The following is a 57,671-nucleotide window of genomic DNA, read 5'->3' on the forward strand; positions in this document are numbered from 1 at the left end:
TGAACTGCTTGAACTGCTTGAACTGCTTGAACTGCTTGAACTGCTTGAACTGCTTGAACTGCTTGAACTGCTTGAGCTGCTTGAGCTGCTTGAGCTGCTTGAGCTGCTTGAACAAGCATTATTGTTATTATACGAACCAGTATCCGGCATTAAGGGGCTGTCTTCCGCGCTACTGCGAATAACGCTGCTAAAAAAATTGTATTGATCAGTGCTGCTTCTTATAAAATCATATCTGGCAGGTGAAATCGGTGATGTTTGAGAAAAATCAATAACAGTTTTTTGTTGTTTGCGCCCTATTTCGACAAGCTCATTAGGTATATTCTGAGGTATGTGATTAACAATTGCATTGTAATGGGTAGAAACTAAATCAAAAATTAGAGTCGACAGCTTAATGTTCACTTTACTAAGCATGTGGATATATAAATTCATTTCACTATCGTCTATAGGACTGCTGTGTTCAAGACCATTTCTTAAGGCAATATAGTCTTCAATATTTGTCGCTAAATAAGGAGTCATTTCGTTAATGATGTTTAAGCTAACAAATTTATTCACTATCTCGATTATTTGACCAACCAAATAGGTGCTGGCGAAAAGCAATTCAACGTCGCTAACGATCATTTGAGCGACCATATCTGCGGATATATCTTCCTTAATGGCAAAATCTAGTCCTGAAAGAACAAATAACTCTCTGAGTTTTATAATGCGTGATTTAAAGCAATTGAACAACGCGATAGCTTCATCACGATTTATATAATGATCTGGACGATACAGAGTTTCTAGTCTGGTACTTAATTTAAGTAATTCAGGATAAAGTGCCTGCATTTCTGCGTTTCTTATTCTTTCGATTTCAGCTTTTCTCATTCTCGTTTGTTTTGCCAGGGCGATCTGAGCTTCTTTTCTTAAACGATTGTATGTTTTGGCAGCAACCTGTAAAGGTTTGCGTATAATTTTGGGTTTAATGCCTTCGCTAACAATTAAAGGAAGTTCTTTATTATCGGTTTGTCGAAATGGTATAGTACCATTTAACATCTGACTAATTTTTTCTTTATATTCACCATCTTTAAGACGACATAGAATGAAATTAATTTCACTCTCAGCTAGAAGATTAGTATTTGGACAATATTGTTCATTATCAAAGGTACTTTTAGGGCGATAGACTTCCTTTGTCGCTTCCCAATAAGTCGAAACGGAACTAATCCACTTTGAATAAGGCTGTTTAGTATTAATCCAACGGGGAAATTGACTTTGAAATTTGATTATTTCTTTATAAACATTTTTGTTTAATCGAGACAGTTCATCATAGATCTGGTCGAGTGGGTATGCGTTCTGTTCTAAATCATCTATCTCATCATAGGATAATAGATCTTCAATATGGCATAAGGCATTGCGGATAGATGTCAGGTATTTGGGATTAATATAGGTTACTTTATCCAACTCATCACCTAAATGTTTCTTAGTAAACAGTTCCCCGATCAATTGTAAACGTCGTATCAAAGAGAGCCTGCCTTTTAGGCTGGAGGAAAAATCAGGTTTATCAAGAAGGACTAATTGTGCTAAAGGTGTGAGTTTGATGAAATCCAGTTTGTCATTTCTAATAATTTTCACTGGTTTTCGTTCTGATGGCAATATACTAATGAGACGTGTGAAGTTAAAAAGATGTTTATGTTTCCATAACAGTGGTCTTAGATTAGGTAAATCACCCATCGAAACTGGTCCTGAAGGATTGTTGAGATTGGAAAAAAAATTTAGCATGATTGGTAGGTCGGATTGTAAAATTTGAGGAATGGCAATTTTAACCAAGCATAAATTGTCTTTTTGTACATTTTGAAAGGTATAGAGTATTTTGGTGGAATGTTTATCCAAATCACTAGTGTAAAGTATAGGCACTCCAGTTTTATCATTGAAGTTTTTAATGATAGCTCCACAAAACTCCAACAAATACCATGAGTTTTTACCCCAGGGAAGGTGGTCGACTAATCCGCCTCGTTTTTCTCTTGGAAGAAAATGTATTGTGACAAAAATCATGTGCAAAATGTCGATCGCGTCCACGGATAAAATTTCATTTTGAGTATTTTGTATGTATCCAGCTATAACTTCTTTTAAATGATTGATTTGATTTCCATGATTGCTAAAATCAATTAAACGCTCTGAGTATTTGTTGCCCATTGTGTAAAATGCCTGACTGAAACCATCTTGATTCTCTTCTAAAAATTTATAGTTAACAAATAGATACGGTGGGTTGGTATAATACTTCAAGCAAAACCGAATCAACCGTTCAATCCATTCAATTTGCTGCTCATACTCCCACCGAGAAACAAATTGATGTTCGTCTTTTAATTGTTGTAGCTCATGAAGATATTGCTCATCACAAATATCTTGTCGAAACAACTGCTCTAGAGATATTGGTTCATTTTCAATTTTTTGTTCACTTTTGTAACTAACTCCGAAATACATCTGATCATAAAGGAATTTAATATCTTTCTTAATTTTCATTAAACCTGCTGTGATTTTATCAAGACGCTCAAGATAGACCAAAGCCTCTACGAATTCTTTAAGCATAATATGAGTTCGTATTTTATTTAACCAGGCATCGTAAAAATCATTTTTTTGCCTTATTGCTTGGTTAAATTGCATTTGAGCTTTTTTAAAGTGTCCCTGTGCAGCTAATGACAGACCCTTGTTGTTTAGAATAATATGACGCTGTGGCATTTTAATTCTCGGTTGATCAATTAATGAGGTTTTTTGTATATAATATGAACAATATACTGGATGAAAGTTAAGCTGTGATTAAATGGACATTTAAAAAATTAATAACAGCTATTAAAAAAATATATGATGTTAAAATGACAATCATTAAGTCAATTGATAGAAAGAGGGGATATGAGTTTTATTATTTAGAGCTTATTCATTCTAAGACTGATAGTGCAGGAGAAGGAGAATGAATAAGGCTTTGATGATTAGCAACAAAGCCTTGATCGTTGTTAATAGACATCACTGCCATTATCGGCAACAACGCGAGTATGTCTGCCATAGATGACCAGTATTTTTTGTTTGTTTTTCAGTTTCAAATCTTCAGATTGAACCACTGAAATAATGCTTCCGGAGTTTAATTTGATTACGTATTCAACTCCACGAGTCTGATTATAAGCGCCATCGATAAAACCACCTTCAGCATTGTTTTTTGATGGAGTGCTGCTGTCTGTGTTTTGACGATGTAAATTGACCGGTCTCTTGGAAATGATAACTCCAGGGATTACTTTCTTAATTTTTCCAATTTCATTTGCGTCATATTCACCAGGAGGTAGATCTTTATTGCAGCTTGCTAATACAAGAGCCAATAAAACGACTAAAATGGATTTAAATGCGGCATTAATGGTCATATTGATTTAAACTCCAATTGTTATTGATTGTATGCTTTGCCATTCTAGCTGAGTTTTCATTAAAGTTTAAACTGTTTTTATCGGCTCTTGCTCCAATGATGGCAATTGAATCAATTTTAAGAAGCGTGCCATACAGGTATTTATATACCATTTAGCAAATCGTTTAAAAGAGAACTGGCGCCTATTCTGAACCAATCTTTACTAATTGTTTTGCCCAGCATCAACTCAGCAAGGCAAGCGTAGTTTAGGGCTTGCTGACTTGTTTTGATTCCTCCTGATATTTTAATCCCGCATTGAGTATCTCCTGTCTCCTTAAGTGCACTTAAAATGGCAAAGGCAGCAGGAAGAGAGGCTCCTTGTGCGATTTTACCGGTAGAGGTTTTTATAAAATCCGTTCCCATCGCTATTAATTCTTTGCTGACATTATAGATGAGTTCCATATCAGGAAAGGCACCTGTTTCCAATATAATTTTGATCGTGACTTCCTGCTTTTTACAGGCCTTTATGATCACATCGCAATGATTTAAGGCTTTTTGACTGTTCTCTGTCAGATAATCTTGATAAGGCAATACAAAATCAACTTCATTGGCACCAAGCTGAATGGCATGATCCATACTTGCCAGAGTATGCAACAACTCATCATTCCCATGCGGAAAATTGATCACGGTAGCCAAATTCACAGAAGTAGGAAGGTGAAAGTGAGGTAAGTGTTCTGGTAAAACACAGATGGCAGCAACATGATGTGTGTTGGCCCTATCACCTAATAAAGCTAAGGACTCTGTTGTGGCATTCGGCTCTAATAGAGTTAAATCTATTGAGTGAATTAATTGTTCCTTAGAAACAGTTCCTGCTGACTGTGCAGTCAGGAGCTGTTCTAATAGTTGATTTAATTGAAATTCAAGCGACACTATAGTTCCATTATGTACTGTTTTAGCAGGGTATTGAGTTTTACAGCAGCACTGGAGGCCATGTCAACTACAGCCTGGTGGTTGTGGCTGGTTGTAGCTAGTCCGGTCGCGTAATTGGTGATCATTGCGATGACGGCAACGTGCATGCCACAATGATTTGCAACCAATACTTCAGGGACCGTAGACATACCCACAGCATCTGCTCCTAATATTTTAAAAGCCCGTATTTCGGCTGCTGTTTCATAATGTGGACCTAATACTGAGATATACACACCTTGATTCAGCTTAATTGAGTTCTTTTTAGCTGCATTTAACAGTTGTTCCTGCATGACCTTATCATAAGCATTATCAAGAGGATAAAATCTTGGCCCAAACTCATCATCATTGGGCCCAATGAGCGGATTACTGGGTTGTAAATTAATGTGATCGGTGATTAGCATTAATTCACCGGGTCCAACGTCTTCTCTGAGTGAGCCAGAGGCATTGGTGGCTATAAAATGAGTACATCCTAATAATTTCAAAGTACGGACGTAGGTCTTTACGGTGTCATAATGTTCCAGGCCTTCATAGGTATGTGCCCGACCTTGTAAGCATACTACAGGAATGCCGCTGCAATATCCCAGTATTAATTTACCGCCGTGCCCCTGAACTGTGGGATTTGGGAACCCGGGCAGATCGGTATAGTTTATAACAACAGCATCATCCAGTTCTTCTGCAAACTGACCTAGTCCTGAGCCTAAAATTACTCCAACAATGGGTTTAAACCCAGGAACTAATGTTTGTATATGTTCTGCTGCTAAATGAGCAAAAGTTTTGTTTTTTACAGATTGAGTCATTCTATTGTCCAATTAAGGTTTAATATCAAAAGCCAATGGCATCAGTTCATTCATCGTCAATTTTTGAAGTACTGAATTGTTATTGCATAAATAAATCATGGTGTCGGGAATTGAAAACTCATAAATTCTTTGTCTGCAGGCGCCACAAGGCGGGCATAATAAATTATTCGAAGCTAACACTACTATACTTTTAATTTTGCGCTCACCCGCTGTAACCATTTGGCAGATAGCTGACCCTTCTGCACAAACAGTTAAACCATAAGAGCTATTCTCTACATTGACGCCAGTATATAAGTTATCATCAGGAGTACAAATACAACATCCGACATTAAAGTTAGAATAGGGCGCATAAGCATGTTTTAATGCTTCATGAGCATTATTAATCATTCGTGAAATCAATTTATCCATAGTGAGTCTCTTTATAGGCGTGCAGAATATACTAAATTATCGACTCGGTGTACAAGACTGAATGGATAAATCGGATTCTTTTGTTTCATTATTGGACGCAATGATCGATGTTGATTTGAGCAGTACCTCTCCATGATAGGGCTCTGGTGAGTCGTTGTTTGGATTGGAAGGAGCAGCAGCCCCCAACGAATTGCTTACCTGATGATAACTCTGAGTCATTGGAGGCGTTCTTTTATGATTTCCGAATGTATAATCTAGCCAGTATTCGCAAGACAATACACCTAGCCCTGAACTGATTATTGTTGAAACAATGAGTACAGGCATGGTTATTGGAGGAACAATAAAGATTAACGTGGCACTTAGTGCAGTAGTGCATGCAATAGTCGTCATAGTGACTGCATAAGATAGACTGGCTTGCTGGTAGCTGTATGAAAAATTTACATCAGACTCAGAGGGATGCATTAATTTATTGTATTCTCCAATTGACCAAAACAGATTGCTGGTAAAAAAAAGCCAGGTTGTTGGTACAATCAGCACAGGGAAGAATAGGGAGGCGATGCTGATTAGTGACGCTATAAGTCCTATGGTCGCAGCGTATAAAAATTGTTCTTTAAACTGGGCGAAACCGTACCATTCCTTTTTGTCAGGTTTGTTGCTATCCAGAAAATGGCTCGAAATAAACCATAATCCATAGGCCATAAAATAAGAGCAAAGAGAGATTATATTGGGAATGATTGAAACAAATAGAATAGGAAGATACTGGATTTTTGAAACAATAAATCCTATTAAAAAGAAATAACTGCTGGCTTTACTTATTTTTTTTGCCTGAGTCATTGTGTTTAAATCCAAGATACAACTATTTGATCATAATACTTAAATATGGAGCATAACGCCAGTGCAATATGTATTGTACCTAGTGTTTAAGCGTATGAATTAATGAGCAATATGCTCTCTGTGTAGCGGTAGGGTAATCTGTACCAACAACCCTCCATCTTCACGGTTCTTAGCTGTGATAGTGCCGTGATGTAGCGCAACTGCTCTGGATGCAATTGCCAGACCCAATCCAAAGCCCCCTGTTTTTTTGGTCCTGGAGGTATCGACTCGATAAAAAGGATTAAATATAGTTTCCAATTGATCTTCCGGAACTCCGGGGCCTTTGTCTTTAATTTCAATACAGATATGTTCTTGATTGTTGGTAAAATGCGTTGAAATAATCACTAATTGATCTTTTGGGGAATAATGCGAGGCATTTCGTACGATGTTTTCTATGGCTCTATGAATAAGTCGTTTATCAATAAAGAGTTCACAAGGAACGGTGTTTTCAGTGGAAATATGAATGGAGTCTTTTTCAAATTCATAATTTGCATCGTTGACGATATCCGCTATCAGTTCATTCAGATTGACTTTAGAAAGGTCGAGATCCGTTGTGGATTTATCCAATCGTGCGAAATCCAGTATCTCTCCAATTAATTTATTTAACCGTGAACTTTCTAATTCCATGCGATTAAATTCTGGATCTGCTAAATGATTGGTCTTCTTTTTTCCCAATTCAATGGCAATATTCAATCGCGCCAGTGGTGATCTCAGTTCGTGAGAAATATCTTGCAGCAAGCGTTCCTTTGAGGTGATTAATGCCTCCAGTTGTTCTGCCATTCGGTCAAACTCATGGCTTAGTTCGGCAATTTCATCTTTATTATGACCTCTAAAATGACCGACTCGTGTGTTTAATTTACCCGTGGCTATTGATTTTGCGGCCATGCCTAATGATCTAAGCGGTTGTGTTAAATAAAGTGATAATAAATAACAAATGAGTCCGCTAATAACCGTAGCAAGAGTCAGACGAATGGTCAGGCCTGCCCATGGAATCTGCACAAAATAGGAAATTGGCTTTTCACTGACCGCGGCTAGTCTATAGTACTTCCCTGAAGTAGATAATATTTCATGGCTTACAATTAACTTCCCTGATTTAAAAATACCTTCACTGGGCAGTTGATCATCTATCAGATTTTTGGATACCTGCTTCACATTTTCAGGTGGTGTTTGTGTGCCAATAATATCACCAGTATTTGACAACAGGTAAATTGACATATGCCGAGAAAGACCTATTTGATTTAGCCATTTTAGCAGAGCAGATTGTTGGCCTGATTCGAACGTTGCGACAGCCGCATTGGCATAACTGTCCATAAACATTTCTTCTCGTGCCGGTTGAGAAGATTTTTGAGCGATTTGACTTGTTACCAAGGCTGTAGTGAAAATAATTAGAACGGTTGCCAACCAAAATGAAACAAATATTTTCCAGTACAAACTACGCATTAAACATGTATCCAAAACCACGCACTGTTTTTACCAGAGGTTCACCTTGAGGGTTATCGCCCAGTTTATTTCTTAAATTACTGATATGAACATCAATACTGCGATCATAGGCAGTATATTTTCGTCCCAGCGCGTATTCCGTGAGTTCTTCTTTAGAAAAAGCTTGGCCTGGGGATTTAATTAACATCTCTAAAATATTAAATTCAGCATTGGTTAATTCAAGATAGTTTCCAGCCATGGTGACGTGTCGTTTGGAACAATCAACCACGATATTGTGTTGCTCAATAATTGGTTTGGGTGTTGGAATTTTTTGAGTGCGTCTTAAAATGGCCCTTAATCGTGCGACCAGTTCTCTAGGATTACAGGGTTTTGGTAAATAATCATCAGCCCCGATTTCCAATCCAACGATGCGGTCAATGTCGTCACCTCGTGCAGTCAACATTAGAACAGGAGTTTCCAGATGTTCACGTATCGCTTTTAAAACTTCAAATCCATTTAATTTGGGAAGCATAACGTCAAGTACTATTGCGTCAAATACCTGGTTTAGTGCTTTTTTTACACCATTCTCGCCATCATGGACACAAACCACATCAAACCCTTCTGGTTCGAGATATTGGGTTAATAAATCGGTGAGTTCTGCATCATCATCTATTATAAGAATAGTGCTATTCATTAGTTATCCTTCAGCAGGTGTATTGGCGTTCTCTAAAGTTCGCTTATCAATGCATTCTAATAATTTAATTCTTCTGGCATCAGAATTGATAATTTTAAATTCAAAATTATCAATGGTTATAATTTCACCACGGGTTGGTAAATAACCAAAATTATTCATCACTATACCACCTATAGTATCGTATGTCTCATCGCTAAAATGAGCGTGGAGCTGTTCATTGAACTCTTCTATAGGCGTGTGTGCTTTGATGATGTAGCAATGATCATCATGAGTTTTGATATAAGCATCTTCATCTATATCAAATTCATCTTCAATGTCACCGATAATTTGCTCTATTATATCCTCAATAGTAACAAATCCTGATACTTCTCCATACTCATCAACCACAATGGCCATATGATTCCGGTTACTACGAAACTCACTAAGTAAACTGTCAAGACGTCTGCTTTCCGGAACAAAGGTCACCTGACGGCAAATATCCAGCAGATCGAAGGTTTCAATGTGTTCCAGTTGATATCGTAATAGATCTTTGGCATGTAAAATACCTACAACTTCGTTGGTGTTTTCACCTGTGACTGGAAATCTGGAGTGGCCGGTTTGGGTAACAACCTTAATGATCTCAGCGTATTCATCATCCTGATTAATATGCACCATTTGATTTTTAGGCAGCATGATGTCTCTGACCCGCATTTTGGAAAACAAAATAGCGCCCTCAATCATTGCAAGGGTTTCTGAGTTGATCAGTGACCTAATTTGAGCGTCTCTTAACAAGCTCACCAGTTCTTCCTGATTTTGAGGTTCACCGTGTAAAAATTGTTTCAATCGAACAAACCACGAACCGTTTTCTTCCTCTTTACTCAAGATCATTTCCCTCTAAGTCATAAGGATTACCATATCCTAATTCAGCTAATAATTTAATCTCAAGATCCTGCATGATTTTCGCATCTTTGTCTTTAATATGATCATAGCCTAATAAATGCAGGACACCATGAATAACGATTAAGGCCCAATGTTCTTGTAGTGATTTATTCAATTGCTTACTTTCCTCTAGTAAAACAGGAGAACAGATGATGATATCACCTAAAAGAGGGCATTCTAATTCAACAGCATCGGGTAAATCACAAGGAAAAGCGAGAACATTGGTCGTTTTATTTTGTTGCCTGTAAGTATTATTCAGAAACGTCATTTCTTCAGCATCAACCAAACGAATAGTTAGTTCCGCATCGTTCAGGTGATCTCTGAGTGCCAGATTTGCCAGCTCCGTTAAATCGGTTTCTGAAAGGGGCAGGGTATCGTTAGTCGCATTTTGTACGTCAATATGATACGTCATTTCGATTTTCCTGAATGTTCGTGGTCGTAACAATCGATAATTTGGGATACTAATGGGTGGCGAACAACTTCCCGGCTCGTAAATGTATTAATACTGATATCAGGGATTTTTTTAAATAAGTGAATTGCATGAGCAAGTCCTGATTCAATCCCTTTAGGCAAGTCAACCTGGGTTATATCTCCAGTAATGACAGTTTTAGAGCCAAAGCCCATACGGGTTAAAAACATTTTCATCTGCATGACTGTTGTATTTTGGGCTTCATCCAGGATAATAAATGATTCATTTAAGGTGCGTCCCCTCATAAATGCGAGAGGCAATACTTCGATAATATCGCTTTGAATCATTTTCTGAGTTTCTTTAAACCCGATCATTTCATATAACGCATCATAAATTGGTCTTAGATAGGGAAGTACTTTTTCTACCAGATCACCTGGAAGGAATCCCAATTTTTCACCGGCTTCCACCGCGGGTCTAACAAAAATCAGTCTTTGTACTTCACCTTTTTCAAAACATTCAATTGCCTTGGAAACAGCCAGGTATGTCTTACCAGTTCCAGCAGGCCCTACGGCGAAAGTAATGTCGCATTTATCGATGGAGTCAAGAAACGCTGCCTGTTTGTTATTTCGCGCTGAAATTGATTTACGAGATAATTTGATATGATGAGTCATTGCTGTTTGATAATCCTTATTAATTAAACCACGCAGGGTTGTAATACTGATCGCTTTTTTGCTTAAAGGATAGAGTAACGTAAAAATGTGGTTAATTTCTTCAAAATGATGTTCGGATTGACTGTAAATTTCAAGTGATTGCTGTTTGATTTTAATAGTTACGTTGAAGTGTTCTTCAAGAAACTTCAGGTTACTGTGTAAAACGCCGCACAGGTTTGCCAGTTCCTGGGTACTGAGAAAGGGTAATTTAATGATGTCTTTGTTCAGTGTACTGCTCAATGTGATTTATTTAATTACTAACCTTACTTTAAGAATAGTGCAAAACTGCTATGATCTGCAAGTAATTCAAGGATTTCGAGGAATATTTTGTTATTTAATAAACCATATTCTGTCTGATTCAATGTATAAATATGCTATAATTTTTGTTTTTTAAAGTGGTTGTCCTTTTATGATCGATCTTCATTGCCACAGTTATTTTTCAGATGGAGCACTTAGCCCTGAAGACCTGATTCAAAAAGCGCTGCATCATCAGATTAAATGCTTGTCTCTTACTGATCATGACACTGTCGCTGGTTATGTGGCTTTGAACCAGGCAGCACAACATACTGGAATTAAAATTGTTACTGGTATCGAGTTCAGTACGCGGTGGAAAAAATACGATATTCATATTCTGGGCTACCAACTGAATCATACTCCTGAGCTTAATGAATTAATCGCTCATCAGAACGGCAGCCGAGTGGCTCGCGCCAAACAAATAGGCGAGTCGCTTCAATTGGTTGGAATCGATAATGCTTATGAAAAAGCATGTCAGATTGCCGGACATGAGCGCGTCGGGCGTCCTCATTTTGCTCAGATATTAATAAACGAAGGTAAGACTCGAGATATGAAATCTGCGTTTAAACAGTTTCTGGGACGAGGTAAAGCTGCTTATATTCCAACACCCTGGATTAGTATTCAGGAAGCAGTGGAGGGAATTATTCATTCGGGAGGGCAGGCTGTAATAGCTCATCCGCTTAAATATGGATTGACGCGTTCAAAATTGCATGAGTTAATCAATGTGTTTAAAGAAGCTGGTGGAGAAGGTCTGGAAGTGGTTTCCGGAGAAATGAATGTGTCTCAGATAAAAGAGATGGCAGCAACATGTTTGCGTTTTAATTTGTTGGCTTCATCTGGTTCTGATTACCATAATGATGCAGTATCTCGAATAAATCTTGGACGTCAACAGAAACTACCAGTAAACTGTACGCCTATTTGGCAAGAATGGAACATTGAACAGGGGACTTTATGAGTCAGTTTTATGCATTACATCCTGATAATCCACAGGCTCGCTTACTTAGAAAAGCGGTATCCATTATTGAAGATGGTGGATTAATAGTCTATCCAACCGATTCGGGTTATGCCTTGGGCTGTAGCCTGGGCAATAAATCAGCTCTTGAACGGATCAGGCGTTTAAGGCAGTTAGATAAAAATCACAACATGACTCTGGTTTGTCGTGATTTGTCTCAACTCGGCACTTATGCCAAAGTATCCAACTCCATTTTCAGGCTTTTAAAAGCCTTTACGCCCGGATCGTATACTTTTATTCTTAATGCAACACATGAAGTTCCTCGTTTGATGCTTCATCCTAAAAAACGAACGTTGGGGCTTAGGGTACCTGATAATACAATTACGTTGTCTCTTTTGGATAGTCTTGAGGCACCCTTGATGAGCACTACTTTGATACTTCCAGGAGCTCAGGCACCGTTAAGTGAACCTGAAGCAATCAAGGATCTTTTAGGCAATCAGACTGATTTAATTATAGATGGCGGCAACTGTGGGCATGAACCTACCACTGTAGTTGATTTAACTGGTGATTATCCGGTTATTATCCGAGAAGGGAAAGGTGATCCCGAGCCTTTTAGATAAATCGAGTTGATTTATATGGAGTCAGAGCTTTGAGAATTTGATAGCAAAGTCTGGTTTGAGTAAAATCAGCCCAGTTAGTTAAGGATATTGTAATTTCTTAGTCTCTATGGGGATTTTCTCTGGTTGAATTGACTGTTGACGTTGGACTCTTTGAGGTTTTTTGCCCGGCGGTTTAACTGAGTGTTCTGGGGTACGGTGTTAAACTACTGGATCCCGCGGTCTTCTTAACTGGCATCAGTCAGTAATTGGAGAGACTTCATTGCGTTCAGGATTATGAAATTAAGGCAAATTTAAGATTTTTGTATGATTTATAACAACTAAAGAGGATATTGATGTCAGCATTATTTACTTCCAATAAACGAGTGGTTTCTGGAATGCGTGTCAGCGGAAGATTACATCTTGGACACTATCACGGTGTTTTAAAAAACTGGATTAAATTACAACATCAATACGATTGCTTCTTTTTTGCTGCCGATTGGCACGGCTTGACTACACAATACGAACATTCAAGTTTTATAAAAAATCACCTTTGGGACATGATCATCGATTGGCTAGCTTGTGGAGTAAATCCTGGGCTGTCTAAACTATTTATCCAATCCTGGGTACCCGAACATGCTGAGTTGCATTTGCTTTTATCGATGATAACGCCGCTTGGGTGGTTAGAGCGAGTCCCGAGCTTTAAGGACCAGCAAGAGAAAATAAAAGAAAAAGATTTGTCTACTTATGGATTTTTAGGATATCCGGTATTACAAAGCGCGGATGTGTTATTGTATCATGCGGATTACGTTCCTGTCGGTGAGGATCAGGTCGCTCATATTGAATTAACACGCGAGATAGCTCGTCGGTTTAACCATATTTATGGCAAAGAAGCCAATTTTGAAGAGTTGGCGACTGAAGCAATAAAGAAAATGGGTAAGAAAAACAGCAAAATTTACACCGATTTACGAAGACAATTTCAGGAACACGGAGTCCATGAAGCAATAAAAACTGCTCAAGCGCTTCTTGAGGATCAATCAAACCTCTCTATTGGTGATAAAGAGCGTTTATTGGGCTACCTCGAAGGCAGTGGTAAAATTATATTACCAGAACCTCAACCATTGCTAACTGAAATTGCTAAAATGCCCGGGACTGACGGTCAAAAGATGTCAAAATCCTATCATAATACGATTATGTTGCGTGAAGAACCGGCGCAAGTGGAAAAGAAAGTTTTAACAATGCCTACAGATCCCGCTCGAATCAAGCGTACCGATCCTGGCGATCCTGAAAAATGTCCGGTTTGGCAATTTCATAAAATTTACTCAAAAGATGATGTTAAAGATTGGGTACAAACAGGATGCCGATCTGCAGGTATCGGGTGTATAGACTGTAAACGTCCGGTAATTGATGCAATTAATCAGGAATTGCAACCTATTCAGGAATCAATAGCGGATTATGAATCTGATTTGGGTTCAGTGAAACGCATCGTTTCTGAAGGAAGTGAGGCTGCCCGGGAGGAAGCCATTAAAAATATGAATACCGTTAGAGAAGTAATGGGATTGGATTATTAATGAATGTCGAGTTATCCAATAAACCTGAGATAAGAGCCATTGTTGATGGCGTGGAACTTACTCAGGTTCCTGATGACTTATTTATACCGCCAGATGCATTGGAAGTTTTGTTGGATTCATTTAGCGGCCCATTGGATCTGCTTTTATATCTCATTCGCAAACAAAATATTGATATTCTGGATATTCCCATGGTTAGCATTACTCGGCAATATCTCCAATACATTCAATTGATGGAATGCAGACGGCTCGAATTGGCAGCTGATTACTTACTCATGGCAGCAATGCTAGCGGAAATCAAATCACGATTATTACTTCCTGTTACCCCAAACTCTGAAGATGGGGAAGAGGAAGATCCACGCATGACTTTGGTTAGAAAGTTACAGGCTTATGAACAAATCAAGGAAGCCGCCCAACTACTTGATGCTCTTCCTCGAAAAGACAGGGATAATTTTATTATTCAAATTACTCCAGATGAAATTGAAACAATAAAAGTTCATCCTGATGTTGAGTTATCTGATTTGATTGAGGCAATGAAAGGATTATTGTTGCGAGAAGAACAAATGACTCATCATCAAATTGCCAGAGAGGCAATGTCTGTTCGTGAGCGCATGAGTCTTGTTTTATTAAAGCTACAGGAGCATAAGGTCTTGGAATTTACCCAATTGTTTCTCCCCGAAGAAGGACGCATGGGATTAGTTGTTTCTTTGTTAGCCATTCTTGAGTTGGCAAGACAATCTTTAATCGTCATCACTCAAAATCAGCCTTTTTCTCCCATCCATCTACAGGCTGCGTGATATGGATGAAAATGAACTAAAAAATATAATTGAAGCACTTTTGTTGAGTAGTTCCGATCCTCTTTCCCTGGATCAGCTGCTCGAAGTATTTGATGAGTGGGAGCGTCCTGATCGTGTTCAATTAAAACAAATTATTTCTCAGTTACAAACCGATTATGAGACTCGCTCATTTGAGTTAATTGAGGTGGCTGGAGGATATCAGATGCAAACGAAATCTTCCTACAGCAACTGGATCGCTCGATTACAAATAGAAAAACCGAGTAAATACTCGCGTGCATTACTTGAAACTTTGGCAATAATTGCTTATAAGCAACCTGTGACAAGGGCCGATATAGAGGAAATACGTGGTGTTGCAGTGAGCAGTCACATCATGAAAACCTTGATGGAGAGAGAATGGATTCGTATCGCCGGTCATAAGGACGTTGCCGGGAAACCGGCTGTATATACTACAACCAAAGAGTTTTTAAATTATTTTAATTTGACTTATTTACATGAACTTCCATCCCTGCCTGAAGTTTTTGAAACATTAACTTTGCATAGTGCAAACCAACCTAATGAAGAGTGTATTACTGAATGAGCAATGAACGGTTACAAAAAATATTAAGCCAGGCTGGACTTGGATCTCGTCGTGAAATGGAACGTTGGATAGAAAATGGTTGGGTTCAGGTCAATGGTAAGCCCGTTAAGTTAGGTGACTCTGCTGGAGCGAATGATAAAATTACCGTAAAAGGTAAACTGATTTCTAATCCATTAAAAATCAAACAAAATACTCGAATACTCCTATATCATAAGCCTGTTGGTGAAATTTCCAGCCGACATGATCCTAAGTTCGAGAAAACTGTATTTGATAATTTGCCTCATCTTCGCCAAGGCCGTTGGGTTCAGGTAGGAAGGCTGGATCTGAATACTTCAGGGTTACTTATTTTTACTAATGATGGAGAATTAGCTAACCAACTGATGCATCCAAAATACGGTTTGGAGCGAGAGTATGCAGTTAGGGTTCATGGTCAGGTAAGTCCTGAAGCATTAGTGAATTTACAAAAAGGTGTTCAATTGGATGATGGTATGGCTCAATTTACCAAAATCGAGTTTCGTGGTGGTGAAGGCACTAACAGCTGGTATCATGTTACCTTAAATGAAGGAAGAAATCGTGAGGTCAGACGGCTTTGGGAGTCGCAAGGAGTCGAGGTAAGCCGTTTGATTCGAATCCGTTATGGGATGCTGTCCATGCCCAGATTTTTGACTCGAGGCCAGACCTATGAATTAACGCCAAAACAGGTGACCGAATTTATTGCTTCTTTGCCTACAGAGTAAATTATTTCCTAATCTCATAAATGGTATTGCGCCTTTTAGTGAAATCCAATTCTATTTATTATCTTCTTGGTATAGGGTGAGTTTTATACCTCCCGAGAGTGGTAAATAATAGAATTGGTGTGTTCACCCATTTTAAACTGCCCATATCCAGGTGGTCACTATCTTCCTATTTTTCCTTCTAGTCTTTTGGGACTCTTTTTAGCGATTTCTTCCTCACTGTACTTGATACAAAAATTCCGGATAATTTTAAAGATCCTATCGAGCTTGTTTATCAGAGACAGAAGCAAATTCAGAGGCTGGCCAGGATTGTTTATGTTATCAGTCTCTTGAAAAGGTTGTAATGCTTCTGGAGGTGTAGTTACTATATAATAAATAAACGAATTATGAAAAACTCATGGTTTATTGGTTAAAATAGAAGTCAATTTAAGAGTTTTTCTTAATCAGGTATATCAATTGGTTTGGGAGATTCTTCGTAGTGCTCATGATCGGGGAATTCCGAGGGCTTAATGCACTAATCAGGGAGTAAAATTGGTTACTATTTCTCTTACTAATAAAAATCCTGACTCAAATGATCATTCCGTGACGATTAATCTTAATAGCGGAGTGTGTTCTTTTCCTGATAAACGCGAAGTGCCTCTAAGTGAATTTATCAAGCAGGAAGATTTTGTTCATCCTTTATTATCAGAGCCTTTTGTGCATTCAGCTGATCATGTTTATCTTTATGAGTATGATAACATTACGCAATTATTCTATTCTGCTGTTTTTGTTTATAAAACTTTATTGCACGCAGATAATCCCAATCTGTGTGTTTTTAAAATACAACCGTCTTGTCAATTTAAACAGAATAAAGTACCGGATGAACTCTATTTTTCTATAGATGGAACGAAACCCGCTACTGAATTAATTTCGGTTATGCAGTTAAATAAAATTGTCAGTACATTAATGAGAGATTCTTTTGAATATTCTGAAGATTTCGTCATTAATGATACTTTTACTGTTGATCAGCTTCCTCCTTCGGTAAATGGAGATTTGTTTTATCCTGATAAAGAACCTTTTTATGAAATTTTTGAACACACCGCCAATCTGTCCAGACTCGAATTACGCTATATCAATCCAGTTATTGGATTTGGTGTATTTTGCAGAGAGCCAATAAAAGCAGGTGAGTTCTTGGGGATCTACACTGGAGTAAAACAAGTCAATCTACCATCCATCTTAAATTATTCATACAAACAGAACGGAGACAGTTTGAGTATGATTCTTGATGGCAGAAACTACGGGAATATAACACGATTTATCAATCATGCGCCAAATCCTGATAAAAATAAACCGTCTGCTGACTCTTCAAATCAGCTGTTTTCAAATTCCAAATGCAGTATTTACATAATAAACGGCTTGTCTTTCATGGTATACCTTACAACACGTGATGTTATGCCGGGAGAGCAATTACTTGTGGATTATGGAGCGACCTATTTTCAAAAATCCACTCCAATCCTGTTTAAATCTAATGGACGACCTGTTAATCGTTATACCAGAATGTCAAAAAAGAAATTAGGGCATCTTAGAGTTATGGCTCATCATGGTGTTGTAAAAGCACAAAGATTTTTGCAATTAAGAATGGTGTTCATCATTACTCTGATCTGTATTCTTATGGCGGGTCTGCATTTGTTGTCTATCTAATCGGTTAAATTTGAATAGTGTGAAAGAAATTGAATTTATTCTTAAATACAATCTAAACAAAACGTACAGTCTGAGGCTGTTCAGGATTGCTCACTTCCCTTATTTCAAGTTTAATAGTCACCTAATCAAATGACGTTACAATCACGGCATATTAAAACAGATTTGATTTGTAACGATTTTGGGGGGTTATAATTTATGTCAGCCACTCGTATTAAATAATTGTTAGAGGAAAGCCTGGAACATCTAATACCTGTGCCTCGTCTTGAATTCATGTATACCAAACAGGATACTCTGACTGCACGATTGCGCCGTTTTGATAATGCCAGGATAACTGTTCCTTCTTCGTATTTGACAGGTGTTTAAAGTAACACCAATGAGATTGAGTCTATTGAACTATCTGCTTTTGTAACCAATCAGCAATATATTGTCCTGTCTCTTCAATCACCTGGACTGCCTGAGCATACAATTGATTGAATAATTCACGCTCGCCTGATTTCCAATATTTCTCAACATACTGACAGGCTAATTTCATACGTGTTGTACCCAGATACATCGCGCCACTTTTAATTCTATGAGCTATGCGTTCTACTAAAGGATAGTCCTGATTATCAAATGCAGTTTTAATACGATTTAAATCATCGGGTATTTGTTTTAAGGTCATTAAAGTGAGCAACTCTAATAAAATGGATTCGTTTCCGCAATTTTTTAGCGCCAGCTTTTTATCAAAGAGAGGGAATTGATCCAGTTGAAATAATTCGTTATTGTGATTTGGCAAATCGTGTTCCTTTTTATTTTATTGCTGAATAGATTCTTTCTGCAGAAATGAATGTTTTAATTATATCAGTAACATGTGCTTGAGTGAGAGTATTTGTTAGGATTTTATCCATTTCCTCTTTTTCAGGACTTCAGTCTTTTTAAACCTAATGTCACGCGAACCTTTCGCCCGGAGGAGGCGCGACACCGATCTTTATCATCATGCACAGAGGGTTAACGCGCCGTCTCGAAGGGTTTTCAACATCAGGGTGAACGGTTCTGATGTGGTCAACAATGGTCTACAACACCTGGTCAACCACCTTAAATTTGTCGGACATGTCTCCGACGTATTCAGGATGATTAGCCAAATCCAGTTTTTTAATCACATTCTGGTTGAGATCAAAACGATCCAGATGTACCGTAATTAAATTCTGGTTTTCAGTAGATTGAAAATAATAAATTTTATTGGTTAAGTCTGAAACAACACGCCATATAGTTAATGATGTATTTTTTGAAGAGTAGGGATAAGCCACATTATTCATTACTGCCAATATCCCTGCCAACTCATTTTGTGTTGAACTGAACTCTGGTAAGGCTAGTGAATAGAAATGGGCGCGAACAAAACGATGTGTGGAACTGGTAGTACCGGGTAGGGGTTTGCTACCGCCAAATACTTTATATCGAGTTAAGTTAGCTAGTTGCTTATCATAAGTTGGATCATTGGTTACTGTGGTGTTATTTCGATCATGGTAGATGTTCAATGTTCCGTTGATGTATTCGAAAATTGCAGAATCGCCGGAAGCATCATCAAGAACCAAATGTAATTTTCCCCATTGTTGTGTGGCAGGGTGAAAATATGGGGTGATTTGAATTGGATTGGATTGGGTAAAATGGACGGCATCTTCTACATTTTTAAAGTTATCAAGATAGTATTGCATCCATTGAGTAATGGATAAACCGGGTTTGGATGGATCGCGAATTCCATAGTCGGTCTCCTCCAGCCATAGGACATGGGCGGCAAGTCCCATCTCGTTAAATCCATCTGTTGTAAAATCCTCATATCCCGTAGCCACAATACTCCCATATTTTGAACTCCATGATATCCAGTTGCCTTGAGTCATGCTCGCTGGATCACTGCCGGATCGACTGATATTTCTGGGATAAACAATCAAATTGGTACCCATGTCTTCATTCCAGTCCATGCTACGTCCTACCATGACTGCATTTTTTTTATCCGTAACAAGAATACGAGTACATGCTGTTGATGAGGTTACATAGAATGATAGAAGTGAGCATAATGATACGAGCCAAAATCCTTTTTTTAGTTTGATGGACATACTTTTCCTCTAGATTAATTATTTTCCGTAATAATTCTTTAATAGTGAATATTCAATGGACTTAGGTTTAGTATTATATGGGTGACTAATTAAATCAATAAACCGATCCAAATTATTTGAATTGAAACTGCTCTGTGTTTCGCTGACTTGAAAAAGTGCTGGTATAAGACACGGCTGTCCCATTAAAAATATGACGTCTTTCCGAGCGTAGCGAGGAATCTCCTGCAAGGTTGCACGATCCCATTACAATGCGGCCATTAAAATCATATCAAGAGTTGAGTCTCCCCAGCCAGCCTTTTTCTGCAGGCGCCTAATGCTCATATCCTTAAATTTCTTTTTGGTATTTTGTAACCTTTTCAAAAAATAATAGTTCCGTTAAAGGATACAATTTCTTTCTATCAATTCTTGGATCTTCGAGCGTGTCGAAATGGTATAAAAATCCAGGTACATCTTCTGATGACATCATTGAATTCCTTGTAAAAGAAAAGAGTTTAAAAGGTAATGATAATTAATGCATTAATTCAGATTGTACCAATTTGCAGGAGATTCCTCGCTACGCTCGGAACGACGTGATATTTTTAATGGGACAGTCGTGTGGTATAAGAGAGTTAATCTATAACTTATTGAATTACTATGTAATAATGAATCCATTGGGATAGCTTTTGAACGATTATGTTTTTTGAAAATAAGCTGCTTCTAGATCATTTGCTGCGTGCAATTCAAGAAATTGATATATGCGCTGTTCGAGCCATAGAGTCCTTTAACCTCCTGCTTGCAATAATTTGTGACGAACTGGAATATTACAATTAAGGATTAAGAATGGTATTTAGGAGAACATGGTTTCAATTGTTTGTCATTCTCTTAATATTGACCTCATGCTCTGCTAAATTTATGGGCAATGATCGTGTGGTACAAAAAAACAACAATCATCTCCGAATCGTAACGTATAATATAAACTGGGGTAACAGTACCTGGCCGATTACCGCGCCGCAGAAAACGGCTGATGCAATAAAACTGCTGGATGGTGACATTGTTTTGCTACAGGAAGCGACTGCCTTTTGGCAAAACTACTTTAAGGAGCACCTTTCTGAACTTTATCCTTATCAACTATTTAAACCTAAAGATGATGGAGGGGGACTTGCTGTACTGACTAAATACCCAGTAAGAGATCAGCAATATACACATTCTCTTATAGGTTGGCACCCTGGATGGATTTTTGATGTTGCCAGCCCTTACGGAAAAGTGCAAATTGCGAATCTGCACTTAACTCCTCCATTAATCAGTAAGGATAATTTGAATTTTAATTTGAGTGCTTATTTTTCAACGCCAGCTATCAGGGAGCGGGAAATCGAATTTTATTATCAATTCATCCAGCCTCATTTACCAACTGTGATTGCTGGTGATTTTAATGAGGGTACTCAGGGATTGGTTACCCAGTTTTTAAATCAACATGGATTTATCGATGTGCAATTCCAACAGGCCAAAAAGAAAAGTACCTGGCAGTGGCGCTTTGGTTTATTTATGGTGCAACAACAATTAGATCATATATTTTACAACAACTCCTTTATTGAAACTAATGCACAAGTCTATTATGGTGGTGACTCGGATCATTTTCCTCTGGCTGTTGATTTAAAGCCTGTCACATAAAACGATGAGACAGGCTGTTAAAAATCAATTGAGGCAAAAATTTATTAAAAATGGTTCTTCACTGATGTGTCCTTAGATCTATTGAGTTATCTGAAACTCCAGCAAGGTAAAGAACCCACTCCAGTGCTTTGTCCAACGATGGTCATAGTAATCATTGTTTTTAACCCGTTTTAAAAGTTTGCCATTCTCCACTTTAAACAGAGGCGCAGTATCATTTAACTGCTCAATTGCATCATAGTCGGGAAATAAGCTCATTTCAGGATAACTGTCAGGTATTATCCCTGTACTGAATGTAGAATAAATTCCATCGGCTGATCGTTGCATGGCATCAAGCAGAACGGCTCTTTGTAATTCAGCTTCTGGTTTGTAGAGATTGCCATCACCATAGGCTGTCCAACTGGTGCCTTCTGCATTCACAACATTTAAGCCGTGTTGATTGTCCTCATTATGCATCAAGTTAGCGATGAGAAGATTTAATGAGGCCGGCAAGTGTATTTTATCGGATATTGCGCGTCGTGGTGTTCTCATGTGGCCAGCAGAGAATGAGTCGGTTAGGTAATGGTTTGCAAAAGCATTCTGTGCATAAGCCAATTCGAGTAACTGCTGCGCTTCTTCAGTTTGACCGGCTTCTTTTTTTGCAAATCCTTTCAATGCAGTTTCTAATGCAAATCGATGGCCTGTTTTATAAGCAATTAAGGAATCAGGCGCAAAATGATCGTAATTGACTTCGGCCAGTTTAATATAAGTACCGAATGGAATGAACGCGCTAATAACTGATCCACCGCAAGTCAGTTTGTTTAATTTCCTGGTGATATCTATATCTTCTTTATTATAAAAATCCCAATCACTTTGCCCCTTCTGGCGTGATAATTCTAGTTTTTTTTCGATCTCTATTAGATAATTTCTGATATTAAGCGCTTGATTTATTGGATTGGAACACTGTTTATCCTTTAGTGTGCCTTTGACCGCCATAGCCTCAAACTGTGCCTGAAAACAGGAGAGCCTTTCTTTTGCAGAGCAGCTTGAAATTGTTTTGTCAGGGTCTCCAAAAATATCGCCAGCGTACATGATAATTTCACCGTAGCTAAGTTTTAATCCGTTTGGCAGGGTTAACTTGAAGCTGCCACTAGATGAATTTGATGAAGAGAGGTGTAATCGCACAAGGTCGCCTAAGTTTTTGTGTTCCAGGCTGGCAAAGCCTGGTCCGTATTGTTCCATAAGCTCAGCAGGGGTTTTAGGCATTAAATAGGAGCTATTTGAGCCATTATTAGCATGAAGGGGGATAACGACTAACAATGACAAAGGTAAAGCTCGTGTGATATTCTTCAACATTATGCATTCCCTTGATTAAGATGTTAAATATATGAGCATTTATTTCATGTTGTGCATCCATGCAGTCTTTTAAAAATAGCACAAATTTTGTATAAAGTGATACTTAAATGAGATAATTTCCATGAAGAGAGTTAAATCCAAGCCGGATCCTGCCCCCCAAAGAGCACATATTGATAATTTAAGTCATGACGGCAAAGGCGTAGCGCGTATCGATGGCAAAGCTACTTTTATTCCTGGTGCGTTACCAAATGAACAGGTCGAATTTCAATATACTCGAGTTAAAAAAGATTATGATGAAGGGAGGTTGCTCTCCATCATTGAACCTTCACCATTACGTGTCGAACCTAAATGTCCACATTATCAATTGTGTGGTGGGTGTTCGTTACAACATATGAATGAACAAGAGCAAATACATTTTAAACAGGATCAATTGTTGGACTTATTAACCCGTTTTGGGCACACCAGTCCTCAAGCCATTTTGCCCCCATTGACAAGTGCTCACTGGAATTACAGAAATAAAGCACGCTTGAGTGTTCGTTTTGTGGAAAAGAAACAGTCGGCGCTCGTCGGATTCAGGGAGCGGAACAATCCGAGATACATTACTGAAATTACTCAATGTCCTGTTTTGCACGCCAAACTGGATACTGACATTATCCCCTTGAGGAACTTAATAGATTCTATGGAGGATAAACATTGCATCGCTCAAATTGAGGTTGCAGCTGGAGATACTGAAATAGCGTTGATATTTCGAAATTTATCGCCACTCAATGCCAATGACGAGCTTAAGATTCAACAGTTTGCTGAACAGTATCATTATAAAATATTTCTTCAGCCAGGTGGTCCGGACACTGTACATTGTTATTATCCCGATAAAGCCAGTGATTATTTGACGTATCAATTGCCTGACTTTGGTATTAAATTCCAATTTCACCCAACAGATTTCACCCAGGTTAATGCTGAGCTGAATAGAAAAATGGTATCCCTGGCCATAGAGCTTATGGATCTGAAAAGTTCCGATAAAGTGCTAGACTTATTTTGTGGGTTAGGAAATTTTTCTTTACCGATGGCAAAATTTTGTTCGAAGGTTATTGGTGTTGAAGGCAGTAAAACCATGGTCGATCGCGCCTACATGAATGCTCAGGCGAATGGCCTGTCCAATGTGGAGTTTTATGCAGCCAATTTAGATGATATTACAGAAGTCAGTAAACTGACACACCAATCAGTGAACAAAATACTTATTGATCCCCCGCGTTCAGGTGCCTTGGAATTGGTCAAACAGATTGACTCCATCAATCCTGAACGTATAGTTTATGTATCGTGTAATCCCATAACATTAGCCAGAGATACCGATGTACTGGTAAATCAAAAAGGCTATGTATTGATTAAAGCGGGTGTGATGGATATGTTTCCGCATACTGCGCATGTTGAATCTATAGCCTTGTTTGAAAAAGGATAAATTTCATGGTTAGAGTAAAAGATACGACGCCACTGCTACCCGATGGAAGTATTGATGTTGAAATGTGGCTTCATCAGCTTGGCTCCAAAGGGTATTTGGACAATCTTGAACTCATTCGTAATGCGTGTACTTTAAGTCAGCTCGCAGGACAGGAACATGCTACTGAAACAGGACAGTCTTGTTTGCAACAAGGTTTGTCCATGGCTGATTTACTTGCCGATCTTGAAGTGGATCAGGAAACACTAGCTGCGGCTATTATATTTGAAAACGTACATTATTCTGACTTGTCTCATGAGGATGTTGAAGAGCAATTAGGGCCTAATATTGCAAAATTGGTAAAGGGTATTGAAAAGATGGGAGCCATGAATAATTTTCAGGCCCTGAATAAATACCCTCAAAATAAAAATCAGATCGACAATATCCGGAAAATGTTATTGGCCATGGTGGATGATGTCCGGGTTGTTCTGATTAAACTTGCAGAGCGTTTGTGTGTTTTGCGTACAGCAGGACATTTATCTGAAGCGGTACGAATACAGCTTGCAACAGAAGCTATGGAAATTTATGCCCCTCTTGCAAATCGCTTGGGTATAGGGGCGATAAAATGGGAAATGGAAGATCTGGCATTTCGTTATCTGCATCCTGATGAATATAAAGCAATAGCAAAAGGGCTTAAAGCAAAGCGGCTGGACAGGGATAATTTTGTTAATATGATTGTGGGGCAATTGAATCACCAGATTAAAGCTACTGGCGCCCAGCATTTTGCTGTGTACGGAAGATCGAAACACATTCATAGCATTTATAAAAAAATGACGAGGAAGAACGTATCTCTGGATGAGATATATGATGCGACCGCTGTTCGTGTTTTAGTCGATACCGAAGCTCAATGTTATGAAGTTCTGGGAATGGTTCATACTTTATGGAAGCAAATTCCTGCTGAATTTGATGATTATATTTTCAATCCTAAACCCAATGGATATCAATCCTTGCATACTGCGGTTGAGGGTCCGGAAGGGCGAGTATTTGAGGTGCAAATCAGAACGTTTCACATGCATGATTTAGCTGAAATGGGGGTTGCTGCGCATTGGAAATATAAAGAAGGTGGTGTTCAGCAAAAAGAAAGTCATGAGCGAAAAATTGAATGGCTTCGCGATGTATTGGCATGGCATCAGGAAATGGCTACCAATAAAGGTGTTGCAGAGAATATTGCAACAGAGTTCCTTGAAGATCGAGTCTATGTATTTACTCCTGATGGAGATGTTCTTGATTTACAGCAAGGGGTCACTCCTTTGGATTTTGCTTATCATGTGCACAGTGATTTGGGGCATAGATGTCGTGGGGCGAAAATCAATGGACATATCGTTCCTTTGACTTACCAACTAAAAACGGGCGACCGGGTTGAAGTATTGACCGGGAAAGAAATCAAACCTTCGAGGGACTGGATAAATCCTCATCTAAATTACTTAAAAACTGCCAGAGCAAAAGCGAAAGTTCTGCATTGGTTCAAAATGCAGGATTACGATGACAATGTGCAGGATGGTCGTGAATTATTAGATAAAGAATTGAAATCTCTGGGGATAAAATCGGATAAACTTGGCGATGTGGTCGTTGCCCTCAACTATAAAAAAATTGATGATCTCTATGCCAGCCTTGGTCGTGGGGATATTAAAATAGGGCAGATAGTGAATCGCCTGGCGCCTCCGGAGACAACTGAACACAATATAATCAAGTTTGCCAAACCTCAACATAAGCCTGAAGTAACTGGAAGTGATTTACGTATAGAGGGTGTCGGTAACCTGCTAACCTTTATGGCACGATGCTGTCAACCCGTTCCGGGTGATGAGGTTATGGGGTATATCACTATAGGACGTGGAGTTTCAATTCATCGTAAGGATTGCCCTAATATTATTCATGCCAGCGAAAAGCAGAAACAACGTTTCTTACAAGTCAATTGGGGGACTTCTACTCGCGAAAATTACGTTGTGGATGTCTTGATTAAAGCATTCGATCGCTCTGAATTATTAAAAGACGTTACTTCATTGCTCTCTAATGAAAAAGCACATGTTTATTCCTTACAAACCAGTACAGATAAACATGACAACATGGCTTATATAACACTGACAGTGGAAATTGATGGATTAAACAGTTTGTCCCGATTATTGACTAAATTGGAACAAATACCTAATGTCCTGGAAGCAAGACGCCAGTTATAAATCGAGAGAATGCTTGAGATGAATATGTGCTATAATAGACCCATGTGTCTGTTATTGAGTCACTACAATGCCAGAAAAGATCATTCCTAAAAAACTCCATGCCATATGGTTAGGTGGAACATTAAGAGATGTTGGTGAAAAAAACCTGATTGACTGGAAAAAGCAAAACCCGGATTACACATTGAATTTATGGGTGGATTCGAGAACCTATTTAACCAGTGAACTTCAAGAATCATATAAAAATTTGATACTCCGGGCTAAAACAAATGGCATTGTAATTAACGACATTAATCCGGACATTAAGGAACAACAGCGGTTGCAGTATGTAAATTATCCACGTGAAATTTATGAGAATATGGCATCTTCAAAATATTATGAAGATGAATTATTTATTCAACAGCCAAATTATGCCGCTGCTTCAGATATTTTGCGAGCTGAAATTTTATACCACCAGGGTGGTATTTACTTTGATGCTGAAGATGTATTTCCAGGAGAACCACTAGGCAATTTATCCTGTAGACACGGCATTTTAATTCATAAGACGACAAATGGACTGAATAATGATCTGATTGCCAGTGAAGTAAACGGTACCATGATTGATTCGTACCGAAAAGTGATTCAGCAGAATTACAACGAATTATACAGCTTACCCTTGGTGCATCAATTGGCTCATCAATCTCAGTTTTATGAAAGCCATAGAACTACAGGCAGAAAAGACTCAACAATAAACATTTCTGGTCCTGGTGCATTGGCACAAGCAGTTAATGCCGTAAATAAGGGATTGGCTACTACTTACGGAATGATTAATAATGCTGTTGCGATGGATCCCAAAACATATACTCTGCCCCCGAAGCAGGCATTAAGTTGGTATAATACTGAAGCTGCTTCCAACCCGGACATGATCATTGCTCAATTTAGGTCAAATGTTAAAGATTATTTTAATATGTTGGTTGAGTACATCGGTGAAAATAACTTGCATCCACAGTCTATAGAGACTTTAAATAAGTGCTCCAGGCTTATTAGTGAATTCCCCCCTACAAAGACCATGGTTCAGCTTATGGCGCACTTACGTGAAAATTTATCACAAAAAGAGATGGATACGCTGAAAAACATTGAGATACCTATAGCAGTAAAGGATGAGTTTGGTTCTAATTTTTGGGATCGTTTGGAGCATTATGCTCAAACTACGGATGCATTTGTAGTATCAATTAAAACTGCTGAGGTAAAAGAAGAGCTGTTAGGTTCATTTATGAAGGAGCTTAAAGACAATACGACCCTGGATAGCTATATCGTTGATTCTCAATTTACTGAAGACTTTACAAAATTTAGCTTCCCCTATTTTTTACATCGCATCTTGCCCCAAGGCTATAATGCGTTGGTTGAAAATCACCATTACAGCCATTTCTCTTTTTCTTGTGATCCCTCAGTAAAATTTAAGCCAGTTTCAGCGGAACAACAGGTCGCTATTACACAAAAAGTAGCAAAAGAATTCAATGAATTAACTTCAAAGAGCTCTGGTCTGTCGTCCGAAGGGTTCTTCGCAATAAAATCAGAACTGGTACAATCAAAACATGCTAAAGAAATTGAGCTTATAAGTGATTATATTAAACAAATCACCGCATCTATGGAGCGAGGGCATTCAAAGGATTTAAAGGGAGTTTTGAAAGACAGGACTCATGGCTTTGTTGCTGGTATTAGTCGCACCACGGGTACAGCTTATGTAAATGATCGGTTTATGAGCGCACGTTTTGCTCCGGATGGAACATTAAGTTTTCATAAAAGAGAAAATAATCAAAGCCCATGGCGTGAGATGACCGCAGATGAAGCAGTAAAAACCAAGGGTTTATTCAAACAAATTGTTGCTCACCAACAGGACTTAATAAGTCAACAGGTCCAATCAGCTGGTTCTAAATTTAAAGGGTAGTGTTTCAATTTTGATAAGTGAGATGTGCGGTTGTTTACTTTTCACTTAAAAATGAATCCAGCGACTACCCTGCGAAGCTCACTTAATAAAACGTTGTATGTACGGCAGGCTGCGCCTATTGACATCGCTTCGATACCAATTCCCATCTTTGATAAATCGCTGATTATTGAGAGAGGAGGAAATACACCAGTATCTTCATGACCGATGATGATTATTTCAGGATTTGATTTGGTTAAAAGTTCCAAATACGGCGAATTGATTTCCTTTATGCTGTTTATTGCAACATCAATAATGATTTCTTCTCGTGAAACAATTAAACTAGACTCATAAATGATGGAATTTATCTGAATCTTATTATTTTCATATGCCTGAATCGCATGCTGTTCTGATGCTTCTAGATTGATATTCATGGTTTTAGAAATTTCATTAAGTTATAGTGGCTACAGTATATCACAGAGGATAATCTTATGAGTCAATTTCCACGCATCAATCGTTTGCCCCCTTATGTGTTCAATACCTTGAATCAATTAAAAACTGAGGCGCGAGCGCGTGGAGAGGATATTATCGATTTTGGTATGGGGAATCCCGATCAGCCGACTCCGCCTCATATCGTAAACAAACTGATTGAAGCCGCTCAACGCCCTGATACACACCGGTACTCAATGTCCAAAGGCATACCTCGGCTCAGGCGAGCTATGGCACAATGGTATCTTCGAAATTATGGTGTCCATTTAAACAGTGAAACACAAATCCTGGCCACAATTGGTTCCAAAGAAGGGCTGGCGCATTTGGCACTGGCAATTACAGGTCCAGGTGATACAGTTTTAGTACCCGATCCTGCTTATCCTATTCATACTTATGGATTTATTATTGCTGGTGCCAATGTAAAGCAAATCCCTTTGATTGAAGAAACCCAGTTTCTTGAAGCGGTTGAAGATGCGATTAATCGAAGCTGGCCAAAACCTAAGGCTTTGGTTATTAATTTTCCAGCTAACCCAAGTACACATTGTGTTGAGTATTCTTTCTTTGAACGAGTGGTTGATCTGGCCAAACGAAATAATATCTGGATAATCCACGACCTTGCTTATGCTGACATCGTTTTTGATGGGTATAAAGCACCTTCGATCTTGCAAGTTCCTGGAGCCCTGGACATTGCTATTGAAACGTATTCAATGTCCAAATCGTACAATATGCCAGGGTGGCGTGTGGGCTTTGCCTGTGGCAATGAAGAGCTGGTTGCTGCCTTAACCCGCATAAAATCCTATCTCGATTACGGCACCTTTACACCAATACAAGTAGCGGCAATTACGGCACTGGAAGGATCTGATGATTGTGTTAAAGAAATCAGAGAACGGTACGAACAACGCAGGAACCTTCTTTGTGATGGTCTGAATGAAATAGGATGGGAAGTGACTCGACCCAAGGCAACCATGTTCGTCTGGGCCCCTATTCCTCCCCATTATCTGTCTATGGGATCGTTGGAATTCAGTAAATATTTATTAAAAGAGGCCCATGTTGCTGTATCGCCAGGCATTGGTTTTGGTCAGCAGGGCGACGGGTTTGTCCGTTTTGGATTAATCGAAAACAAGGATCGAACTCGTCAGGCTTTACGCAACTTGAAAGCTTTATTCAAGCGAGATGGTTTACTCAAGGCGGTATAAAGATGGATGTGATTATCAATGCAGACTGTGCTTCTCTTCCCCTTGATGTTACCCCATTAAAATCAATGCAGCAGGTTTCACTTAATTTATTGGCAAGTCTTGGTTATGATCCGCTCAATTTACCATTGGCTGATCTGCTTCAAAATACCCATCATTTAGAGGGCGAGTGGGTGGTTCTTAGTCCGATCCATTGGACGGCATCTCATAATGATGCCATGATCATTGCCGCGGGGCGAGATGTGCAACTAAGTGACGATGAGTCACTTTACTGGTTTAAATTATTGGCAAATTATCTTCAAGAGGATGGTCTGACTCTTTATTATCATGACGCAAATACATGGTTGTTGCATGCAGTCAATAAACCTCCTTTAAATGCAAAGCCGGCTTATTGTCTTTACAGTCACTCATTGATGCCCGAATTAGCAGAGTTGGATTCAACGATGTATTGGCAGAAATTCTTTACAGAATGCCAAATGTTTTTTGCCTCACAGCCTAATTCCTCATTATTGAATGGTGTCTGGGCTTGGCGCGGTGGTACTTTATCCGCAAAAAAATCCATACCTGTTTGTGCTGATGAACCTTTCTTCTCAATGGCTCGGGCTTGTTCGAATAATGTCATTTCATACAGCCCATCAGTACAACTTCGTGATGCCCAAATTATTTTAATAAATGATATGGAATCACTTGATTCTCAACATAGAAAGGAACTCAGTACCATGTCAACGCGTTGGTATTGGCTTGATTCCGCTTATGCTTATAAAAAACACAATTGGTTTACTCGAATTTGGAGAAGTTTGACCCATGCTCATTAAACAACGTCATATCCCAACTCATACCTTAAATCTTCCTAATGTTCCGGAGGTATTAAAACGTATTTATGCGAGTCGAGGTATTCGTGATGAGTCGCAACTAGACAAACAATTACAAACGTTGCTTGCATTTAACACGTTAAAGGGGATTAATGAGGCGTGTAGGCGCCTTGAAAAAGCACTGAGAGAACAACAGAGAATTCTTATTATTGGCGATTTTGATGCGGATGGAGCAACATCTACTGCTTTGGCGATTACGGCTTTAAAGGCTATGGGAGCCCAGCATGTTGAATATCTGGTGCCTAATCGCTTTGAATTCGGGTATGGCCTAACCCCCGCTATAGTGGACGTGGCAAACAAATGGAAACCGCAGTTAATCATTACCGTAGATAACGGTATTGCCAGTTTTGATGGCGTGGAGCGGGCAAATAATTTGGGTATTGATGTGCTTATTACGGATCACCATCTTCCTGCTGATTCAATACCTAATGCCTGTGCCATAGTTAACCCTAATCAGCAAGGATGTGCCTTTCCAAGCAAATCCATTGCTGGGGTTGGGGTTATATTCTATGTCATGCTCGCATTACGCCGTCATTTAAAAAATGCGCATTGGTTTGCTGAAATGAATATTACTGAACCCAATATGGCCAGTTTTCTGGATTTGGTTGCTTTGGGGACTGTGGCTGATGTGGTTGGCTTGGATCAAAATAATCGAATTATGGTTAACCAGGGCATGGCCAGAATACGTCAGGGACTTTGCAGAGAAGGTATTAAGGCTTTAATTGAGATTTCAGGAAGAGAATGTTCCCGGTTAAGGGAAACCGATTTGGGTTTTGCCATTGCACCGCGATTGAATGCAGCGGGGAGATTGGATGATATGGCTTTAGGAATCGAATGTTTAATGACATCCGATCCACTTCAGGCAAAAAACTTTTGCAAACAATTGGATGAATTGAATCAGGAGCGAAAGCACATAGAATCTGAAATGAAGGAACAAGCCATGCTTGCATTGGATAAATTGTCTATTCACCCAGATAAGAACAATCATTTGCCAATAGCATTATGTATTTTTGATAAAACCTGGCATCAGGGAGTTATTGGTATTTTAGCGGGACGGATGAAAGAACGATATCATCGCCCCGTTATCGCTTTCGCTTTCGTAAGTGAACATGAATTAAAAGGTTCCGCCCGTTCCGTTCCTGATTTGAATATAAGGGATGTATTGGCCGCAGTAGATAAAGATCATCCGGGTTTGATTACCAAATTTGGAGGGCATGCCATGGCTGCTGGTTTAAGTATTCGCCCGGAGAACCTGGATTCGTTTCGTGACGCTTTAGTATCCGAAGTGAATAAACACATCGAACTGTCTCAATGCGAGGGAGAGTTATTAACTGACGGGCCGTTGCAGCCTGGAGAGTTAAATTTGGAAACAGCTCAGTTAATTCAACAGGCAGGCCCTTGGGGGCAGCAGTTTGCCGAACCGGTTTTTGATAATGTATTTGAAATTCTGGATCAGCGCCTTGTTGGCAAAAACCATTTGAAAATGACACTTGCGGATCCGAAAAGCGGAGTTCAGATAGATGCCATTGCTTTTAATGTTGATTTAAAGACCTGGCCTAATCACCGTGTCAAACACCTACATGCGGCCTATAAATTGGATATCAATTATTATATGGGACGCTCCAGAGTGCAACTATTAATTCAGGCAATGAATGTTATGAATCAGGAATAGTATTTTGGAGTTTAAATTTTGCTCAGTTGCCGTGTCTTGCGCTATAATTCTCATTTTAATTAATTGGTGAACGATCTTGGACTCTAAATTATCTATTGCTCCCATGATAGATTGGACCTATACCCATTTTCGCGTATTAATGCGTTTATTGGCTCCTCATGCTTTATTGTATACCGAGATGCAGACAACCGGGGCTGTTGTTAATAATCCGGAAAGAGCTCTTTTTTTTTCTGCAATGGAGCATCCCATTGCACTTCAGCTGGGCGGTTCTGATCAACATGCCCTTGCTCAATGTGCAGCAATTGCTGAGCAGAAAGGGTATGACGAAATCAACTTAAACCTAGGCTGTCCCAGCGATAAGGTTCAGGCTGGTCGTTTTGGTGCCTGCTTAATGAATGAGCCAGTTCAGGTTATTGAGTGTATTCGTGCATTAAAACAGGCAGTGACCATTCCTGTTACAGCGAAAACCAGAATAGGCATAGACAATCAGGACAGTTATGCTTTTTTTAGTGATTTTGCTCATCGCCTGATTGATGCCGGATGTGATAAATTAATCGTTCATGCTCGTAAGGCATGGTTAAGTGGCCTGAATCCAAAGCAAAACAGAACTATTCCTCCCGTCAATTACGACTATGTTTATCGACTTAAGCAGGAAATTCCTCATATTCCGATAATCATTAATGGAAATATTGTGACGAATTGGGACATTGAAGAACACCTAAGGCATGTCGATGGCGTGATGTTGGGTCGCCTGGCTTGTGATAATCCCTATCGCATAGCAGAGATTCACCATGCTTTATATCCACAATCTGCGCAGATTAAGCGGAGCACGCTACTGATTCGCTATCTTGATTATCTGGCTGCTGAGCACAAAAAAGGGATTCCACTAAGTCTTTTGATTAAACCCATTTTTAATTTGGCTCATGGTTTGCCCGGGGCAAGTCAATGGAAAAAGAAGTTAATGCAGGTTTTACAATCAAAAAATACTGAAGGGTGCGCAGAGCTAATCGACTATCTAAACGATTTGGAATCAAAAAGGGATTATGAAACAGTATGAACTGCATATAACGGATCTTAAGATTATTGTGTCTTCAAATAATGACTATTAGAACAGGCATTTCAGAGTCCTGGGAATGTGCAATCTCCAAAATCTGAATTATAGTTTGCATTAAAGTCAATTTTTCTATTAAAATCATAGAGATTTTTTCAAGCAAAGGAACTTAAATGCATAAAAATACATACGGAATTCTTCTCGGTTTAGGTGTAAGCCTTGGGTGTTTTGCTGGAGACATGGGTGTTCAAGAAACCAGCAGTTTTTATATACAGGGTATGGTGGACTACAACTGGTTAAATTACTCTGAAGCCAACACTGCATCCTATTTCGGACCTCAAAATATTCGGGCTGTTGCTGCCTCTATTGATAACCGCTGGGGTTATGGCGTTGGGGCTGGTTATGTTTTTAATGACTATTTGCGTGCTGGTGTAACCTTCCAGGGTAGACCTAATATTGGTTATTCAGTAACAGATGATGCTCCAGAAACAGCCTCAGGTAATTTTAATAATTTTACCGTGATGTTTAATGCTTATTTATCAAGTCCTTCTTTGTCCACCATGGGATTTAACCCATACATCATGGGTGGTGTTGGGGTCGCTCGTAATAAAACCAATGATATCTATTGGCCATTAGCCAATCAAATTGAATTTGGTGCTTCAACAACACCTTTTGCATGGCAGGCAGGATTAGGTACCTTATTTAATCTTAACGATTGTCTGTTTTTAGATATTAACTACACCTTTGTTTCAATTGGTGAAGTTAAAAACTCTGGTCAGTACAATGCAGTAGCTGCAAACAATACACCAGCATCGGGTGCACCAACACGATTTAATAAAGTGTACAGCAACCAGGCTGAATTAGGTCTCCACTATCGCTTTTCTGTATAAGCGTTTTTCTTACCGGGTATGGCACCAGTTGCCTATACCCGGTTTTGCGCATCAGAATCTGAGTGCTCATACGAGTTTTAATGCAAATGCACCAGAAGAGAATAAAATGTTGGGGACAGCAGGTGCAGATGATGATTTTCAAGCACTTCTGCTGATTCAGGGTTTGTGAAAAACCAATTTGCATTGCTTCGCAAAGGCTCGCGATGACGTGTTTTTATGCAATTAAAAAAAATTGTTCATCGAAGCTAATATTATGATGACCATAAGATTTAAGTTTTACCTTAATTAATCATCCAAACATCATGTATTCGTGGCATTTTATTCGGTTTTCTAGTACATTAATGAGTTTGTTATTTAGAACCTCCAGAGGATTATCCAGGCCATGCTGAATACGTTGATTAAGAAAATGTTTGGAAGCCGAAATGAACGTACATTACGGCGTATGGAAAAGGCAGTATTGGCCGTCAATTCATTTGAACAGCAAATGAAGGCATTAACTGACGCAGAATTAGCTGCCAAGACACAACAATTTAAGGCGCGCTATAACGAAGGGGAAAGCCTGGACGAATTACTTGCTGAAGCTTTTGCTACAGTCAGAGAAGTGTCTGTTCGAACTTTGGGTCTTCGTCATTTCGATGTACAGCTTATTGGTGGAATGGTTCTGCATGAAGGAAATATTGCAGAAATGCGTACAGGGGAAGGTAAAACCCTGGTTGCAACCTTGCCAGCCTATCTAAATGCCATTAGCGGCCGAGGTGTACATGTCGTTACAGTTAACGATTACCTTGCCAAGCGTGACAGTCAATGGATGAAGCCCATATTTGAATTTTTAGGTTTGACAGTAGGCGTTATTTATCCAGACATGTCGCACGCCAATAAACAGGACGCATATAAAGCCGATATCGTTTACGGCACGAACAATGAGTTTGGTTTTGATTATTTGCGCGACAACATGGCGTTTAGTCTGACAGACAAAGTTCAGCGAGAATTAAATTTTGCTATCGTCGACGAAGTCGATTCGATTCTGATTGATGAGGCGCGAACTCCTCTAATTATATCCGGAGCAGCAGAAGACAGCTCTGAACTGTATATCAAAATTAATAAACTGATTCCTCAATTAAAGAAACAGGAAGAAGAGGGCGATCAGGGTGATTATACAATTGACGAAAAGCAAAAACAGGCTCATTTGACTGATGCAGGTCACCTGCATATAGAAGAGTTGCTTACCAAGGCTAATCTGCTGGATCCCGGTGAAAGTCTCTATCATGCAAGTAATATTATGTTAATGCATCACGTTAATGCCGCTTTAAAGGCACATGCGATGTTTCATCGTGATATTGACTATATTGTCAAAGACAATCAAGTCGTCATTGTCGATGAGCATACTGGCCGTACCATGCCTGGAAGACGTTGGTCTGAAGGCTTGCATCAGGCTGTCGAGGCAAAAGAAGGTGTGGCAATCCAGAATGAAAATCAGACTCTGGCTTCGATTACATTCCAGAATTTCTTCCGTATGTACAATAAATTGTCGGGTATGACGGGTACAGCCGATACCGAGGCTTATGAATTCCAACAGATTTATAACCTTGAAGTAGTGGTGATACCAACCAACAAGCCCATGATGCGTAAAGATGAGGCAGATTTGGTTTATTTAAATCAATCGGATAAATACCAGGCAATAATCGAAGACATTAAGGAATGCAGTACTCGTAAGCAACCTGTTCTGGTGGGAACTGCATCGATTGAAGCATCTGAATATTTAAGTCAGCTTCTGAAGAAAGCCAATATAAAACATCAGGTACTCAATGCCAAATTCCATGAAAAAGAAGCGCAAATTATCGCTGAAGCAGGCCGTCCTGGTGCAGTTACCATAGCAACCAATATGGCTGGTCGTGGAACGGATATCGTTTTGGGTGGTAGCTTGTCCGCTGATTTGGCTCAATTGCCTGACACGGCAACTGATGAAGATAAAAAGGCACTTAAAACGGAATGGCAAAATCGTCATGATGAAGTTTTGGCATCTGGCGGCTTAAGAATTATTGGTTCGGAGCGTCATGAATCTCGTCGTATCGACAATCAATTAAGAGGTCGTGCTGGTCGTCAAGGTGATGCCGGAAGCAGTCGATTTTATTTGTCGCTTGAAGACAATCTAATGCGTATTTTTGCATCGGAACGAGTAGCATCAATGATGCGTCGATTAGGAATGAAGCCAGGTGAGCCTATTGAGCATAGTTTGGTAACTAAAGCGATTGAAAATGCGCAACGGAAACTTGAAGGGCATCATTTCGATGTCAGAAAGCAGCTTTTGGATTATGATAATGTCGCAAACGATCAGCGACAAGTGATTTATACCCAACGCGCTTCGATTATGGAGATGGCCGACACAGAAGAAGTTGTTGCAATGATGAGAGATGAAGTCATCAATAGTCTTGTTGATACTTATATCCCTCCGCAAAGCCTGGAAGATCAGTGGGATCCGAAAGCATTATCTGATGTTTTGTTGGATGAGTTCAAAATCAAAGCCCCGGTTCACGAATGGATCGATGCAGATCACAGTATTCAGCCTGAGCAAATCAAAGATAAAATTCTTGCTTTGGCAATAGAACACTATGATGAAAAAGTAAGAAAAACTGGCCGGCCTGTTATCTCTCAATTTGAGAAATCTGTCATTTTGCAAACCCTGGATAACCATTGGCGTGAGCATCTGGCTGCAATGGATCAATTGCGTCAGGGCATCCATCTGCGTGGATATGCTCAAAAAGATCCAAAACAGGAATATAAAAAGGAAGCGTTCAGTCTCTTCACTATGATGCTGGATAACTTAAAATATGACGTCATCAAGTTACTCTTATCTGTCGAAATTCAAACTGAAGAAGATGCCAATGCAGTTGAAGAGCAACGTCGTGCAGAGCAAATTCGTAAAATGAATTTGCAGCATGAGAATCCTAATAGCAAAGAGGATCAGCTTGAACAAACATTCAGACGCCACGAAAAGAAAACGGGTCGAAACGATCCTTGCCCTTGTGGTTCAGGAAAAAAATATAAATCCTGTCATGGTAGTTTAGTGTGAAGGTAGCAGTTGCGATAATTACTGATGAACAGCAGCGCATTTTAATCACCCAACGTCCTTTCCATGTTCCGCATGGAGGATGTTGGGAGTTTCCTGGCGGTAAGCTGGAGCAGGATGAGTCTCCTGAGGCAGCTTTAGTTCGTGAAGTACGAGAAGAGATTGGTCTCACTGTGTTAAATTCACATTATCTTGGCGAGATTAATTATCAATATTCAGATAAAACGGTTCAGTTAATTGTTTTTCATGTGACTCATTTTATTGGTAAACCTCGCTGTAAAGAGGGGCAATTGGCTATGAAATGGATTCATAAAGACAATCTTAATCCTGAAGAGTTTCCTCAAGCTAATTTGGCCATTATCAATCTGATTCAAAGTTCAGAAACAGTTGTATGATTTCCCATAGTTGTATTTGATTCATTTATATAAAATCAAGCAGCAGGGGGGAATGATCGGATACTTCATCATCCATCACCCTGAATTGATTGATCTTAATTTCAGGTGAGGTCAGAATGTAGTCCGCAAACTTCTCTTCTTTAGTATAAAACCGAGTTCTGGTTGAGCGGATGTTGTGTGTTTTGACTAAATTAATCATCCCTTCTTCAAGAATATGCATACTTTCTGTATCAGGTCTTAAATTGAAGTCACCACACAATATTTTAGGGGTGTTTAGGGTATCCATAAATTGGCGAATACGATGAGATTGATTTAATCGCTCAGGTGTATCTTTTTTTCCTTTACCATTCCATAGTCCATGAACATTGAGTATTGAATAAGGCTTGTTGTTAATTTCACATTCAATCCATTGCAAATTCCTATCATGATTGTGTCCAATTCCTGGATAATGTTGTTTCTGATGTATATTAATTTCTCCTTCACTAATAATATCGATGTTATTTTTGATTAATATGGCAATCCCATATACATTTTCAACGGCGGGTTTAAAAATCGCATAATGATTGGGAAGTAAACGTTGCAAATCGGAAAAAATATTAAAACTGATTTCGCGTTCTTTGTCTGCAAGTGTTCGATGTGCGTTGTAATAAACTTCCTGAAGGCAGAAAATGTCTATATCCCTGTTGTTATGAATAAATTTCAACAGAGGATTTCTCAGATGACCACCCCAAATGTTTAAAGTAATTAATTTCATTTATAAACCGATCTCTTATCGAAATTGAAGTGGTTATAATTGGCAGAATGCTATTTCCATATCTACTGATTGGTCCCTAATTTCTTGAGCAGTAGTTAATTCATAGAGTCTGATCGTTAAACTATTATGTCCTAGTTGCAGTTTTGGCGTGATTCCCATGGATTTATCCATTTTCAATAAAATCAGGTGATTAGCCGATTTAGGCGATATATTGTGCTGATAAAAGCCATTACACGCGGTTATTGGATTGTATTGGGCTGCCTCTCTCAGTAAGGATAAATAAATTCTAACGGTATCTTCCAGATCTTTTAATGAAGTGACCCATTGGCTAATGTTCTTCTGTCTGAGTTGCGCATCAGATTCAAACCAAAGGACCAGTTGAGGCGAATTAAACTCACATTCTTTGGTGTTGGGATGATGAATTTGCCGTAATGTTTTAAGGAATTCATCATCATGTATGGAGTTGTTAAAACGGCCTGGGACATGATTTAAAATATGTATCTGAGTTGCTAAATCATCAAAAAGCACCATATTATCGAATACGTTAATTTTTTTTAATACATGCTCAATTCGAATCAATTCTTTGATAAAACGGCTTTTTAATTCAGGTTTTTCAACAAGATTAATGATTTCAATAATATTTTTTAAAGCAAATCGATGTATTACTTCATGTGATTCACTACACGCTTGATTAATCGTTTTAAATAAATACTCTAGCCGTAGTGCTATTCGTGGTAAGAAATGAGTTGCAAGTTGAAAAGTAATTGTGTTGTTATACATATAATAAAGCCATCCTTAGCATAATCTGACCTTCTGCATTGAGTACTTTGATCAATTTGATTGACTATTTATTTAAAATTACCTGAGAATTTAGGTGTAACAGGTTAGTCTTTGATTTTTAAATACATATAAGTAACTAAAGTACGAAAGGTTGATTTGTGCGTTTAGACTATCATAAAAGATATTGAAAATAAAAGAGTTCTTGGTACTGGCAATCAAAAATGAATATTAAATATCAAGCCAGGTCGCTGATCGCATTCTTATCAAGGCCGATTCTAAATGCTCCAGCACGGCTGTCCCATTAAAAATATGACGTCTTTCCGAGCGTAGCGAGGAATCTCCTGCAAGGTTGCACGATCCCATTAAAATGCGGCCATTAAAATCATATCAAGAGTTAAGTCTCCCCAGCCAGCCTTTTTCTGCAGGCGCCTAATGTTCATATCTTTAAATTTCTTTTTGGTATTTTGTAACCTGTTCAAAATAATATGCCGAACCATCGTCCTATTTTCAGGAGCATGATCTTTGCGTGCGAGAGAATCCTCTTCACGTAATGTAATGTCCAAGACCCCATGTAGACTGTTCCCGACAGCCCAGTGACTACGAATAGTCTGAGCAATTTGTTTAATGCATTAATTCAGATTGTGCCAATTTGCAGGAGATTCCTCGCTACGCTCGGAAAGACGTCACATTTTTAATGGGACAGCCGTGAATGCTCTAGGTATGTCAATGGCTCATTTTGCATAGTCATTGTATAATAAGTTATTTTCATACACAATTTGGATCCCCGTCCCTATATCAGCATTAGTTAATTTATACTCAACGTTCCTTTTGTTTGAAGACCTTCAAATTGCTTGGCAATTTTCTTTTCTGCCCATAAGCCAAATTTTCCGGCAGCTAGTCCAACTCCAATAGTTAATAGTGAAGAAGGAGCCAGGTTTTGTGCGATATTCACACTATGCGCTACCGTATTGCTGAATAACCGAGCAGACGATTTTGACAGTCCAACCCTCTCTCCAACTGATTGTGCTACCATGCCTACAACCAAAAAAAGCCATGATCCTGTTAAAGCAATAAAAATAAGATAGGTTGCTTGGGTAGCATAATTGGCTTGGTGTTCTGAAATATGACACATCAGTTTTAGCGCATCACCTACCGCTTCTGGAATAGCTGCTGCTAAAGCACTGTAAGCGGCTGTTGTAGTAAGGGTTGATACTAACTTCGGACTTGAATCTGAAACACTATCAATGTCACATAGTGCTTGAGAAAAATGAGTAGAACATACTAAACTTGGCTCACCGTTTGATAGTGAGCTACAGGTATACTCTAAGTCTCTAGGAAATGATTGACTTGTAGAAAAAAATGATGAAGATTGAAAGTTGACCTGTGTTTGAACGCATATCAAAGCGTCACTCACTTTTGAACAACTAGCAAATGTAATGTTTCTTTCCTCAATGCACGCCGTGTTCATTCTAAACTGGTGCTGCAACTCTGCCAGTTGTTTCATATGTAATTGCGCTAGCTTGCCTAGTTCGGTAGTTATTTGAGGTGGTATTGCTTTAGCTGGGAAGCATGGTTCACAGTTACTGATTAAGTTTGTATTACTTAACGATGCGGTTATGCGTGTGGAAATTTTTGAGATTATAGCTTCATGCTCGTCAATTCTATTTCTACCTTCTTGCAACCATGATAGATCGTTATGATGAGCACTATAAAGTTTAATTAAGTCTATATAACTTGAATGAAGAGGTACTCTATTGCCTGTCAGAAAATGTTTATCTAATCCATAATGCTCAAATGAATGGGGTACCTTTTCTTTTCTGTAATAGTCCCCTGGATAATGGGGATATTCATTAAGAGCCACAAAAGTGGCTCCAGGCCCGCTGGTATAGATAACACTATCTTTTAACAACACCATTCGATGCGTTTTGATTATTTTATTTAATGAAGAATCTGAACCTAGTGAGAGGATTTTATAAAATAAACTGTTCCAAGGAGAGTATTCATGAAAACTGGCACTACTGTTGGTAATACGAATGATTTCCGCGCGTGTTTGCCCAATCGATTTACCTTCTGCAAGGCTAGGAAGCTCAGAATGAAAAGGTAAAGAGCCAGACAGGAAATAAGTTAAAATAGAAGTATCTGGATGATAAGGCAAAGAACTATATAGTTTCTGTAAATAGCTAAAAGGATCTTCTCCCATTCTATAAAGTCGGCATCCATTATGTATGGTCCCTTGAATTTTCTGAATTTGGGGTAATGCATGGCTACTATTAACAACAGCTAAAATGTCATTGTTGATCGCAGGGAAGTCTATACCAAAAATTTTAAGACTGCCTAAATTAAATAACAATGGCTTACTTACTTTAATACTCTTAGGTAGGCTATTAACATCAATTAATACATCCATATCTGAATAGATACCCAATTTATATATTGGACTTAGCCAACGTAAAATATCACTTGCTGCAGCTGGATTTCCTCCTTGTTCAACTGATTGGATAGCTTCAAGGTAGTCATCTATTAAGTTCAGCTCCTCAGTAGCAACACATTGCGGAACAATATCAGCTAAAACATCAAATAACATAATATTAAGATCTTTACATAAATTATGAATAAACCAATCTTCTGAGGTTGACAATAATCGACGGTCATAGATTAAAAAAAGATCACAGTCCGGGTTTATAGTTCGCAAGTTTCTCAAACGAAGTTCATTTTGTAACTTTAGCGGCCCAATCCAGATTTTTACATGTTTATTGGTAATTAAATCATACATACATTTACTCTTTTAGTGGTCTGTGTACACCAGGTTGGTTCTGTCACAAATTGGAGTTTACACCTGATACATGGTTCTGCCGGTATTTTAGGGGCTGTTGATAAGAGTGCTCCTTTAATCTACGCTCTGCACCTTATGCGCTGAATCTCGTGAATATCCTGACTGCATTAGCGATCAAAGGGAGGTTTGTTTCAGTGATTTTAAATATTTTGAGTGTAGGCGGAGTACGGCTTCTTTTAATTCTGAAAATCCTGAATCATTAATAATCACGTCATCTGCGATTTTCAAACGTTCGTTGATTGCAGGTTGAGTCGATAAAACAGCCATCGCTTGTTCTCGGGTGCAGTGATCACGTTCCATCACACGGAATAACTGAACTTCCAATGGAGCTGTGACTAATAAAATTTTGTTAAGATAAGGATAGTGCTTTTTATCGAGCAAGAGAGGTATTTCGACAACAGAATAAGGTGAGGTGCAGTTCTTTATTTTTTGTTCCAATTGGTGCCTGATGAGTGGATGTAGCAGGTTTTCCAGCCACAGTCGTTCTTCAGGCTGAGAAAAAATAAGCTCCCTTAAATGCCTTCTATCCAATTCATTGTTTGCCAAAAGGGTTTGGGAGCCAAAGTGATTGACTATCTCATAATAGGCGGCAGTGTTTTTAGCTGTCAATTCTCTGGATACTTGATCTGCACTGAATACTTCAATTCCCAAGTCAGAAAAAATCTGTGCAACAGTTGTTTTACCGCTAGCTATATTACCTGTTAATCCAATACTGTAGATCATGGAAGGTTCAATCCTTCATTAAAATTTTTGCAGGTTACCATATTAATGTAACAGGTATCCGGTACGCTGCTGTTTTCTCTACAATAAGCTTTTGCAGCAAGCGCAGCATCATCTCGTTGAGGGTAAAAATTACTATTCCATGGAACAGCAGTTTGATCCATGGCGGTACAGCGCCAGAGAGGTTTGGTACTCATGCCCATATAAAATCCTTCACAATTGGATTTGGACGCCTTGCAACTGGTGGGAAATTCACTTTCTTTTTTGCACATGGAAAAGGCGATGTTCAGGGCAACCTTTTGATAACTGTTTCTCGCCGTCCATTGTTTATTTGCTTTGTCTTGGGTAATGCATTGCCAATAAGTTGAATTTTCATTTTCAGAAGCAGAAAATCCAGAGCAAGGAAAGCAGAGCAAAACAAGCAAACAACACTTAGCATAGTTCATCTTTTTTCTCCCTGTAAAAGAGTTACTAATCGGTCAATTGGCAATGCTTTTGAAAAATACCAACCCTGTAGAAATCGCACGCCATTGTTTGATAAATAATCAACTTGTTCTTGTGTTTCAACGCCTTCTGCGATGATAATTAAATTTAAACCTTTTGCCATTTGTATTATGGCATCATTTAACGATTCTGTAATTGCTTTGGTACCTATAGCCTGTATAAAGAGTTTATCGATTTTTAAATAGTCAAATGGAAAATGTTGCAGGTAACTGATGCTCGCGTGTCCTGTACCGTAGTCATCAACGGCCAGTGAGTAGCCCATATCTCTTAATTTGTTCATTGATCCTATGAACGCACTGTTATTTTTATCCAATAGTTCTCGCTCAGTCAGCTCAAATATAATTTGCTTTGGTGATATGGAAAATTGCTGAGCTAATTGATTGCACTGGGTAAAAAATAAAGGATATGCAAAATGCAGTGCTGAAAGATTATAAGCAATATGAAATTCGTTATCTTTTTGCAGTATGGATTGAGTTTCTTTCAATGAAATTTCTATAATTTGAAGTGTTAAAGGAACTATAAGCCCTGTAGTTTCAGCCTCTGGAATAAAAAAATCGGGCATAATGAGTTGATCCTCACTATCTCGCCATCTAACAAGGACTTCTACTCCACTAAAGGAACCTTTCTGACAGTTAAATAGTGGCTGATATTCGGGATAAAACTCATTATTTTTTATGGCAAGTTTAATTGCTCCCTCCAGGGAGTAGCGTTTGGTAATGATTTTTTTTAAAGCATGGTAAATTAATGTGGAGCAGATCAGAATAATCAGGGATACCAAAAGCTCATAATAGATGAGATTACTGATTAACGTTTGTCGATTCTCTGTAATGGCAACCACCATTCCGTCGATACTATGTACTTTTTCCGAGACGTACAATTGGTTGGCCTTTGCTTCTGTTTGTACTTCGATTTTTTGACTTAATTTCCAGAGAGCACTGCCATCAGCACGTTCAACTCTAATAACATTCTTTTTCTCAACATTATTATGTAAAGCGACTGAATTGATACTGATGTCTGATACCTTAAGTGTATTTTGCAAAATAGACGATAGGACAAGGATCCCAATACGATAGTTGCCCATTTTTTGTTGGATCAGATACACGGGTTGGTCGAAAAGGGGTAATTCATAAGGTCCTGTCAAAGAACGAGCGTGAGGTGTTGATGAAATCACAGTGTCATTATTGGGCAAGGAAGAACAGATTAATTGCTGGTTTTTATCGCTAATCGAAATCCCGGCTATATTCATATTATTTAAAGTAATATGCTCTAAATACGGATACAACTCGGATTGACAATCAGAAAAGCTGCTACCATAAACTGGCAAGGTATATACTTCCTGAAATAAATCTTCAATAAATCCATCAACACGATTACTTATTTTTGTCGCAATAGTAGATACTTGTTCGTAAGTCCTGTTAATACTTAAATACCAGTTGAAGTATAGGGACAAGGCAAGAACAATAACTGTAAGGATAATCCAGAAATATTTAAATTGTCGAATTATAAGCTGGGATATATCTTTTAATACATTACTCATAGTGTTGCGCTTTGAAATAGGCTTCCTCTATAGAGTGTAGTGTTATTTCCGCTAATTTCTCAATAGTTTCGGGTTCAGTATTTAAAGGTGGCATCCAATATACTGTATTTCCTATGGGTCTAATCAGAGCGCCATAGTTTAACGCATGTTGATAGACTTGATTCCCGATACGGCAATCACCTGCATCGATGAGATCAGCAGCAACTACAGCTCCTAGTCCTCGGACATTAGTTAACTTACCTGATTGTTCAGCAATATGGTGCATTTTTTGGAACATTATTTGCCCCAGTGACCTGGATTTATTGAGGATTTGCTCATGATGAAAGGTTTTGATTGTCGCCAAAGCAGCGCTTACTGCCAGAGGATTGCCGCTGTAGGTGTGTGAATGCAGGAAGGACTTACCTGAGCTGTAATCAGCGTAAAACAAATCAAATATGGCATTGTCAATCATGACACAGCTTAATGGCAGCGCACCAGATGTTAATCCCTTGGATAAGCAAATGAGGTCGGGTTCTATACCTGCGTGATGACAGGCCAGCCATTCACCTGTCCGTCCCATTCCAGTCATAATTTCATCTGCGATCAGATAAATGCCTTTAGACTTTGTCCAACTGGACAGTTTTTTTAAAAAATCAGGGCTGTAACACAACATGCCACCAGCTCCCTGGATAACAGGTTCGAGAATCACTGCGCAAACCTTATCACTGAGGGGGTCGAGTTGATTCATAACCGCTGACCAATATTCATCGCAATCATTCCACAAAGGATCTGTTGGGTCAGAAACATAAGGAATTTGTTCTATAAAATGGCAGGTTACGCCAAAATGTTCATAAGGGGCTTTATACAGCCCCAAATCACTGACACTCATAGTACCCAGCGTTTCGCCATGATATCCATTTTTGAGCGCAACAAATTCATTTTTATTTTTAAATCCTCTGATTTGCGTTCCATGAATTGCCAGTTTCATGGCAATTTCTACAGCACTGGCTCCATCGCTGGCAAAAAAAACATGTTGTTTACCCGTTATTTCCGTCAATAATTCTGCAAGTTCTACAATGGATGGATGAGTGGTATTGGCACCGATTACATGTTCAAAATAATTCATTTGCTGCTTTATCGCGTTCAGTACCGCAGGATGACCATGCCCCAGGGATTTACACCACCAGCTTGATATAGCATCAATTATTGGACCTTGGCTGGTGTAGAGATAGCTTCCTTGAGCCCGTTCAATAATCAAAGGCGGAGAGGTTTCAAAATCCTTCATTTGGGTGCAAGGGTGCCAGATGTGTTTTAAATCTCTGGAGATGAGTTTGTTTACGTTGACCATTCTTTAAAATTTTGGTTGACAAGTGTTGGCGTGACTTTATCATGTTCAACATTATGAATAAAAGGGGGTAGTAGTGACTGAGCCTAAGAAAAACTGGACCGTATCTGAGATTGCAGCGATTTATCAACAATCGTTCAATGATTTGTTGTATCAGGCGCATACAGTGCACCGAGCGCACCATGATTCAAATTCCTTACAATTTGCAACGTTGCTCAGTATTAAGACCGGAGCATGTCCAGAAGATTGTGGGTATTGTTCTCAGAGCGGACATGTTAAAACTCATGTTGAGAAAGAAAAGTTAATGTCGGTAACTGAAGTATTAAAAAGTGCCCAGGAAGCGAAAGAGGGTGGTGCGAAGCGATTTTGTATGGGTGCTGCATGGCGTTGTCCGCCTGATAAAGTAATGCCTGAATTAAAAGAAATGATTGAGGGCGTTAAAGCGCTAGGTTTGGAAACCTGCATGACATTAGGGATGTTGAACCAGGAACAAGCGAAGTCATTAAAAGAAGCGGGGCTTGATTATTACAATCATAATATCGATACATCACCTTCATATTACGAGCAGGTTGTGACTACCCGTAAATTCAGCGATCGCTTGGATACCCTCAACAATGTTCGGGCTGCAGGAATCAATGTATGCTGTGGTGGTATTCTTGGTCTGGGAGAAACTCGAGAAGATAGAATAGAGTTTTTATTGACTTTGGCGAATATGGAAACCCCACCAGAGAGTGTTCCAATTAATCGCCTGATTCCTGTTGAAGGAACGCGTCTTGCCAAGGCAGAACCGGTTGAAGGTATCGAACTGGTCCGAACTATTGCTACTGCACGAATTTTAATGCCGGCAAGCGTTATCCGTTTAACAGCTGGAAGAACTGAAATGAGTGATGAGTTACAAGCTTTGTGCTACTTTGCAGGTGCGAATTCTGTATTCATCGGCGATAAATTATTAACAGAAGAAAATCCTCAGAGAGCTAAAGACAAAGCGTTGTTTAATAAATTAGGCTTAACCGAGATGGTCTAATGACTCTAAATCAAAAAATTAGAGAATATACCGAAAGCTTGAGTCAAAAAGGGTTATTAAGAACGCGTCGTGTACCTGATGCGCAACAAACTGCTCTAATGCCTTTTGATAGTAATGATTATTTATCATTAAGTACTGATCATCGTATTACCAAAGCGTATCAAGAGGGTTATGCCATGTATCCATCAGGTAGTGGCGGATCAATGCTTTTAAGCGGTTATCATGCAAATCATCAAGCGGCAGAGCGCGCATTTGCCGAATTATTGGCTGTTGATGAATGTATTTTATTTTCTTCGGGTTATGCGGCAAATCTGGCTGTAGCATCTTTAATGGGTAAAATTAATGCTCGCTGCCTTATTGATAAAGGGGTTCATGCTTCTATTTATGATGGATTGGGATTAGCGCAAGTTGAGTTCACACGATACATTCATAATGATATGGATGACTTATCTCACAAACTGAAGAGCACAGTTGAGGAGAATATCGTCATTACAGAAGGTATCTTCAGTATGAGTGGACAGATTGCACCCCTTTCCACTATATCGGAATTATGTGAAGAAAAAAGATCGGTACTTTTGGTTGACGAAGCGCATTCTTTTGGTATTTTAGGTGAACAAGGCAGGGGAGCTGTTAGTCATTATGGCTTAACCCAGAATGAAGTACCCTTACGAGTTCTTCCATTGGGAAAATCTGCTGCATCTCAAGGCGCTGTAGTCGCCGGAACAACAGTTTGGATTAATGCACTTTTACAAGCCGCTCGTTCGCTCATTTATTCCACGGCTCCAAGTCCTGCTTTAAGCTATGGCATACTCAAAACTCTGGATGTCATTATACTTGCAGATGATAGACGAAGACGCTTAGTTCAGCTGATTGATTATTTTAAACAGAAAATAAACACATCACCATTACAATGGAGCGTTTCCAATAGCCCAATTCAGCAACTTCAATTAGGATGTCCTCATTTAGCATTGCATTATGATAAGGAACTTAGACAGGCTGGATTGAGTTGTTCTCCTATTCGCTCACCAACGGTTAGTACCAAACAAACAGGGTTACGAATTATTTTGAATTTCAATCACCAGGAAGAGCATATTAACAGGCTGTTCAATACTTTAGATAAAATTTATGAATCTGCACATTACTAATTATGGAACGGGAATACCTGTGGTTTTTTTCCATGGCTGGGGGTTTGATAGTCAAGTCTGGCGTTCATTGATTCCTCACTTTGAAGCAGCATACCAAATAATACTGGTTGATTTACCTGGATTTGGTTTGAGCGCCATGCAGGATTGGAATTCTTTTAAAGCGAATTTATTATCCAGACTGCCCGCACAGTTTATACTGGCGGGATGGTCCCTTGGGGGATTATTCGCTACTCGCCTTGCAATAGAGGAACCTGAGCGAATCATTAAATTAGTAAACATTACCAGTTCACCACGATTTCTGTCTGAACCAGATTGGCCCGGTGTTTCCAAAGATGTATTTGCTCACTTTTATCAAAACCTTTCTCAGGATACTATTAAAACACTAAAAGAATTTGTGAGCCTTCAACTTAATAAACAAAAGATTCACTTCGAGACGGGAGCGCTCCCCTCCCAATGCGGTTTGGAGTCTGGCCTCAAAATTTTAGAGGAGTGGGATCTTAGGGATGGTTTAAATTCCTTAAATATACCTGTTTGTTTTATGTTTGGGCGTTTGGATCCGATCACCCCGGTTAAGACCATGCATTACATGCAGAGCATTTATCCTGATTTCAAATACATTTTGTTTCACAAAGCAGCTCATATGCCTTTTTTATCCCACACCGATGAATTTATTGAAGAGTTTTCAGGATTTATATTATGAATCGATACTTTATTACCGGCACTGATACTGATTGTGGAAAAACCTACGTCACCAGAAAATTAGCTGATTTTTTTACTCAATCAGTAGCCATAAAACCAGTGGCCAGCGGTTGCTTGATGAATAAGAACCAATTGATCAGTTCTGATGCGGAACTGCTGATACACAACAGCCCCTTATCCATGGAGCAGACCAACCCCTGGCGTTTTCCACTACCTGTTTCTCCCCATTTGGCAGCAGATGAGGTCGGAGCTAATCTTAATATCCATGAGTTGGCTGATTATTGTCTGAATTTGGAAGTTCAGGGAGCGAAGACTTTATTTATTGAAGGGGCTGGAGGGTTAATGGTTCCTTTAACTAATCAGGAAACATGGGTTGACTTCCTGAAAGTCAGCGAGATTCCTGTAGTTTTAGTAGTAGGTATGCAATTAGGATGTATCAATCATGCCTTACTTACAGGCCTTGCCCTACAGGCGCACCAGATTGAATGTGCAGGATGGATTGCCAATTGCCTTGATCCGGATATGTTGCTTCTTGAGGAAAATATTCAAACGATAAAAAACTTGCTGAAATTTCCTTTACTAGCAACTTTGCCTTATGCCGGTGATCTTATCGATATTAATTTATCCAGCATTAAATCTTAAATGGCATGTTTTTTTAATCATCTTGTTTTTTGTTGGTTTATAAATTCTGGTGATTCTTGATTAATATTCAGCATTTACCTCACTCTACACATGATAAAACAACTGTCCTGCCCGTGCAGGCGGGCATGACAGTTTTTTGTCATGTAGGGTCTATCGCACACGGCTGTCCCGTTAAAAATATGACGTCTTTCCGAGCGTAGCGAGGAATCTCCTGCAAGGTTGCACGATCCCATTAGAATGCGGCTATTAAAATCATATCAGTCGAAATGATATAAAAATCCAGGGACATCTTCTGATGACATCATTAAATTCCTTGTAAAAACATAGAGGTTAAAAGGTAATGATAATTAATGCATTAATTCAGATTGTGCCAATTTGCAGGAGATTCCTCGCTACGCTCGGAAAGACGTCATATTTTTAATGGGACAGCCGTGGTCTATCTCATTTTAAAGGTTGTTCATCCATCACTACTTGGTTATAATGCAATGTTAAATCTGAGATATTTGAAGTTAACGGAGCTCTATTCGATGCCAATTTATGAATACCAATGCACAAGTTGTCATCATCATTTTGACTTGATGCAAAAATTTACAGATAACCCAGTAACACAGTGCCCCAAATGTTTTGAACATTCAGTAATCAAATTGATTTCTGCTGCCGGATTTCAACTCAAAGGTACTGGCTGGTATGCCACTGATTTTAAAGACAAAGGCTCTACGTCCAAAACATCTTCAGAATCAAAGAAGGGCGGAGCTCCTTCAGCTGAAACAACCAGCAAGGATACACCTGCCAAAACTTCTGATTCAGCCAAATCAACCAAAGGTGATTCTGAGTGAGGTCTGTATCGTTAAGACGCTATCTGCTGGCAGGACTGGTAGTTTGGTTGCCTATATTAGTCACCATAGGCGTTCTTCGTTTTATTATTGATTTACTTGATAATACAATGGCCCTAATTCCTAAGGCTTATCAGCCTGAACAGTTATTAGGAATACATATCCCGGGTGTGGGCGTCATTATTTCTTTGTTGCTACTAATAGCAACAGGAATTTTTGCAACCAATTTTTTTGGCCAAAGACTAATGAGCTGGGGTGAGTCAATCCTTGCAAAAATTCCATTGGTTCGATCTATTTATAATGCCGTCAAGCAAGTACTCAATACGGTATTATCTACAAATAGCGAAGCGTTCCGCAAAGTGCTACTCATTGAATACCCGCGTAAAGGGATCTGGAGCGTTGGTTTTCAAACAGGATCAGGGAATTCTGAAATTAATGAGAAAGCCAATGAAGAAATGGTCTCTATATTTATCCCTACAACACCTAATCCCACATCAGGTTTTTTGATGATGGTTCCGAAGAAGGACGTGACAGAATTAAATATGAGCGTGGATGAGGCTTTAAAATTTATAATATCTCTAGGCGTAATGCAGTCCAACGCAGTTGGCAGCATTGGCAAAAACACAATAAAAATATAAAGGTGGTTTTATGCGTACACACTACTGTTCAACTGTGAATGAATCCTGTTTAAACCAAGAAGTCACTGTATGTGGGTGGGTACATCATAGACGTGATCATGGTGGTGTTGTTTTTCTGGATGTTCGTGATCGTTCCGGTTTGCTTCAGGTGGTTTATGAACCGGAGAATCAGGATACATTTTCCATTGCTGAAAAATTAAGATCTGAATTTGTTGTTCGTATAACAGGTATCGTTCGTAATCGACCAGAAGGGATGGTAAATGATAAAATGGCTACAGGCCGGGTTGAGGTAGTCGGTACTCGACTGGAAATCCTGAATCAGTCACCAACTCCACCATTTTTGCCCGATGATCACCAAATTGTTAACGAAGATTTACGATATAAATATCGGTACATCGATTTACGCCGTACTTCCATGCAGAATAAGCTTATGTTACGGCATAAATTAACCAGTTGCATACGTAACTATTTGAATCAGCAGGATTTTCTTGACATAGAAACACCCATGCTCACTAAAGCGACTCCTGAGGGAGCCCGAGATTATCTGGTGCCATCACGTGTTCATCCTGGACAGTTTTATGCATTGCCTCAATCTCCCCAATTATTCAAACAATTATTGATGATGTCAGGCTTTGATAAATATTATCAAATCGTTCGTTGCTTCCGGGATGAGGATTTACGTGCTGATCGCCAGCCTGAGTTTACGCAGCTTGATATTGAGATGGCCTTTATCGATGAAGAAGATATTTTGAAACTGATTGAAGGGCTCTTAAAAGTTGTCTTTAAGAATACTCTGAATATCGAGATACCAGAGAAACTCCCCAGAATGTCTTACGCTGAGGCCATGAGACGGTTTGGTAGTGATAAACCTGATCTGCGAAATCCCCTCGAATTGGTTGATGTTGCTGACTTGGTTAAAGATTGTGATTTTAATGTATTTGCTTCTGCTGCAAATTCCAGCGATGGACGTGTTGTTGCCTTAAAACTTCCTAATGGATGTGATCTTAGTCGTAAGGATTTGGATGGTTATGGGCAATTTGTCGGGATATATGGCGCTAAAGGTCTTGCTTACATTAAAGTCAACAATCTCTATGATGGCATGTCTGGGCTTCAATCACCCATATTAAAATTCCTTTCCGAAGACGCAGTGAGTTCAATTCTTAAACGAGTTGAAGCTCGTGCTGGTGATGTCATTTTCTTTGGTGCTGATAAAGCGCACATTGTTAATGAATCAATGGGCGCTTTGCGGGTTAAAATCGGTCATGATCGTAATCTGTTAAGCAATGACTGGAAACTATTGTGGGTGGTCGATTGGCCTATGTTTGAGATGGACCATCAGAACAATCGTTTACAATCCATGCATCATCCCTTTACATCTCCACAGGATTTATCGCCTGAAGCACTTCGAGCCAATCCAACCAACACTCTAGCCAAGGCTTATGATATCGTAATTAATGGCTATGAAATTGGTGGCGGATCTATTCGTATCCATCAGCCTCAATTGCAACAGACTGTATTTGATCTGCTCGGTATTGATGAGCATGAGGCGCGTGAGAAATTTGGCTTCTTGCTGGATGCGTTACAGTATGGAGCACCACCGCATGGTGGAATTGCCTTGGGAATCGACCGATTAGCCATGTTGCTAACTGACTCTTCATCCATAAGAGATGTCATTGCATTTCCTAAAACGCAAACAGCATCCTGTCTCTTAACCAGTGCGCCATCTCCTACTGGTAATGCACAACTGAATGAATTGGGAATACGACTTGCACCCACTAATACGACAAAATAAAATGGGCACATACACCTCCAACTTGAAGAGCTGGTGGTGTATGTCGTTAATGTTTCTCATACTGCTCCTTGGTCTGAGTGGGCAGTTACATACCGCAACGCCCTCTAATCCCGTTACCCTGCCTGAGGAACAAATAAACGCGACTCTTGTTGAGTATTTAGCTCAGGAAAAAACCCATTTAACCATATCCATTAACGATGCAAAGCAGCAAACAGCACCGTTAGATGAACAGCAGTACAATGCTAAAATGCAGCAAACAAGCGCTTTGCTGACCATGAACCGTGCTAAAATTCAGACCTTTGAAGGTTTTCTTGAAAACCAGAACAAGCAACTAACTTACCTGAATCAACGTCTAAAATATTTACAGCAGCTGCCCATAGCAAATGGGGATGTCAGTGTTCAAGAGCGGGTGGGGAAAGTAGAAACTTTATTGACCGTCAATAAGAAGACTATAGAGTTGATTAATGAAAATCTTGATTTGGCACAACAGTTTCAAGTTGTTTTAAATGATGAAATCAAGAAATTAAAACTTTGGAAATCAAATTTTGAACTGGAGCAAAAATTAGTTCAAATTAAGTCCTTAAGAGCAGAACTGAATAAAGAACTTGGCTTGTTATATCAAAATAATGTGTTTAAACAAGGTAGCTTACACCCAGGTAGCAATGCAGACGAACAGATTGATCTTGAAGCCCGTTTTTTTATTAATAACCAGCATATCGCTGTGATTCATCAATATCTGGATGCATTAACGGTTCAAAAGCAAGTGATTAAAGCAAAAATTCTCTTGTTAAATAATTCAGATACAAAAACCTTGCAGCTTGTCACTGATACTTATCGAGAATCCATTAATCAATACACAACCATAGAAAAGGCTTTACAGCAGATTGTACAAACGCTAAATGCCGAGACTAACCTGTCAATAAAACCTGAACTGAAGAAATCAATTAGCTCTTTGCAGCTCAGTATAAAAGAACAACTTAAAGATGCAGAAACTCAAAAAATTCAATTGATTAAAAGTCTGGATGAGTATCAAAATGAACTTAAAAAACAGACTTCAGTACGGCAACCCCTTGCAGAATACAACATGAACAGTTGGTCAATAATTCTGCACAAACTCATTGATATGCCTCACTTATTTTATAAATACATTAAAACGTTAACTATGAAGGTATATGATAGTTACAGTTGGTTGGACACTCTGCCGATTGTCATTTTATGGACAACACTGGGTTTGATAATTGCCATTTTTTATCTCCTAAACCGATTTTTGAAAACACTGAGCAGTGATAAAGAACGATCCCGTTTAACAGGATATCTGTACGACGGTGCTTTGACTTTGGTACAAAGAAATATCCCATATCTTTGTATCTTTGCCATGGTATGGGTTGTACTTTATATCACCAACATTTCATTCTCCAATTACCAATTATTATTCAATCTCATTACTGTATGGTTTACCTTTCGACTGCTTATTTTAATTGCACGATTGGTTTTATTAGAACGAATTACTGATTCTTCAGGCAAAGATGTAAAATTGTATTATCGACTCAAATGGTTATTACTGTTTGGAGGATGGACTACAGCACTGATGGTATTCAGCCATATACTTCCATTGAATTTATTACTTCAAGATATATTTAACCGTTTATTCATGTTGTTTATCCTTGCTGTTTCTTTGGTTGCCTGGAAAAGTAAGGATGTTATACCTTATTTGTTAAGGCCTGTATTAAAAGGTAAAAAAAGGTATGTGAAAAATGCTATTTCACTATTAGTCGTTCTGGTTCCCATCACTTTATTTACAACGGCTATAATCGGTTTATTAGGCTTTGTTAATTTGGCATGGACTATGAGCCGTTATCAAGCGTATATTCTTACCGTGCTTGTTGGGTATATCCTTGCCAGAGGTTTAGTATTTGATGCTTTGGAACTGCTCTCTGAATGGATGATCTCCTCACTTAAAAATGGCTGGTTATGGATTGAGGTATTTTTAAAGCCCCTGGATGGCATACTACGCATTGTTTTATTCTTGCTGAGCGTTCTTATTTTATTCCAATTGTTCGGATGGCACTCAGATTCTTTGGTGATTATTAGCATTGAAAAATTGGCTCAGTACAGTATTGTCAATTTTACTGGAATACATATTACCGTTTTTAGTGTTATCGAATTTTTTATTCTATTGGCTATATTTGTATGGGCAGCAAAGTGGACGCGGGAGTTTTGCTATCGCTGGCTTTTTAAAAACGCCAAAGACGTAGGGATAAGAAACAGTTTATCTGTTTTTACTCAATACGCGGTCATTTTGTTGGGTAGTTTTATCACCTTGCATGTTCTGGGTCTTGATTTCAGCGGCATGTCCATGATTTTAGGGGGGTTGGCAGTTGGGATGGGGTTTGGATTACGAGATTTCGCCTCAAACATTGTGGGTGGCATTATGTTGCTTATTGAGCGCCCTGTCAGGGAAGGTGATTTGATTACCATCGGTGAGTACGAAGGCCAGGTTGCGCACATAGGCATCCGCTCAATGCGGGTATCATCCTGGGATAACACGCAAGTGTTGATACCTAACGCGGAAACCTTCAATAAGCCCTTTACAAACTGGACACATCAGGACGGCATTGTAAGAACAGTCATCCCAATTAAAGTGAGCAGAGCAGATGATCCGGTGATGATTCAACAGTTGATTCTAGACGTTCTGGCTATTATTCCTGAGATAGTGGGTGATCCTCCCGCTCAGGTGTTCTTGAAAAAAATTGATACAGCATTAATCGAATTTGAAGCACGATATTTTATCAATGTTCAGGCTCATAATCGCGTTGAAATACGCTCCAAAGTTTTGTTTGCTATTACTGCGCAGTTTAAAGCAGCGGGGATAAAACCGCCTATAGAACCTATAACTGTAGAATTTAAAGAAGGACATGCAGATTTTTACTCCAAAAATCAATCCCCCAACGACTGAGAGCGAATTACTCACACGAAGCAATCGTCTGCAAGGATTAAGTTTTGCTCAGTTAAGTATGGAAGTAAAAATAGCGATCCCTTCAAATCCCGTTCATCGAAAAGGATGGGTTGGCATGGCCTTGGAACATGTCCTGGGTACTGATGCCAAGAATAAATCAGAGCCTGATTTCCAAGAATTGGGAATTGAACTCAAAACACTGCCGATTGCAAAATCAGGAAGGCCGGCAGAATCAACCTTTGTTACGTCCATTCCACTGTTGACGATTCATCATCAGAACTGGAGGACCTCACAATGTTATGCCAAGTTAAAGCGGGTTTTATGGATACCGATTGAGGGCGATAAAGATACTCCATTTGAGCACAGACGTGTAGGGAATGGCTTTTTATGGTCACCAAGCAAGCAAGAAGAGGAAGTTCTGTCATCGGATTGGGACTACTTAACCTGGCAAATCAGTTCTGGACATCTGGAACACCTCAACGCAACTGTCGGTAATTATTTGCAAGTCAGACCAAAAGCAGCACACGGTAAGTCATTATGTTTTTGCTATGATGCGAATGGCAATAAAGTAAAGACTTTACCTCGAGGGTTTTATTTACGAAGCAGTTTTACCGCTCAAATTTTAATTAATAACAGCCGTTAAGAATTACTTAATATTCGTTTGATATACTGATTGGCATTGTCCACATATTAAGCTAAATGTTAAATAATTTATATGATTACACTCCTCTTAAATGATGCTGACTCACTATGTTATAAACTGATTGTTAATGATCAGTTTGTAAAATACATTAAAATCTCCGATGTAGCTACAATGACTTCAGAACTTAACTTGTGGCTGTATGAACATCAATTAGGTACCCTGGATTTGACTGTAAATATACCTTATCAATTAAAATTTGATAAAGAAGCTCTTGAACGTGAATTTTATGAGCTACTCTTTGCCAGCAGTTACAAAAAAACAGTTAAGCTGCCTGTCGAATTACAGACTTCGCCTGTAGAACCAAATCTTCCTGTATCTTTTTCCTATAGAAACTTGGAGGGTTATCAACGGTATTGGGATTTTGCCAATGGATTAAAGTTTGCACTTTATGAATTATTATCAAGGGACATTATTGAAAATCCTTATATAGATGAGCCCAATGACTTTTTACAACATCACGCACTTATAGCGTATCATCCGAATCATGGTACGACTCATGCCATCAGGCAAATGCTCTTGGCTTCAAATTATCTTACCTGTATTCGATTGTATGGAAATAAAGAAAGTAGTTATGTTGCCCAATCATTATCTGCTGAAGAGGTTGCGTGTCTCGAACTAGCGGCATTTTTATTCCGGTCGGGTAGAACGAATGAACGAGGTTGGCAGAGTGACCTTACTTATGGCCCGCGTTCTGCTGCTGTGTTCAGGCAAATTGCTCTGGATTTAGAGTTTAACTCAGCATTGGTTGATGTACTGGCACTGTGTTTTGA

52 protein-coding genes (1 of these 52 only partly in view) are annotated in these 57,671 nt (G+C 39.0%); 28 read left to right on the forward strand and 24 right to left on the reverse strand.

The features are described 5' to 3' along the window. The 11 genes from G543_RS19245 to G543_RS0110975 form a co-directional block, all read right to left on the reverse strand. The coding region (locus G543_RS19245; RefSeq protein WP_211219670.1) for a tetratricopeptide repeat protein at positions 1-2,709 on the reverse strand (2,709 nt) is incomplete at its 3' end. A gap of 272 nt (positions 2,710-2,981) precedes the next feature. Next, the gene (locus G543_RS0110925) at positions 2,982-3,380 is read right to left on the reverse strand and encodes a hypothetical protein (RefSeq protein ID WP_028384541.1); all 399 of its coding nucleotides are present in this window, start codon (positions 3,378-3,380) and stop codon (positions 2,982-2,984) included. 140 nt (positions 3,381-3,520) lie between these two features. Beyond that, positions 3,521-4,288, reverse strand: a complete 768-nt coding sequence (gene deoC / locus G543_RS0110935; RefSeq protein WP_028384542.1) for a deoxyribose-phosphate aldolase — start codon at positions 4,286-4,288, stop codon at positions 3,521-3,523. Beyond that, entirely contained in the window at positions 4,288-5,124 is an 837-nt protein-coding gene (locus G543_RS0110940; RefSeq protein WP_028384543.1) for a purine-nucleoside phosphorylase, read from the reverse strand. The genes deoC and G543_RS0110940 overlap by 1 nt, the downstream gene beginning before the upstream one ends. Positions 5,125-5,136: 12 nt before the next feature. Further along, complete coding sequence (gene cdd, locus G543_RS0110945) at positions 5,137-5,532, reverse strand: cytidine deaminase (protein WP_028384544.1); 396 nt, start codon at positions 5,530-5,532, stop codon at positions 5,137-5,139. A 36-nt stretch (positions 5,533-5,568) separates the two neighbouring features. Next, on the reverse strand, positions 5,569-6,366 hold the full coding sequence (locus tag G543_RS0110950; protein WP_028384545.1) for a hypothetical protein: 798 nt from the start codon (positions 6,364-6,366) through the stop codon (positions 5,569-5,571). A gap of 99 nt (positions 6,367-6,465) precedes the next feature. Next, a complete protein-coding gene (cpxA, locus tag G543_RS0110955; RefSeq protein ID WP_028384546.1) occupies positions 6,466-7,845 on the reverse strand; it encodes a two-component system sensor histidine kinase CpxA in 1,380 nt (459 codons plus the stop codon). Next, entirely contained in the window at positions 7,838-8,518 is a 681-nt protein-coding gene (gene cpxR, locus G543_RS0110960) for a two-component system response regulator CpxR (RefSeq protein WP_028384547.1), read from the reverse strand. The genes cpxA and cpxR overlap by 8 nt, the downstream gene beginning before the upstream one ends. Before the next feature lie 3 nt (positions 8,519-8,521). Continuing rightward, entirely contained in the window at positions 8,522-9,385 is an 864-nt protein-coding gene (locus tag G543_RS0110965; protein WP_115343520.1) for a CorC family transporter, read from the reverse strand. Further along, positions 9,372-9,848: an rRNA maturation RNase YbeY gene (ybeY, locus tag G543_RS0110970; RefSeq protein ID WP_028384549.1), complete on the reverse strand. Its 477-nt coding sequence runs from the start codon at positions 9,846-9,848 to the stop codon at positions 9,372-9,374. Before ybeY ends, G543_RS0110965 begins: the two co-directional genes overlap by 14 nt. Beyond that, a complete protein-coding gene (locus G543_RS0110975) occupies positions 9,845-10,795 on the reverse strand; it encodes a PhoH family protein (RefSeq protein WP_028384550.1) in 951 nt (316 codons plus the stop codon). Before G543_RS0110975 ends, ybeY begins: the two co-directional genes overlap by 4 nt. Before the next feature lie 169 nt (positions 10,796-10,964). Here G543_RS0110975 and G543_RS0110980 point away from each other — a divergent pair, with 169 nt between their 5' ends. The 7 genes from G543_RS0110980 to G543_RS0111010 all read left to right on the forward strand — a co-directional run bounded on the left by G543_RS0110980 (position 10,965) and on the right by G543_RS0111010 (position 17,753). Then, positions 10,965-11,804 (forward strand): PHP domain-containing protein, encoded by an 840-nt coding sequence (locus tag G543_RS0110980; RefSeq protein WP_028384551.1) that lies wholly within the window; start codon positions 10,965-10,967, stop codon positions 11,802-11,804. After that, positions 11,801-12,421: an L-threonylcarbamoyladenylate synthase gene (locus tag G543_RS0110985; RefSeq protein ID WP_028384552.1), complete on the forward strand. Its 621-nt coding sequence runs from the start codon at positions 11,801-11,803 to the stop codon at positions 12,419-12,421. Before G543_RS0110980 ends, G543_RS0110985 begins: the two co-directional genes overlap by 4 nt. A gap of 332 nt (positions 12,422-12,753) precedes the next feature. Further along, entirely contained in the window at positions 12,754-13,968 is a 1,215-nt protein-coding gene (locus tag G543_RS0110990; RefSeq protein ID WP_028384553.1) for a tryptophan--tRNA ligase, read from the forward strand. After that, positions 13,968-14,762 (forward strand): segregation and condensation protein A, encoded by a 795-nt coding sequence (locus tag G543_RS0110995; RefSeq protein WP_028384554.1) that lies wholly within the window; start codon positions 13,968-13,970, stop codon positions 14,760-14,762. Before G543_RS0110990 ends, G543_RS0110995 begins: the two co-directional genes overlap by 1 nt. Before the next feature lies 1 nt (position 14,763). Further along, entirely contained in the window at positions 14,764-15,339 is a 576-nt protein-coding gene (scpB, locus tag G543_RS0111000; protein WP_028384555.1) for an SMC-Scp complex subunit ScpB, read from the forward strand. Further along, positions 15,336-16,076: a 23S rRNA pseudouridine(2605) synthase RluB gene (gene rluB, locus G543_RS0111005; RefSeq protein ID WP_028384556.1), complete on the forward strand. Its 741-nt coding sequence runs from the start codon at positions 15,336-15,338 to the stop codon at positions 16,074-16,076. The genes scpB and rluB overlap by 4 nt, the downstream gene beginning before the upstream one ends. Before the next feature lie 528 nt (positions 16,077-16,604). Beyond that, positions 16,605-17,753 (forward strand): SET domain-containing protein-lysine N-methyltransferase, encoded by a 1,149-nt coding sequence (locus G543_RS0111010; protein ID WP_028384557.1) that lies wholly within the window; start codon positions 16,605-16,607, stop codon positions 17,751-17,753. A 385-nt stretch (positions 17,754-18,138) separates the two neighbouring features. Here the strand turns inward: G543_RS0111010 and G543_RS0111015 are convergent, their stop codons facing one another. From G543_RS0111015 to G543_RS19025, 3 genes are all read right to left on the reverse strand, one after another. Further along, a complete protein-coding gene (locus G543_RS0111015; protein ID WP_028384558.1) occupies positions 18,139-18,528 on the reverse strand; it encodes an Hpt domain-containing protein in 390 nt (129 codons plus the stop codon). 277 nt (positions 18,529-18,805) lie between these two features. After that, positions 18,806-19,843 (reverse strand): linear amide C-N hydrolase, encoded by a 1,038-nt coding sequence (locus G543_RS0111020; RefSeq protein ID WP_051190679.1) that lies wholly within the window; start codon positions 19,841-19,843, stop codon positions 18,806-18,808. 325 nt (positions 19,844-20,168) lie between these two features. Next, on the reverse strand, positions 20,169-20,309 hold the full coding sequence (locus G543_RS19025) for a transposase family protein (protein ID WP_147286848.1): 141 nt from the start codon (positions 20,307-20,309) through the stop codon (positions 20,169-20,171). Positions 20,310-20,662: 353 nt separating this feature from the next. On the opposite strand from G543_RS19025, the gene G543_RS0111035 reads away from it, so the two are divergent. Then, complete coding sequence (locus G543_RS0111035; protein ID WP_028384560.1) at positions 20,663-21,490, forward strand: endonuclease/exonuclease/phosphatase family protein; 828 nt, start codon at positions 20,663-20,665, stop codon at positions 21,488-21,490. A 78-nt stretch (positions 21,491-21,568) separates the two neighbouring features. On the opposite strand, the gene G543_RS0111040 is transcribed toward G543_RS0111035, so the two are convergent. Beyond that, positions 21,569-22,822 (reverse strand): hypothetical protein, encoded by a 1,254-nt coding sequence (locus G543_RS0111040; RefSeq protein ID WP_028384561.1) that lies wholly within the window; start codon positions 22,820-22,822, stop codon positions 21,569-21,571. A gap of 121 nt (positions 22,823-22,943) precedes the next feature. Between G543_RS0111040 and rlmD the strand changes: the two genes are divergently transcribed. The 3 genes from rlmD (at position 22,944) to G543_RS0111055 (ending at position 28,412) form a co-directional block, all read left to right on the forward strand. Next, positions 22,944-24,278 carry a 23S rRNA (uracil(1939)-C(5))-methyltransferase RlmD gene (rlmD, locus tag G543_RS0111045; RefSeq protein ID WP_028384562.1) on the forward strand — a complete coding sequence of 445 codons (1,335 nt, stop codon included), beginning with the start codon at positions 22,944-22,946 and terminating at the stop codon, positions 24,276-24,278. A gap of 5 nt (positions 24,279-24,283) precedes the next feature. Then, a complete protein-coding gene (gene relA, locus G543_RS0111050; protein ID WP_028384563.1) occupies positions 24,284-26,488 on the forward strand; it encodes a GTP diphosphokinase in 2,205 nt (734 codons plus the stop codon). Between the two features lie 67 nt (positions 26,489-26,555). Beyond that, a complete protein-coding gene (locus tag G543_RS0111055) occupies positions 26,556-28,412 on the forward strand; it encodes a TcdA/TcdB catalytic glycosyltransferase domain-containing protein (protein WP_028384564.1) in 1,857 nt (618 codons plus the stop codon). A 41-nt stretch (positions 28,413-28,453) separates the two neighbouring features. On the opposite strand, the gene G543_RS0111060 is transcribed toward G543_RS0111055, so the two are convergent. Beyond that, on the reverse strand, positions 28,454-28,822 hold the full coding sequence (locus G543_RS0111060; protein WP_028384565.1) for an Mth938-like domain-containing protein: 369 nt from the start codon (positions 28,820-28,822) through the stop codon (positions 28,454-28,456). 57 nt (positions 28,823-28,879) lie between these two features. Between G543_RS0111060 and alaC the strand changes: the two genes are divergently transcribed. From alaC to mutT, 7 genes are all read left to right on the forward strand, one after another. Beyond that, entirely contained in the window at positions 28,880-30,073 is a 1,194-nt protein-coding gene (gene alaC, locus G543_RS0111065; RefSeq protein ID WP_028384566.1) for an alanine transaminase, read from the forward strand. 2 nt (positions 30,074-30,075) lie between these two features. Next, positions 30,076-30,885 (forward strand): hypothetical protein, encoded by an 810-nt coding sequence (locus G543_RS0111070; protein ID WP_028384567.1) that lies wholly within the window; start codon positions 30,076-30,078, stop codon positions 30,883-30,885. Further along, on the forward strand, positions 30,875-32,614 hold the full coding sequence (gene recJ, locus G543_RS0111075) for a single-stranded-DNA-specific exonuclease RecJ (RefSeq protein ID WP_028384568.1): 1,740 nt from the start codon (positions 30,875-30,877) through the stop codon (positions 32,612-32,614). Before G543_RS0111070 ends, recJ begins: the two co-directional genes overlap by 11 nt. Before the next feature lie 73 nt (positions 32,615-32,687). After that, positions 32,688-33,671: a tRNA dihydrouridine(20/20a) synthase DusA gene (gene dusA / locus G543_RS0111080; protein WP_028384569.1), complete on the forward strand. Its 984-nt coding sequence runs from the start codon at positions 32,688-32,690 to the stop codon at positions 33,669-33,671. A gap of 167 nt (positions 33,672-33,838) precedes the next feature. After that, positions 33,839-34,555, forward strand: coding sequence for an outer membrane protein (locus G543_RS18760; protein ID WP_028384570.1), 717 nt, complete (start codon positions 33,839-33,841; stop codon positions 34,553-34,555). Between the two features lie 382 nt (positions 34,556-34,937). Continuing rightward, the gene (gene secA / locus G543_RS0111095; protein ID WP_028384571.1) at positions 34,938-37,625 is read left to right on the forward strand and encodes a preprotein translocase subunit SecA; all 2,688 of its coding nucleotides are present in this window, start codon (positions 34,938-34,940) and stop codon (positions 37,623-37,625) included. After that, positions 37,622-38,017: an 8-oxo-dGTP diphosphatase MutT gene (gene mutT, locus G543_RS0111100; protein WP_028384572.1), complete on the forward strand. Its 396-nt coding sequence runs from the start codon at positions 37,622-37,624 to the stop codon at positions 38,015-38,017. The genes secA and mutT overlap by 4 nt, the downstream gene beginning before the upstream one ends. Positions 38,018-38,042: 25 nt before the next feature. On the opposite strand, the gene G543_RS0111105 is transcribed toward mutT, so the two are convergent. From G543_RS0111105 to bioA, 8 genes are all read right to left on the reverse strand, one after another. Next, entirely contained in the window at positions 38,043-38,771 is a 729-nt protein-coding gene (locus G543_RS0111105; protein ID WP_028384573.1) for an endonuclease/exonuclease/phosphatase family protein, read from the reverse strand. Between the two features lie 33 nt (positions 38,772-38,804). Then, complete coding sequence (gene zapD / locus G543_RS0111110) at positions 38,805-39,551, reverse strand: cell division protein ZapD (protein ID WP_028384574.1); 747 nt, start codon at positions 39,549-39,551, stop codon at positions 38,805-38,807. Between the two features lie 362 nt (positions 39,552-39,913). Further along, entirely contained in the window at positions 39,914-40,114 is a 201-nt protein-coding gene (locus G543_RS0111115; RefSeq protein ID WP_028384575.1) for a hypothetical protein, read from the reverse strand. 242 nt (positions 40,115-40,356) lie between these two features. Next, the gene (locus G543_RS0111120; protein ID WP_028384576.1) at positions 40,357-42,324 is read right to left on the reverse strand and encodes a glycosyltransferase family 88 protein; all 1,968 of its coding nucleotides are present in this window, start codon (positions 42,322-42,324) and stop codon (positions 40,357-40,359) included. 174 nt (positions 42,325-42,498) lie between these two features. Further along, positions 42,499-43,107, reverse strand: coding sequence for a dephospho-CoA kinase (gene coaE, locus G543_RS0111125; protein WP_028384577.1), 609 nt, complete (start codon positions 43,105-43,107; stop codon positions 42,499-42,501). After that, positions 43,104-43,550, reverse strand: coding sequence for a hypothetical protein (locus tag G543_RS0111130; protein WP_028384578.1), 447 nt, complete (start codon positions 43,548-43,550; stop codon positions 43,104-43,106). Before G543_RS0111130 ends, coaE begins: the two co-directional genes overlap by 4 nt. Next, the gene (locus tag G543_RS0111135) at positions 43,547-45,145 is read right to left on the reverse strand and encodes an EAL domain-containing protein (RefSeq protein WP_028384579.1); all 1,599 of its coding nucleotides are present in this window, start codon (positions 45,143-45,145) and stop codon (positions 43,547-43,549) included. The genes G543_RS0111130 and G543_RS0111135 overlap by 4 nt, the downstream gene beginning before the upstream one ends. Continuing rightward, positions 45,138-46,472, reverse strand: coding sequence for an adenosylmethionine--8-amino-7-oxononanoate transaminase (gene bioA / locus G543_RS0111140; RefSeq protein ID WP_028384580.1), 1,335 nt, complete (start codon positions 46,470-46,472; stop codon positions 45,138-45,140). The genes G543_RS0111135 and bioA overlap by 8 nt, the downstream gene beginning before the upstream one ends. A 73-nt stretch (positions 46,473-46,545) precedes the next feature. On the opposite strand from bioA, the gene bioB reads away from it, so the two are divergent. The 10 genes from bioB to G543_RS0111190 all read left to right on the forward strand — a co-directional run. Continuing rightward, positions 46,546-47,493 carry a biotin synthase BioB gene (gene bioB / locus G543_RS0111145; RefSeq protein ID WP_028384581.1) on the forward strand — a complete coding sequence of 316 codons (948 nt, stop codon included), beginning with the start codon at positions 46,546-46,548 and terminating at the stop codon, positions 47,491-47,493. Continuing rightward, a complete protein-coding gene (locus G543_RS0111150) occupies positions 47,493-48,638 on the forward strand; it encodes an aminotransferase class I/II-fold pyridoxal phosphate-dependent enzyme (protein ID WP_028384582.1) in 1,146 nt (381 codons plus the stop codon). Before bioB ends, G543_RS0111150 begins: the two co-directional genes overlap by 1 nt. Further along, the gene (locus tag G543_RS0111155; protein WP_028384583.1) at positions 48,619-49,338 is read left to right on the forward strand and encodes an alpha/beta fold hydrolase; all 720 of its coding nucleotides are present in this window, start codon (positions 48,619-48,621) and stop codon (positions 49,336-49,338) included. The genes G543_RS0111150 and G543_RS0111155 overlap by 20 nt, the downstream gene beginning before the upstream one ends. Beyond that, positions 49,335-49,979, forward strand: coding sequence for a dethiobiotin synthase (gene bioD / locus G543_RS0111160; protein WP_028384584.1), 645 nt, complete (start codon positions 49,335-49,337; stop codon positions 49,977-49,979). Before G543_RS0111155 ends, bioD begins: the two co-directional genes overlap by 4 nt. Before the next feature lie 527 nt (positions 49,980-50,506). Beyond that, positions 50,507-50,815: an FmdB family zinc ribbon protein gene (locus tag G543_RS0111165; protein WP_028384585.1), complete on the forward strand. Its 309-nt coding sequence runs from the start codon at positions 50,507-50,509 to the stop codon at positions 50,813-50,815. After that, positions 50,812-51,450 (forward strand): DUF502 domain-containing protein, encoded by a 639-nt coding sequence (locus G543_RS0111170; RefSeq protein WP_028384586.1) that lies wholly within the window; start codon positions 50,812-50,814, stop codon positions 51,448-51,450. Before G543_RS0111165 ends, G543_RS0111170 begins: the two co-directional genes overlap by 4 nt. Positions 51,451-51,460: 10 nt before the next feature. Then, entirely contained in the window at positions 51,461-53,242 is a 1,782-nt protein-coding gene (aspS, locus tag G543_RS0111175) for an aspartate--tRNA ligase (RefSeq protein ID WP_028384587.1), read from the forward strand. 1 nt (position 53,243) lies between these two features. Beyond that, the gene (locus G543_RS0111180; protein ID WP_051190680.1) at positions 53,244-56,198 is read left to right on the forward strand and encodes a mechanosensitive ion channel domain-containing protein; all 2,955 of its coding nucleotides are present in this window, start codon (positions 53,244-53,246) and stop codon (positions 56,196-56,198) included. Further along, positions 56,158-56,841: a DNA mismatch repair endonuclease MutH gene (gene mutH / locus G543_RS0111185; protein WP_035922095.1), complete on the forward strand. Its 684-nt coding sequence runs from the start codon at positions 56,158-56,160 to the stop codon at positions 56,839-56,841. The genes G543_RS0111180 and mutH overlap by 41 nt, the downstream gene beginning before the upstream one ends. A gap of 72 nt (positions 56,842-56,913) precedes the next feature. Next, positions 56,914-57,671 carry the 5' portion of a SidE phosphodiesterase domain-containing protein gene (locus tag G543_RS0111190; RefSeq protein WP_028384590.1) on the forward strand. 1,528 nt of this gene lie beyond the right edge of the window, so the window shows 758 of its 2,286 coding nt (coding positions 1-758); its start codon is at positions 56,914-56,916; its stop codon lies off the right edge, out of view.

The organism is Legionella moravica DSM 19234 (assembly GCF_000423305.1).
Taxonomy (GTDB): Bacteria; Pseudomonadota; Gammaproteobacteria; order Legionellales; family Legionellaceae; genus Legionella; species Legionella moravica.

Coding starts and splice junctions, on each gene's coding strand:
- G543_RS0110965 (WP_115343520.1), bottom strand. CDS start 9,385: ATGATCTTGAGTAAAGAGGAAGAAAACGGTTCGTGGTTTGTTCGATTG.
- G543_RS0110950 (WP_028384545.1), bottom strand. CDS start 6,366: ATGACTCAGGCAAAAAAAATAAGTAAAGCCAGCAGTTATTTCTTTTTA.
- G543_RS0110990 (WP_028384553.1), top strand. CDS start 12,754: ATGTCAGCATTATTTACTTCCAATAAACGAGTGGTTTCTGGAATGCGT.
- G543_RS0110940 (WP_028384543.1), bottom strand. CDS start 5,124: ATGACTCAATCTGTAAAAAACAAAACTTTTGCTCATTTAGCAGCAGAA.
- G543_RS0111055 (WP_028384564.1), top strand. CDS start 26,556: ATGCCAGAAAAGATCATTCCTAAAAAACTCCATGCCATATGGTTAGGT.
- rluB (WP_028384556.1), top strand. CDS start 15,336: ATGAGCAATGAACGGTTACAAAAAATATTAAGCCAGGCTGGACTTGGA.
- cdd (WP_028384544.1), bottom strand. CDS start 5,532: ATGGATAAATTGATTTCACGAATGATTAATAATGCTCATGAAGCATTA.
- G543_RS0111135 (WP_028384579.1), bottom strand. CDS start 45,145: ATGAGTAATGTATTAAAAGATATATCCCAGCTTATAATTCGACAATTT.
- G543_RS0111070 (WP_028384567.1), top strand. CDS start 30,076: ATGGATGTGATTATCAATGCAGACTGTGCTTCTCTTCCCCTTGATGTT.
- G543_RS0110980 (WP_028384551.1), top strand. CDS start 10,965: ATGATCGATCTTCATTGCCACAGTTATTTTTCAGATGGAGCACTTAGC.
- G543_RS0111105 (WP_028384573.1), bottom strand. CDS start 38,771: ATGAAATTAATTACTTTAAACATTTGGGGTGGTCATCTGAGAAATCCT.
- G543_RS0111150 (WP_028384582.1), top strand. CDS start 47,493: ATGACTCTAAATCAAAAAATTAGAGAATATACCGAAAGCTTGAGTCAA.
- cpxA (WP_028384546.1), bottom strand. CDS start 7,845: ATGCGTAGTTTGTACTGGAAAATATTTGTTTCATTTTGGTTGGCAACC.
- G543_RS0111060 (WP_028384565.1), bottom strand. CDS start 28,822: ATGAATATCAATCTAGAAGCATCAGAACAGCATGCGATTCAGGCATAT.
- G543_RS0111040 (WP_028384561.1), bottom strand. CDS start 22,822: ATGTTGAAGAATATCACACGAGCTTTACCTTTGTCATTGTTAGTCGTT.
- mutH (WP_035922095.1), top strand. CDS start 56,158: ATGCAGATTTTTACTCCAAAAATCAATCCCCCAACGACTGAGAGCGAA.
- bioA (WP_028384580.1), bottom strand. CDS start 46,472: ATGGTCAACGTAAACAAACTCATCTCCAGAGATTTAAAACACATCTGG.
- G543_RS0111180 (WP_051190680.1), top strand. CDS start 53,244: ATGGGCACATACACCTCCAACTTGAAGAGCTGGTGGTGTATGTCGTTA.
- G543_RS0110925 (WP_028384541.1), bottom strand. CDS start 3,380: ATGACCATTAATGCCGCATTTAAATCCATTTTAGTCGTTTTATTGGCT.
- G543_RS0111020 (WP_051190679.1), bottom strand. CDS start 19,843: ATGTCCATCAAACTAAAAAAAGGATTTTGGCTCGTATCATTATGCTCA.
- recJ (WP_028384568.1), top strand. CDS start 30,875: ATGCTCATTAAACAACGTCATATCCCAACTCATACCTTAAATCTTCCT.
- G543_RS0111120 (WP_028384576.1), bottom strand. CDS start 42,324: ATGTATGATTTAATTACCAATAAACATGTAAAAATCTGGATTGGGCCG.
- G543_RS0111130 (WP_028384578.1), bottom strand. CDS start 43,550: ATGAACTATGCTAAGTGTTGTTTGCTTGTTTTGCTCTGCTTTCCTTGC.
- ybeY (WP_028384549.1), bottom strand. CDS start 9,848: ATGACGTATCATATTGACGTACAAAATGCGACTAACGATACCCTGCCC.
- aspS (WP_028384587.1), top strand. CDS start 51,461: ATGCGTACACACTACTGTTCAACTGTGAATGAATCCTGTTTAAACCAA.
- secA (WP_028384571.1), top strand. CDS start 34,938: ATGCTGAATACGTTGATTAAGAAAATGTTTGGAAGCCGAAATGAACGT.
- coaE (WP_028384577.1), bottom strand. CDS start 43,107: ATGATCTACAGTATTGGATTAACAGGTAATATAGCTAGCGGTAAAACA.
- G543_RS18760 (WP_028384570.1), top strand. CDS start 33,839: ATGCATAAAAATACATACGGAATTCTTCTCGGTTTAGGTGTAAGCCTT.
- G543_RS0111165 (WP_028384585.1), top strand. CDS start 50,507: ATGCCAATTTATGAATACCAATGCACAAGTTGTCATCATCATTTTGAC.
- scpB (WP_028384555.1), top strand. CDS start 14,764: ATGGATGAAAATGAACTAAAAAATATAATTGAAGCACTTTTGTTGAGT.
- G543_RS0111155 (WP_028384583.1), top strand. CDS start 48,619: ATGAATCTGCACATTACTAATTATGGAACGGGAATACCTGTGGTTTTT.
- bioD (WP_028384584.1), top strand. CDS start 49,335: ATGAATCGATACTTTATTACCGGCACTGATACTGATTGTGGAAAAACC.
- G543_RS0110995 (WP_028384554.1), top strand. CDS start 13,968: ATGAATGTCGAGTTATCCAATAAACCTGAGATAAGAGCCATTGTTGAT.
- G543_RS0110985 (WP_028384552.1), top strand. CDS start 11,801: ATGAGTCAGTTTTATGCATTACATCCTGATAATCCACAGGCTCGCTTA.
- G543_RS19025 (WP_147286848.1), bottom strand. CDS start 20,309: ATGATGTCATCAGAAGATGTACCTGGATTTTTATACCATTTCGACACG.
- zapD (WP_028384574.1), bottom strand. CDS start 39,551: ATGTATAACAACACAATTACTTTTCAACTTGCAACTCATTTCTTACCA.
- G543_RS0111035 (WP_028384560.1), top strand. CDS start 20,663: ATGGTATTTAGGAGAACATGGTTTCAATTGTTTGTCATTCTCTTAATA.
- relA (WP_028384563.1), top strand. CDS start 24,284: ATGGTTAGAGTAAAAGATACGACGCCACTGCTACCCGATGGAAGTATT.
- rlmD (WP_028384562.1), top strand. CDS start 22,944: ATGAAGAGAGTTAAATCCAAGCCGGATCCTGCCCCCCAAAGAGCACAT.
- alaC (WP_028384566.1), top strand. CDS start 28,880: ATGAGTCAATTTCCACGCATCAATCGTTTGCCCCCTTATGTGTTCAAT.
- cpxR (WP_028384547.1), bottom strand. CDS start 8,518: ATGAATAGCACTATTCTTATAATAGATGATGATGCAGAACTCACCGAT.